Origin of the sequence: Peribacillus alkalitolerans (assembly GCF_010882125.1) — a bacterium.
Lineage (GTDB): Bacteria > Bacillota > Bacilli > Bacillales > DSM-1321 > Bacillus_BN > Bacillus_BN alkalitolerans.
The window spans coordinates 346027-403697 of sequence record NZ_JAAGVZ010000002.1 but is presented as its reverse complement, the minus strand read 5'-3'; the positions used below and the strand labels follow the sequence as shown (position 1 = coordinate 403697).

Annotated in this window: 55 protein-coding genes and 2 pseudogenes (2 of these 57 only partly in view); 46 read left to right on the top strand and 11 right to left on the bottom strand. The window is 35.6% G+C overall.

Translation table 11 applies throughout. The features are described 5' to 3' along the window. Window positions 1-286, top strand: partial view of an immune inhibitor A domain-containing protein gene (locus tag G3O09_RS04295; RefSeq protein ID WP_420850322.1) — the final stretch only. It extends 2123 nt beyond the left edge of the window; only the last 286 of its 2409 coding nucleotides appear in the window; its start codon lies beyond the left edge, outside the window; the stop codon is at window positions 284-286. A gap of 369 nt (window positions 287-655) precedes the next feature. Here G3O09_RS04295 and G3O09_RS04290 read toward each other — a convergent pair whose 3' ends face one another. Beyond that, window positions 656-925 (bottom strand): hypothetical protein, encoded by a 270-nt coding sequence (locus tag G3O09_RS04290; RefSeq protein WP_163100236.1) that lies wholly within the window; start codon window positions 923-925, stop codon window positions 656-658. Window positions 926-1262: 337 nt separating this feature from the next. Here G3O09_RS04290 and G3O09_RS22380 point away from each other — a divergent pair. The 3 genes and pseudogenes from G3O09_RS22380 to G3O09_RS04275 form a co-directional block, all read left to right on the top strand. Further along, a pseudogene (locus tag G3O09_RS22380) lies at window positions 1263-1480 on the top strand (ABC transporter permease); the annotation flags it as partial. 283 nt (window positions 1481-1763) lie between these two features. Continuing rightward, window positions 1764-2915 (top strand): NAD(P)/FAD-dependent oxidoreductase, encoded by a 1152-nt coding sequence (locus tag G3O09_RS04280; RefSeq protein ID WP_163100235.1) that lies wholly within the window; start codon window positions 1764-1766, stop codon window positions 2913-2915. 20 nt (window positions 2916-2935) lie between these two features. Then, window positions 2936-3796: an RNA polymerase sigma-70 factor gene (locus G3O09_RS04275; protein ID WP_163100234.1), complete on the top strand. Its 861-nt coding sequence runs from the start codon at window positions 2936-2938 to the stop codon at window positions 3794-3796. A 137-nt stretch (window positions 3797-3933) separates the two neighbouring features. Here the strand turns inward: G3O09_RS04275 and G3O09_RS04270 are convergent, their stop codons facing one another. Continuing rightward, the gene (locus G3O09_RS04270) at window positions 3934-4182 is read right to left on the bottom strand and encodes a hypothetical protein (protein WP_163100233.1); all 249 of its coding nucleotides are present in this window, start codon (window positions 4180-4182) and stop codon (window positions 3934-3936) included. Between the two features lie 196 nt (window positions 4183-4378). On the opposite strand from G3O09_RS04270, the gene G3O09_RS04265 reads away from it, so the two are divergent. From G3O09_RS04265 to tatC, 8 genes are all read left to right on the top strand, one after another. Beyond that, window positions 4379-4759, top strand: a complete 381-nt coding sequence (locus tag G3O09_RS04265; protein WP_163100232.1) for a gamma-glutamylcyclotransferase family protein — start codon at window positions 4379-4381, stop codon at window positions 4757-4759. A gap of 354 nt (window positions 4760-5113) precedes the next feature. Next, window positions 5114-5482: a PH domain-containing protein gene (locus tag G3O09_RS04260; protein WP_163100231.1), complete on the top strand. Its 369-nt coding sequence runs from the start codon at window positions 5114-5116 to the stop codon at window positions 5480-5482. A gap of 334 nt (window positions 5483-5816) precedes the next feature. Further along, window positions 5817-6332, top strand: coding sequence for a YehS family protein (locus tag G3O09_RS04255; RefSeq protein WP_163100230.1), 516 nt, complete (start codon window positions 5817-5819; stop codon window positions 6330-6332). Between the two features lie 17 nt (window positions 6333-6349). Continuing rightward, entirely contained in the window at window positions 6350-7057 is a 708-nt protein-coding gene (locus tag G3O09_RS04250) for a M48 family metallopeptidase (RefSeq protein ID WP_163100229.1), read from the top strand. 577 nt (window positions 7058-7634) lie between these two features. Next, window positions 7635-9014, top strand: coding sequence for a metallophosphoesterase (locus G3O09_RS04245; RefSeq protein WP_163100228.1), 1380 nt, complete (start codon window positions 7635-7637; stop codon window positions 9012-9014). 34 nt (window positions 9015-9048) lie between these two features. Further along, the gene (locus G3O09_RS22855) at window positions 9049-9309 is read left to right on the top strand and encodes a hypothetical protein (protein WP_338048400.1); all 261 of its coding nucleotides are present in this window, start codon (window positions 9049-9051) and stop codon (window positions 9307-9309) included. Between the two features lie 12 nt (window positions 9310-9321). Further along, the gene (locus tag G3O09_RS04235) at window positions 9322-9504 is read left to right on the top strand and encodes a twin-arginine translocase TatA/TatE family subunit (protein ID WP_111616182.1); all 183 of its coding nucleotides are present in this window, start codon (window positions 9322-9324) and stop codon (window positions 9502-9504) included. A gap of 64 nt (window positions 9505-9568) precedes the next feature. Further along, entirely contained in the window at window positions 9569-10285 is a 717-nt protein-coding gene (gene tatC / locus G3O09_RS04230) for a twin-arginine translocase subunit TatC (RefSeq protein ID WP_163100227.1), read from the top strand. A gap of 196 nt (window positions 10286-10481) precedes the next feature. Here tatC and G3O09_RS04225 read toward each other — a convergent pair whose 3' ends face one another. Genes G3O09_RS04225 through G3O09_RS04215 form a run of 3 tightly spaced genes read right to left on the bottom strand, consistent with a single transcriptional unit; the run spans window position 10482 to window position 14133 of the window. Further along, window positions 10482-11561, bottom strand: a complete 1080-nt coding sequence (locus G3O09_RS04225) for a Ger(x)C family spore germination protein (protein WP_163100226.1) — start codon at window positions 11559-11561, stop codon at window positions 10482-10484. Next, a complete protein-coding gene (locus G3O09_RS04220) occupies window positions 11551-12636 on the bottom strand; it encodes a GerAB/ArcD/ProY family transporter (RefSeq protein ID WP_163100225.1) in 1086 nt (361 codons plus the stop codon). Before G3O09_RS04220 ends, G3O09_RS04225 begins: the two co-directional genes overlap by 11 nt. 21 nt (window positions 12637-12657) lie before the next feature. Then, complete coding sequence (locus G3O09_RS04215) at window positions 12658-14133, bottom strand: spore germination protein (RefSeq protein WP_163100224.1); 1476 nt, start codon at window positions 14131-14133, stop codon at window positions 12658-12660. 470 nt (window positions 14134-14603) lie between these two features. Between G3O09_RS04215 and G3O09_RS04210 the strand changes: the two are divergent. Beyond that, window positions 14604-14831 (top strand): annotated as a pseudogene (locus G3O09_RS04210) (IS3 family transposase); the annotation flags it as partial. Window positions 14832-14994: 163 nt separating this feature from the next. Here the strand turns inward: G3O09_RS04210 and G3O09_RS04205 are convergent. The 3 genes from G3O09_RS04205 to G3O09_RS04195 all read right to left on the bottom strand — a co-directional run bounded on the left by G3O09_RS04205 (window position 14995) and on the right by G3O09_RS04195 (window position 18213). Then, entirely contained in the window at window positions 14995-15927 is a 933-nt protein-coding gene (locus G3O09_RS04205; protein ID WP_163100223.1) for an MBL fold metallo-hydrolase, read from the bottom strand. Between the two features lie 77 nt (window positions 15928-16004). Then, window positions 16005-17330 carry an MFS transporter gene (locus G3O09_RS04200; RefSeq protein WP_163100222.1) on the bottom strand — a complete coding sequence of 442 codons (1326 nt, stop codon included), beginning with the start codon at window positions 17328-17330 and terminating at the stop codon, window positions 16005-16007. A gap of 40 nt (window positions 17331-17370) precedes the next feature. Continuing rightward, window positions 17371-18213, bottom strand: coding sequence for an alpha/beta hydrolase family protein (locus tag G3O09_RS04195; RefSeq protein ID WP_163100221.1), 843 nt, complete (start codon window positions 18211-18213; stop codon window positions 17371-17373). A gap of 296 nt (window positions 18214-18509) precedes the next feature. Between G3O09_RS04195 and G3O09_RS04190 the strand changes: the two genes are divergently transcribed. Then, window positions 18510-19301 carry a TrmB family transcriptional regulator gene (locus tag G3O09_RS04190; RefSeq protein ID WP_163100220.1) on the top strand — a complete coding sequence of 264 codons (792 nt, stop codon included), beginning with the start codon at window positions 18510-18512 and terminating at the stop codon, window positions 19299-19301. Between the two features lie 177 nt (window positions 19302-19478). On the opposite strand, the gene G3O09_RS04185 is transcribed toward G3O09_RS04190, so the two are convergent. After that, the gene (locus G3O09_RS04185) at window positions 19479-20768 is read right to left on the bottom strand and encodes an MFS transporter (protein ID WP_163100219.1); all 1290 of its coding nucleotides are present in this window, start codon (window positions 20766-20768) and stop codon (window positions 19479-19481) included. Between the two features lie 416 nt (window positions 20769-21184). Here G3O09_RS04185 and G3O09_RS04180 point away from each other — a divergent pair, with 416 nt between their 5' ends. The 17 genes from G3O09_RS04180 to G3O09_RS04105 all read left to right on the top strand — a co-directional run bounded on the left by G3O09_RS04180 (window position 21185) and on the right by G3O09_RS04105 (window position 37784). Then, window positions 21185-21991, top strand: a complete 807-nt coding sequence (locus G3O09_RS04180) for an alpha/beta fold hydrolase (protein ID WP_163100218.1) — start codon at window positions 21185-21187, stop codon at window positions 21989-21991. A gap of 37 nt (window positions 21992-22028) precedes the next feature. After that, window positions 22029-22844 (top strand): IclR family transcriptional regulator, encoded by an 816-nt coding sequence (locus G3O09_RS04175; RefSeq protein WP_163100217.1) that lies wholly within the window; start codon window positions 22029-22031, stop codon window positions 22842-22844. Between the two features lie 261 nt (window positions 22845-23105). After that, window positions 23106-23639, top strand: coding sequence for a cupin domain-containing protein (locus tag G3O09_RS04170; RefSeq protein ID WP_163100216.1), 534 nt, complete (start codon window positions 23106-23108; stop codon window positions 23637-23639). A 118-nt stretch (window positions 23640-23757) separates the two neighbouring features. Next, window positions 23758-24684 carry a VOC family protein gene (locus G3O09_RS04165; protein WP_163100215.1) on the top strand — a complete coding sequence of 309 codons (927 nt, stop codon included), beginning with the start codon at window positions 23758-23760 and terminating at the stop codon, window positions 24682-24684. Window positions 24685-24755: 71 nt separating this feature from the next. After that, a complete protein-coding gene (locus G3O09_RS04160) occupies window positions 24756-25547 on the top strand; it encodes an SDR family oxidoreductase (RefSeq protein WP_163100214.1) in 792 nt (263 codons plus the stop codon). Window positions 25548-25578: 31 nt separating this feature from the next. Continuing rightward, a complete protein-coding gene (locus G3O09_RS04155) occupies window positions 25579-27264 on the top strand; it encodes a thiamine pyrophosphate-binding protein (protein ID WP_163100213.1) in 1686 nt (561 codons plus the stop codon). A 13-nt stretch (window positions 27265-27277) separates the two neighbouring features. After that, on the top strand, window positions 27278-28723 hold the full coding sequence (locus tag G3O09_RS04150; RefSeq protein WP_163100212.1) for an aldehyde dehydrogenase family protein: 1446 nt from the start codon (window positions 27278-27280) through the stop codon (window positions 28721-28723). 16 nt (window positions 28724-28739) lie between these two features. Continuing rightward, the gene (nadX, locus tag G3O09_RS04145; RefSeq protein ID WP_163100211.1) at window positions 28740-29525 is read left to right on the top strand and encodes an aspartate dehydrogenase; all 786 of its coding nucleotides are present in this window, start codon (window positions 28740-28742) and stop codon (window positions 29523-29525) included. 34 nt (window positions 29526-29559) lie between these two features. Further along, window positions 29560-30861, top strand: coding sequence for an aromatic ring-hydroxylating oxygenase subunit alpha (locus G3O09_RS04140; protein ID WP_163100210.1), 1302 nt, complete (start codon window positions 29560-29562; stop codon window positions 30859-30861). Window positions 30862-30880: 19 nt separating this feature from the next. Further along, window positions 30881-31390 (top strand): aromatic-ring-hydroxylating dioxygenase subunit beta, encoded by a 510-nt coding sequence (locus G3O09_RS04135; RefSeq protein ID WP_163100209.1) that lies wholly within the window; start codon window positions 30881-30883, stop codon window positions 31388-31390. A gap of 41 nt (window positions 31391-31431) precedes the next feature. Continuing rightward, window positions 31432-32214, top strand: coding sequence for an SDR family NAD(P)-dependent oxidoreductase (locus tag G3O09_RS04130; protein ID WP_163100208.1), 783 nt, complete (start codon window positions 31432-31434; stop codon window positions 32212-32214). 199 nt (window positions 32215-32413) lie between these two features. After that, window positions 32414-32608, top strand: coding sequence for a hypothetical protein (locus G3O09_RS22965; RefSeq protein WP_420850324.1), 195 nt, complete (start codon window positions 32414-32416; stop codon window positions 32606-32608). 324 nt (window positions 32609-32932) lie between these two features. Next, window positions 32933-33142: a YjcZ family sporulation protein gene (locus G3O09_RS22705; RefSeq protein WP_338048399.1), complete on the top strand. Its 210-nt coding sequence runs from the start codon at window positions 32933-32935 to the stop codon at window positions 33140-33142. 791 nt (window positions 33143-33933) lie between these two features. Further along, complete coding sequence (locus G3O09_RS04120) at window positions 33934-34215, top strand: hypothetical protein (protein WP_163100207.1); 282 nt, start codon at window positions 33934-33936, stop codon at window positions 34213-34215. A 375-nt stretch (window positions 34216-34590) separates the two neighbouring features. Next, complete coding sequence (locus tag G3O09_RS04115) at window positions 34591-34809, top strand: helix-turn-helix domain-containing protein (RefSeq protein WP_163100206.1); 219 nt, start codon at window positions 34591-34593, stop codon at window positions 34807-34809. 416 nt (window positions 34810-35225) lie between these two features. Then, window positions 35226-36059, top strand: a complete 834-nt coding sequence (locus G3O09_RS04110; RefSeq protein WP_163100205.1) for an HNH endonuclease — start codon at window positions 35226-35228, stop codon at window positions 36057-36059. 513 nt (window positions 36060-36572) lie between these two features. Then, window positions 36573-37784: an MFS transporter gene (locus G3O09_RS04105; RefSeq protein ID WP_163100204.1), complete on the top strand. Its 1212-nt coding sequence runs from the start codon at window positions 36573-36575 to the stop codon at window positions 37782-37784. Between the two features lie 169 nt (window positions 37785-37953). On the opposite strand, the gene G3O09_RS04100 is transcribed toward G3O09_RS04105, so the two are convergent. Further along, window positions 37954-38160: a hypothetical protein gene (locus tag G3O09_RS04100; RefSeq protein ID WP_163100203.1), complete on the bottom strand. Its 207-nt coding sequence runs from the start codon at window positions 38158-38160 to the stop codon at window positions 37954-37956. A gap of 475 nt (window positions 38161-38635) precedes the next feature. Here G3O09_RS04100 and G3O09_RS04095 point away from each other — a divergent pair, with 475 nt between their 5' ends. Continuing rightward, on the top strand, window positions 38636-40093 hold the full coding sequence (locus G3O09_RS04095) for a DNA cytosine methyltransferase (protein ID WP_163100202.1): 1458 nt from the start codon (window positions 38636-38638) through the stop codon (window positions 40091-40093). A 256-nt stretch (window positions 40094-40349) separates the two neighbouring features. Further along, entirely contained in the window at window positions 40350-40796 is a 447-nt protein-coding gene (gene ytfJ / locus G3O09_RS04090) for a GerW family sporulation protein (protein ID WP_163100201.1), read from the top strand. A 39-nt stretch (window positions 40797-40835) separates the two neighbouring features. Here ytfJ and G3O09_RS04085 read toward each other — a convergent pair whose 3' ends face one another. Further along, window positions 40836-41594: a PDDEXK family nuclease gene (locus tag G3O09_RS04085; RefSeq protein ID WP_205439602.1), complete on the bottom strand. Its 759-nt coding sequence runs from the start codon at window positions 41592-41594 to the stop codon at window positions 40836-40838. A 245-nt stretch (window positions 41595-41839) separates the two neighbouring features. On the opposite strand from G3O09_RS04085, the gene G3O09_RS04080 reads away from it, so the two are divergent. The 13 genes from G3O09_RS04080 to menC form a co-directional block, all read left to right on the top strand. After that, window positions 41840-42508 (top strand): hypothetical protein, encoded by a 669-nt coding sequence (locus G3O09_RS04080; RefSeq protein ID WP_163100200.1) that lies wholly within the window; start codon window positions 41840-41842, stop codon window positions 42506-42508. Window positions 42509-43596: 1088 nt separating this feature from the next. After that, complete coding sequence (locus G3O09_RS04075) at window positions 43597-45072, top strand: DUF262 domain-containing protein (protein WP_163100199.1); 1476 nt, start codon at window positions 43597-43599, stop codon at window positions 45070-45072. Continuing rightward, window positions 45056-46999 carry a DUF262 domain-containing protein gene (locus G3O09_RS04070; RefSeq protein WP_163100198.1) on the top strand — a complete coding sequence of 648 codons (1944 nt, stop codon included), beginning with the start codon at window positions 45056-45058 and terminating at the stop codon, window positions 46997-46999. The genes G3O09_RS04075 and G3O09_RS04070 overlap by 17 nt, the downstream gene beginning before the upstream one ends. A 488-nt stretch (window positions 47000-47487) precedes the next feature. Next, window positions 47488-49431 carry a BglG family transcription antiterminator gene (locus tag G3O09_RS04065; RefSeq protein WP_163100197.1) on the top strand — a complete coding sequence of 648 codons (1944 nt, stop codon included), beginning with the start codon at window positions 47488-47490 and terminating at the stop codon, window positions 49429-49431. 151 nt (window positions 49432-49582) lie between these two features. Further along, entirely contained in the window at window positions 49583-49891 is a 309-nt protein-coding gene (locus tag G3O09_RS04060) for a PTS lactose/cellobiose transporter subunit IIA (protein WP_163100196.1), read from the top strand. A gap of 29 nt (window positions 49892-49920) precedes the next feature. Then, window positions 49921-50871 (top strand): glycosylasparaginase, encoded by a 951-nt coding sequence (locus G3O09_RS04055; RefSeq protein ID WP_240338327.1) that lies wholly within the window; start codon window positions 49921-49923, stop codon window positions 50869-50871. Window positions 50872-50913: 42 nt separating this feature from the next. Further along, complete coding sequence (locus G3O09_RS04050; protein ID WP_163100194.1) at window positions 50914-52260, top strand: PTS sugar transporter subunit IIC; 1347 nt, start codon at window positions 50914-50916, stop codon at window positions 52258-52260. Between the two features lie 2 nt (window positions 52261-52262). Next, window positions 52263-52940, top strand: a complete 678-nt coding sequence (locus G3O09_RS04045) for a copper homeostasis protein CutC (RefSeq protein WP_163100193.1) — start codon at window positions 52263-52265, stop codon at window positions 52938-52940. Between the two features lie 10 nt (window positions 52941-52950). Beyond that, window positions 52951-53256, top strand: a complete 306-nt coding sequence (locus G3O09_RS04040; protein WP_163100192.1) for a PTS sugar transporter subunit IIB — start codon at window positions 52951-52953, stop codon at window positions 53254-53256. Window positions 53257-53748: 492 nt separating this feature from the next. After that, on the top strand, window positions 53749-54591 hold the full coding sequence (locus G3O09_RS04035; protein ID WP_163100191.1) for a GNAT family N-acetyltransferase: 843 nt from the start codon (window positions 53749-53751) through the stop codon (window positions 54589-54591). Further along, window positions 54575-55735: a M20 peptidase aminoacylase family protein gene (locus tag G3O09_RS04030; protein WP_163100190.1), complete on the top strand. Its 1161-nt coding sequence runs from the start codon at window positions 54575-54577 to the stop codon at window positions 55733-55735. The genes G3O09_RS04035 and G3O09_RS04030 overlap by 17 nt, the downstream gene beginning before the upstream one ends. An 80-nt stretch (window positions 55736-55815) precedes the next feature. Next, window positions 55816-56667, top strand: coding sequence for a MurR/RpiR family transcriptional regulator (locus G3O09_RS04025; protein ID WP_163100189.1), 852 nt, complete (start codon window positions 55816-55818; stop codon window positions 56665-56667). 89 nt (window positions 56668-56756) lie between these two features. Then, window positions 56757-57671, top strand: the 5' portion of a protein-coding gene (gene menC / locus G3O09_RS04020) for an o-succinylbenzoate synthase (protein WP_163100276.1). It continues 177 nt past the right edge of the window; only the first 915 of its 1092 coding nucleotides appear in the window; it begins with the start codon at window positions 56757-56759; its stop codon lies beyond the right edge, outside the window.

Genomic DNA, 57671 nt, shown 5'->3' with positions numbered 1-57671 from the left:
TCCTAATGATTTCTATCAAATTAATAAGCTCCTTGGCTCAAACAGCTACCAAATGCATGATGCTGCATTTAGCTTAAATAAAGGTAGCAATGTAACAATTGGTGATTCATCTTTCTACATGAAAGATAACTTTACTCAAAGTAATGCCCTTTTTGACGATAGTCAAGATTATAGCAACCCTCAAGATCCAGATGTTGGACGAAATGTTCCAAAATACGGATTAAAGTTTCGCGTAGTGGGGCAAAGTGCTGACGGAACTGTAGGTAAAATATTAATCTTTAAATAAACATCAAAAAGAGGGGTTAGTTCCTTTACAGGAGCTAATCTCTTTTTTTGTACTCGGATGCACCTTTTACTAAAATTAAGAGTTTTTCCTCTGAAATGTCATAAATATGGTGACGTGGATCAAACTTACATATTGTAAAGTCAATGCCTAAAAGTAAAGCCATCATACCGTATAATTAGAGGTGTAGGCGGAGTTAAGAACATTTACGTAAAGAATTTTGAAAAGAGTTTTATAAGAGAAATATCACAAGAAAAAAACAATTATAATTATTAAAACACAGTTCTTATCTAACCAAATGAACAGCTCAGTTTCAATTAAAAACGGAGTGCCAAAGAAGGCGCTCCGTTTTTTCTGTTTTATATTTACGTTTTAGTAAGGAGAGTATGGAATATTATAATTTGCATCGTATGGGTACGGGTATGGCGGATAATAAGGGTATGGTGGATAACCATAACCATAACCATAACCATAACCATATCCAGGTCCTGGGGCCAATAGTGCACCAGCAGCAAGACCTCCTAAAAAGCCTAAGCCTAAGCCAAAGCCTGGTCTACCAAAGCCAAAACCAGGTCTACCAAAACCACCGAATCCAAATCCAGGGCGTATTCGTTGATCATTGAAGTCAATGAAATGAGTCAAAGTAAATCCCTCCTATTTATTTTATACCCTAAAGGATATGCCTAAGTAGTCTATTGGGTTTGGGCATATGCCCTAATACTATAAAATTAAAGCAAATGAGTCAGAATCCGCGTTTTTAGATCCAAAAATCGTATAGTTTACCTTATTCTTAGGTTAAACCTAAGTTAGAATCGATAAGGTGAACCGTATCATAAGTATAAGTAAATATGGTTTTTTGAACAGTAAAAAAAAGCTGAAAGATCTCCTGTAATACATACCCCTGTTGATATTAAGTCCTCAACATCTTGACCATGTAATTGGCAACTATGGGAACAACCATGACTACTGTAGGAACTGCACTTTTCTCTCCAATGCTTTTGAGCCGGTTGATACCATGCCCGACTTGCTCCAGTGGTTTGTAAAGATCAACCCGCACCACATCTTATCACTGCTGTCCCTGAACTTGTAAATAAAGGAAACGTTTGATGGGATCTTTCTGTTTCCCTCATCGGTGCTGCTGTCATAGTGGCGATATTTGCACCTATAACAGTACGTGCCTATATGCGCCGGACGTGAAATTGAATGATTACTAGAATAATAGGCCCTACATATAGGGCTCTATTTATTGTGGAAGCATATAGTGAACCGTGCATTTTCCATCAAGCTTTTCATTCAAAAATTAAATAAGGATTTATCGGTTCATTAGTAGTAGTGCCTTTGTCTGCATATAGAAGGCATAATCGCACTTCATGCTAACACCTAAATCGGGTGTTTTTTTCTTCAATTATTTCCAATCGATGTCACAACTAAGACGCCTGATTCGTCTTGTTTTTGAAAAAGGAAAAAGGGAGCGATTAAGATGAAAAAACAACAAACCATTGTGATTATTGGCGGAGGTTATGCAGGGATCAATGCAATTGATGCATTAAAGAAGGAAAAATTTAATAAAGATTATAGAATTGTCTTAATAGATAAGCAGCCTAATCATTTTAAAAAGGTGAAATTGTTTAAAGGCATTGTGGATGAAGACTTTTCTGAGTTATTTATACCATTTTCAAACTATTGTACAGATGGGGTTGAATTCCTTCAGGGAGAATTAAAAGCCGTCAATCATGAGAAGCAAAAGATTGAGGTGCTTGATGTCAATGGAGAAATGATTCATTTACATTACGATTTAATGATCATGACTCTAGGAAGTGTGATAAAAGAGGTAAATCCAATTTACGGTGGGACCACATTAAGCAGTCTTCAAAATGCACGAAAAATAAGACAGGATCTCTTAAATGAATTGTCGGATAAATCGAAGCTCCGAATTTCCATTATTGGAGCTGGGATAACCGGAATTGAGACATCAGCAGAAATCGCTACTTGGTTACGAAATGAAGCAGAACAAAAAGGGTTGAAAGCCTCTGATGTAGAAATTTATCTTTTGAATCAACATGATAGATTGATGCTTGATATCCCAGAAAAAGTGAGCCGGAATTTAGAAAAAAGGTTAAAAAATTCAGGTGTTACCACAATTCATCATATAAATGCGCATAAATTTGAAAACAGTAAAATCTATTACAATGAGGGTTCTGAAATGGCTTCTGATTATTGCATTTGGACAGTGGGAATGCAACCACACCCTTGTCTACAGGATCTAGGGCTTCCTTTGATGGATCATGGAAAACTTTTGATTGATTCTTGGTATCGATTGAAGGGGTGTAAAAATATATACTCGATTGGGGATTGTGCTCATATTGTCGATTCAAGCACAGGCCAAGTTGCAGGAATGACTTGTAAAGAAGCCGTTGCAGAAGCAAAAAGCCTTGCTAAAATAATAAAGGCTGATCTTGCAGGATATGGCATTGAGGGTCACAAAGCCTATCCAAGTCTTTATTGTATTGGTTTAGGTCCAACAGACGGATTTTTTTGGGCACAAAAATGGGGCATGGATTTTGTCCTTACAGGAAAATTAGGTGTGAAAATGAGGGATTTTACTTGGAATATTGCTAGTTTGGTTAACTAATAGATATGGAGGAAAACAAAATGGAATGGCAACAACTCTATGTAGAGAATCGACCACTACTGTTTTCAATCGCTTATCGTATACTCGGAACGGTTACCGATGCAGAGGACATTGTTCAGGATGTTTTCCTTCAAGCGAGCGGCATGGAATTGGAGAAGGTGGAAAATAAAAAAGCCTATTTATCTAAGATGGTGACGAATCGGTGTCTTGACCATTTAAAATCAGCTCGAGTAAAGCGTGAAGTGTATACAGGGCCGTGGTTGCCAGAACCACTGATATATCAGGATAACGATCCCATCTCTGAAGTGATGAAAGGGGAAGTCATTTCAATCGCTGTTTTGTTTTTACTCGAAAAGTTAAACCCAATAGAGAGAGCTGTATTTATTTTAAGAGAAGTACTGGAATATGATTATACAGTCATCTCTGAAATCGTTGGACGAAATGAAGCGAATTGTAGAAAAATCTTTAGTAGAGTGAAAACCAAAATCCCAGGAATGGATGTCGAATCTACTAATATTGATGAAGGCAAAGAAGATATCGTACAAAACCTAGTTGCAGCCATCCATGAAGGTAATCTTCAAAAATTAGAAAACTGGTTATCAAATGACGTTATCCTATATACTGACGGTGGCGGTAAAGTTACTGCAGCTATTAAACCAGTCCAATCAAGGAAGCTTGTATTCCGTTTCTTTACACTTTTGCTTGAACACTTTTCTAAAGTGCCAATCACTATCGAACTCGTAAATGTGAATGGGGAAGCAGGTATCTTGTTTATAGAACCAAACCATTTGAAAACTGTGGTAAGTTTTAAACTCGAGCATGAACAGATTAAAGAAATCTATATTATGAGAAATCCTGATAAACTTAGTCATATTAGTTAATTGCGAAGGTTGGGTGATTCCCAACCTTTGTGGTTTATAATCTAGTTATAAAAGAAGACTTTGTTAAATATCTATATTGATTTTTATAAAAAAAGGGCTGCCCCAGCAAGCACATATAAACTATACAAATTAGTTTTTTATGGGGCAAAAGGGAAGATGAAATCAAGCAGAGGTAGCAATGAAAATAATAAAAGTAACACCGTAATCGCTACACCTAGAAACCTAGTAAAACGTATAAAATTTACCTTTTGTAACCAATAGGACAAGAAAAATAAAACAATGACTAAATAAGGAAGCATATTACTTCCAGAAAAAATAACTTGAATCATCGAACCTATAATAATGATTCCTGCAACTATATTAAAAAGATGAAAATTTTTACTCATTTTACCCCTCCAATTTATAAAGCAAAGGTTAAGATCTGAAAATAATTTTAACAAATAATCCCAAATAAGGTAATGATTTTTTAAAAGCATACTTCACTCGGTAGATTAAAGAAGTAAATCAACTTTGTTGTATAACAGAGTCTAGTATTATGAGTTTCTTATTTAACACAGCCTAAAAGAAAAAAGGGGAGCAATGATGATAAAAGTATTTGTTTATGGAACCTTACGCAAGGAAGAAAAGAACCACCGACTAATAGAAAGTGCTATGTGCATCTCGGAGAATTGCTGGACAGAAGGTAAACTGTATGACACAGGATATGGGTATCCAGCTATGACACAATCAAGCTCAGACAAAACATACGGTGAACTGTACTCAGTAACAGATAATGAATTAATTCAACTTGATCTTTTAGAAGGATATACAGTTGGTGGGAAAGACAATCTATATGAAAGAATTGAACAAACCGTTTATACAGACAAAGGCAATCTCGTTGCATACATGTACATAGCTAATAAAAAGAATTTGTTGAAAAAGGAAATATCAAACGGAGATTGGAAGGAATATAGTCTTATTTAGAGTCAAACTGATCCTTATCTATTTTTTGCTTTTAAAAGTTGTATGGATCAAATGATGTTAATATTTGTAGTTAATTTCAAATGTCGCCAAAGAAGATAGTCTTCGCGTTGAAACTGCAGTGTACATTTCTACAATACACAGCCACGTAGACTCTATTAAGTGATTTTCATAGCGATCCCAACAATGACCCAACATCTCTAACAATGATGATGCAAGTACCATCTCGTTAAACATGATAACCTTTTTACTGTGTATTTAATGTATAGAGAGACCTTGTTTTTACATAAAAGAGGATTTTCCATATTTCTAAAGAAATTATTAGTGAAACACATCATAATGAAGGAGGTAATTATAATGGCTACAACAACAGGAATATTGGAATGGACGCTGCTTTCTGAATGTCCAATTCCAGATGACGTTAATAAGATTTTGGTCGGAGGGGAAGAAGCGGTTGCTGCATACAAAACATTTCGGGATAGTGCGATCTTTACAAATAAAAGATTAATTGTGAGAGACTCACAAGGGTTAACAGGTAAAAAGGTTGAAATATATTCTTTGCCCTATTCATCTATAACGATGTGGTCAACAGAAAATGCGGGCAGCTTTCTTGATGTGAATGCAGAGGTAGAACTGTGGACAAAAGCTGGTCGCATTAAAGTGAAGTTAAAAAAGGACATTGATATTAGAAAGTTTGATAAGCTGATTGCAGAAGCCCTATTGTAGAAATATAGCATCTTTACATAATACGGAAAGCAATCGTGTATGTCCTGAGACAAGCTCAATGATTTGAGAAGTGAACCCGAAAAAGTTTGTTTTTATCTTTCAAATACTATCACTGCTTTTTCAGTAAATAACCATCAGGCACCACTCGTAGATAAAAATCCTACGGTTGGTGCCTGAATTTGTTATTAGGAGTTAACTGATAGGGAATAATGCGACCATAGGTGGAAATCATCACCAGAAGTTGACGAAGATTGATAAATATGAGAAGTTATATGATTGTAGAAGCAGATACGATTAATTCATTTTCATAGTGTAATTTATTGGAGGAATACATATGGATAACAACGATATTTTGATTCGATTACGATATGCCCTTGATTTAAAAAATTCCGAGATGGTTGAGATATTTAAGCTTGGCGGGGTAGAGGTTGCAAATGTTGACTTGCCGAAGATTCTTACAAAAACAAAAGACAGCGACGATGAGGATGAATGCGTAGCTGAAACTGAAGATCAGATTAAGTGCAATAACATGATGTTGGATTCATTTTTAAATGGGTTCATTACGTTTAAAAGAGGAAAACAAGAGCCTAAACCTGGACAGACAGCTACACCTGAACCGTCCATTAACAAAACCCCAAATGTAAATAATCTCTTGTTAAAGAAAGTGAAAATCGCACTACAATTAACAACAGAGGATATGCTGGACATATTCGATGATGGTGGAATCAGGGTGTCAAAAGGCGAGTTAGGCGCTTTATTAAGAAAAGAAGGACACAAAAATTATAAAGAGTGCGGAGATAATTTTGCCCGGAAATTCATAAGAGGTTTGACGGTAAGATACAGGGGATAAGGCATTAAGGAGATAACATGATACATTCCTATTCAGGGGAAACCATACATTACGAAATACAATACAAAAATCGCACCTCCTTCGGGATCCAAATCGATGGCTATGGGAATGTTCAAGTTCTTGCCCCTAAGGGAACATCCAATGAACATGTGCTTCGATTGTTAGAAAGCAACTGGGATCTGATTCTGCAAAAAGCTAACGAAATGAAGGATAGATTACAAGGACCAATGAAAAAGGTCTATGAACATGGGGAGAGTTTTTTGTATTTAGGAAAAACCTTTCCAATACAGATTCATCATGATCCAAACATTACACAGGACCATATTGTGTTTGAAGAAGATAAGTTACATATTTACGTAAAGCTTCATGAGGATGAAAAAATTAAACAAGCTCTAAAACGATTCTATTATAAACAGTGCAAATCGTTAGTAGAGAAGAGTATCTCTTCCTATCAAAGCCATTTCAAGACAAAACCGCGTGCTATCACTATTTCTGATAGCAAAGCCACTTGGGGAACGTGTGATTCAAGGCTACAGTTAACCTTCAATTGGAAGCTGGCAATGGCACCACAAAAAGTGATTGACTATGTCGTCGTTCATGAAATGTGCCATATGCACCATCTAAATCACGACCGATCCTTCTGGCGACTTGTTGGGAAGATTATGCCTGATTATAAAGAACAAGAGAGGTGGCTGGAGTTATCTAGTTGGAGAATGACTGTATAATAGAACAAAGTTGAAGTGTTTTAGGTTAATCAACGGAATACTAGACTAGCCAAATATCAAAATATTAAAGTGCTGATGGGGTTGACCGCATTATTTCCGACTCTAAGCTGTCGGAAAAAGTATTGAAGAAGTATGAAAAAGAGGGCATAGAGATCGTAAATAAATAGAATCATGCATGTTACGTTGAGGAAAAGCGAATGTTGGCTTTTCCTCTTTTTATTTGGTTGGAGTGGTGAAAATATGATTATTTGTGTAATTTACATTAAAATCAAAAAAATCACTTTATATTAACGCTATCTTAATAGTTTTTGTGTATTCTTAGTGTCGAAAAGAGGCTAAAAAAAGAGAAAGCTACAAGATGCCTTTTCCAGCTTTAAGAGTAGAGTGAACTACTGAAAAACATGAACTATAAGGTGGTGGCGGAATCCATGATATGAATTCATCTATATTACCAAAATTGAATTATTAACAATATCAGCTAAAAACACCTTAAAATCAGCTTTTCTTCTATTCTTAATCAGAAAGTTCTTAATTGAAATCAATAAAAGCATCCTATCCAAAAGAGGAGTAGATATCAATGAAAGACGAGCAATTAAAACACGATTCAGAAAAATTGTCGAAAACAATCTTTGAAAAAGGAATGGATCGACGCAGTTTTTTGGAAGGTACAACGAAGATTGCTGGGCTTACCCTTGGATTATCGCTAGTAAACTCACTAAATCTTAAGTCAGCTGGAGCGACATCGAAGCTTGGATTGCATAAAAACTCCGATTTAGTGTTTCCAGTTGTTAGTGATGTACATATTTTGAAGAGTGGTACAACGGATCTACAAAAGTGGGGCAGCGCATTGCATCAATTGAATGAATTAGTACCAAAACAAGATGCATTCGTAGTTGTTGGTGATTTAACAGAGTATGGTTACGTAGAAGAGTATGATCGCTTTATGTCGCTTTATAATATCAAAAAACAACCGCAGGCTGAATCTATGTTTGCAATCGGAAATCATGACTATTGGAATGGTTTATCAGTAGTAGATTCCCAAAAACGATTTAAAGAGAAAACGGGAATGGAGTCTATTTACTATCACAAGGTCATCAAAGGATATCATTTTATTGTACTCGGTACGGAAGATGGTAAAACAGAGGGAACCTTTTCAGTGAAGCAAATTGAATGGTTGGGTGAGCAATTAAAGATAGCAAACGCTGATGATCCGAAAAAACCAATTTTTGTCTTCCATCACCAGCCTATCAAAGGAACCATTTATGGAAGCGAATGGGGCTTCTCTGCAAATAGAGACCTTTTTTACGATACTTTGAAAGAATATCCTCAAGTAATCACGTTTTCTGGTCATACACATTATCCATTAGATGAACCAAGAACAATCCACCAAAAGGATTTTACTACCATTGCAACTGCTTCTCTAAAAAACATGTGGGTTGAAGCAGGGTATATTCAAGGAGAATTACCTAAAGGATCCGAAACGTTTAGCCAAGGTCTAATTGTAGAGGTGCATGGAGACGAAGTGTTCATTCATCGCCGTGATTTTACTCAAAATGATTGGATAGGCGAACCATGGGTAATTGACTGTCGAGGTAAGAATAATTCATTTAAATATACAGAAATGAGAGAACAAGTAAAACCTCGTTTCCCTAAAGATTCAAGCATTTCGATTGTTGATACCACTAGTACTGAGATGAATATCATGTTTAATCAGGCCAATGATAATTCGCTGGTTCATTCTTATAAAGTAGTAGCGAAGAACAATCTAACAGGACAAATAGCCAAAGAGGTTCGTGCTTTCTCAGAATTCTACAAAGATCCAGTTCCTAATCCATTCGTTCTGCCAGTTAAGGGTTTACAGCCTGGTACAAGCTATAGTATCGAAGTATATGCTATTGATTCATTTGGGAATATAAGTGACACATTTTTGAAAATAGATGGAATAACGAAAGCATAGGCCGCTCTCTATTTTAGCTTTATATTTCAGGAGATTGATAAGAGGACATTTTGATGGAAAACAAACCGTTAAATGTCGTATGGATAAAGGAATCTCCTTCCAGTTTGCATCTGCCGATGTAGAAGCAAAATTAACCGGAACAAGTTTCACTCCGGATGAAAAGACCTTATTCTTGTCCATTCAACATCCTGGTGAAGAAATGAAAGATATGAACAATCATAAAGTACATAGCCACGCCGTAAATGTAAAAACGCCTCGTCCTGCAGTTGTTCCGATTACAGGATTTAAATTTTAAGGAGGAATGAAAATGTTGCAAAATATTGGAATACCTGGATTAATATTAATTTTAGTCATTGCACTTATCATATTTGGACCATCTAAATTACCAGAAATTGGACGTGCTTTTGGCAGCACATTAAGAGAGTTTAAAAATTCTACTAAAGATTTGATTTCTTCAGATGAAAAAGAAGAAAAGACGCAATCCAAGTAATTTTGAAGAAGATGTAGGCAACAGGCTTGCATCTTCCTCTTGTTTTTAGGAAAGGAGAAGTTTTATGACTAATCAAGAAATGCTTTTGGTTGATCACCTCGGAGAAATCAGGAAACGGTTAATCTATACTTTGATCGCTTTTATCGTTTTTTTATTTGGATCATTCATTTATGTACAGGAAATTTACGCATGGCTTATCCGTGATCTCAACCATAATTTGGCTGTATTGGGGCCAAGTGAAATCCTCTGGGTGTATCTTATGATTTCAGGAGTGATCGCTATTGCTCTTACCATTTCGATTGCTGCCCAACAAACGTGGTTATTTGTAAAGCCGGGGCTTTCAGAAAAAGAACGAAAAACGACCCTATCTTACATTCCTGGATTGTTTATCCTCTTTATTGCCGGATTATCATTTGGTTATTTTGTTGTGTATCCAACCGTACTTACCTTTTTATTATCCTTGTCTGAAGGGCAATTTGAAACGTTGTTCACATCTGAAAAATATTTTAAGTTTATGATTAACTTGACCCTGCCGTTTGGATTTTTATTCGAAATCCCGCTTGTCGTTATGTTCCTCACCTCTCTTGGTGTCATCAATCCTATGATTCTATCAAAAGCGCGAAAGGTATCTTACTTTTTGCTTATCGTTGTGTCTATTTTAATTACACCACCTGATTTGATATCCGATATATTAGTTATTGTACCGCTTTTAGTGTTATACGAATGTAGTATTGCATTATCAAAAATCGTATACCGAAGAACTAGAACTACTGAAAATTAACTCATCTGTGTGATTTTCGTGAGCTGTATTCAGCTCTTTTTAATTATCCTTGCTCTCCTTTTTTCCCCGTAAAGCTCTTCTAAATGCTTTTAATTGTGCCAACCCCCATTTCAAATCAATGATTTTATATGGGGGTTGGCGACAGTAAGGAAGACACCACTTTATAAATGTGGTGCCTTTTTCCTTATTGCTTTCGTTAATCAATAGTTCCTGTTTGTTCGATTTCTACATCTGCATTTACAACGACTTTTACGTTTGGATAATACATTTTCCATTCTTTTTCATTAAATCCGCGAAAATGTTCTTTATATTTTGCTCCTAAACCTAAAGGATCAACTTGATGCTTCTTAAATTGGTTTACGATATTAATGGCGTTTTTTTCTAATTCCTTTTCAACCTGTTTTTGATACTTTTTTTTATCAAAAGACTGCCTTTGTTTCTCTGACGGAGCGAACTCATGAAGTCTTGTTTTCATTTTTAAATTAATCGTAAATTCTGGTTTACCGTGTACAATTTTTACTTTATATTTTGCATTTGAATCGATAGTGTCAAGAACTACCTTATCACGATTATCTAAAATAAATTGGCGTAATCCAGGTCTTTTATCAACAAGCGTCTTAAAAATAAAAAGATCTTCCATTGGAATAGATGTAACAAATTGATCATGCTTAAAAAGTGCCAAGCCAGTGATTCTAATGTTGTCGCTTTCCTTTTTAATAAAAGGTAAATAAGGATCCTGTCCTATTTGAAATAATTGAAATAAATAGGATTGTAAATTAGTTTGAGGAAGTAGTCCCATTTTCATATTTTGTTCCAGCAAATCTTGGATATGAAGTGAAACATTCTCATTTTTATATTTCTTCATTTTAAATAATTCATTAGCATCACCATCAACTATTGCCATTTGAACAAGGCTCCCAATAGCAGGATCACGATGTAAGGTATCTACGAAATCATTAATCCCTTTCTTTGCCATTTTTTTGCCATAAAGAGCTACACGAAGCTGACCACTTACCAATGGATATCGAGATTCGTTATTTAAGATCGAACGAATATCTTTACTGGATTTCCCTATCGCTGTTCTGACCTCTGTAGTAGAAGTTTTGTCTCTTTTAAAAATAGGAAATACAATCGTTCCCTTTATGTCCTTTTTTCCGGCCAGGTCGTACCCTACCCCCTGTGACATATCGATTTCATTGACAATGTAGGTAGGGAGAAAACTGCACCCTGACAATAATAGTATAAGAAACAAACCAAACGTTGACCTATGAATCATTTTGCTTACCCCTTTTTAAAAAAGTTAAAACAAGTAAGAGTATGGGGATATAGCCGTAAAATATCCATAAATTCATTTGAGTGATATATTTATTCAGCATATCGTTGAAGGAACCGTTAAAATGACAAAGGACGACACTAATTAAACTAAGAATGAGTAATGTATACTTTTGCTTCCTGTTAAAAATTTTCTTTAAACCTCTGCTGGAGCACCAAAGTAAAAGTGAGATTAATACACTAACGATAATTAAATACATGGATATATACAGGTATTCAAATCGCTCCAAGAAAGACATGGTAATCATTTTTGTTAAAGAAAGTTCAGGCCAAATGGTCGTTTTTAACTGTTTTTCACTATAAAAAGTAAAGGAAATAATAGCAGAAATCGTATACAGTAAAGTAGTAAAGAGAACACCTAAATGAGCAAATTTCTTTGAGGCTTTAGGATCCCTTATAAATGGATAATACATCAGTAAGGTTTCAGTTCCCGCTAAAGTATACATCGAGCTTTTGATGGAATCTGTGATTTCCATAAAGGAATGGTTCATGATGGGCAGCAAATTTGAAAAGTGAGCAAATTTTAACGGGAAAATAAAAAGGACGATTAGCAAAATTTGTGGGAAAATAAACGATAAAAAAGACATGCCGACAATAACCCGAAATCCTCCAGAAACACAATAATACACGGATAGTAAAATTATAGTAGAAATAATCCATGAAGGCATGGAAGGAAACAACCATACTTGAATGATCTCGATAAACCCAATTAAAACAGAAACACTTGCTAACCAATAATAAATCATGATAAAAAAGCTCATAAATTTGCCTAGCACATTTCCAAAAATAGTTGTATGAACATCGATAATATCTCCGTCTGCTTTTTCCAGCAGTATGTACATCATCCAGATAGACAATTGAACAATGCACCCTGCCACTAATACACCAATCCAAGCATCATATCCTGCCTTCGCGGCAATGGTCTTTTGGAAGGATAAAATGCCAACACCAACCTGCGAATTGTAAATGATAAAGAAGACTAAATAAGGAGAAACTTGATGTCTAATATTTGCTTGCAAATTGGTTTTCCCCTTTACGATTTATTCATAAAAATCGTTCGACGGCCCCGTTTTTTTTCCTGTACCGGTTGATTTCCACTTCTTTTGAGGTCTCAATGTTTTTGGGTTTTCTTTTTGCATGGAAAAAGGTAGTCTTACCCATAAATCTTGAAAGGAAGTTTTCCGTAATGGATACTGGCTTAAATAAGGTCGCCCTAGTGACGTTAACCGGAGTAAATGGATTTGTGTAATTAGTAAGGCTAGAAACACCCCAAACAAACCAAACCATTGGGCAAGAAAAATGACAGGAAACTTGATAAACCGAATCGTATTACTAAATTTATATACAGGCGAGGTGTATGAAGCTAAAGATCCTAGTCCTACAAAAATAAGCAGTACATTACTAGTTAAACCGGCTTCCACCACAGCTTGTCCGATTACAATCCCACCTACAACACCAAGGGATTGCCCAATTTTAAACGGTAGACGGATACCTGCCTCTTTTACCATTTCAATCATTAACTCTAAAAAAAGAGCCTCTAAAAATGGGGGGAAAGGAACGGACGCCCTTGAACCAACTAGTGTCTCTAGTAAGCGCGAAGGGATCAATTCATAATGATAGGTCATAATTGCTACATACATAGGGCTTAACAATGTCGAAATAAACAATGCAGTTAATCGTAATAACCGAAAGAAGTTTGAAATGATCCAGGAATAACTATAGTCTTCCATTGCAATAAAAGATTCCATAAAGGTTACGGGAAGAATGACAAGATTCGGTGAACCATCTGCCGCAATGATTATTTTTCCTTCTGTTAGTCCAGCAGCAACTCGGTCAGCCCTTTCCGTTGATATCGATTGTGGAAACAACGAATTAGAATTGTCTTCGATCATCGACGCGATATAAGAACTGTCCTGAATATGATCATATTGAATATCATTTATTCTTTGTATTACCGTGTTTACATTTTCTTGATCGGCAATCCCATCCATATATATAACCGCTACTCTTGTTTTTGATAGTTCTCCAACCTTCATTTCCTTGATGAGCAGTTCCGGTACAGGCAATCTTTTTCGAATAAGATTAATATTAGTGTCTAATTCTTCAATAAATCCAATTTGAGGTCCTATGGCAGAAACTTCCATAGTCGGTAAGCCAACATCACGAAATTTACTATTTGCAATATTAATTAATAAACATTCTTCGTCATGTTGATACTTTTGAATAGCTACTGACCCAATTAATATGTTTTGGATGATTGTATTTTTATCCTTAGTCAAAATAATCTCTTGGACGGGGATTTTACTCTTTAATCCTTCGAGTGATAACTGGTCCTGCAAATATGGCAAGACATCTTTATGTAAAATGTCTGATGAGATGAGGGTGCGATAATAAGAAAGCCAAAAAGGTTCATTGTCATTTAATGAAGTATGTTCGTGAACAAAATCATTTGATTTAGATAATTGTTCAACCCAAGTTTGTTCAATTAAATTATGTGGTTCCTTTTCCTTATCCATTTTTTACCTTAATCCGTTTCATCTGTATCCCTCAAAACTAATTTTTTCTCATTATGCGTAAAAAGTGGGAATTTATGCAAATATTATGGGATAACAGATATTAAATTAAATACCGCTTTTCAGGAATATAAATTCAGCCAACATACAGTTAAACGATCTTCCGCAATCTGGCGTTTTTCTGTAGCAAGGATTGCGCTTCTACTTTATGTATAGGGCCAGATTGTTGAGGAACTTAAAGGGTGATCTGAGTAAAATGGAGAACTGATTACTCACTTAATTTCCATCAAGACTATCGTGTTAGGGAAGGGAGGAATTATCTCGATGCCTATTCGTTTGCGCGATCATTCAAACTTTTTAATTGAAGATGAGAGAATCTGTTTTCTTATAACAGGATAAATCTTATAAACGGAGTTTGAACTAACCAGCACCCCATGAGTTGCCACATACACTATGTTGAGTGCATGGGTAGATTACGCCAGTCCATGTCAAGAAGAGGAAACTGTTGGGATAACGCCCCCATCGAGTCATTCTTTGGTCATCTTAAAGATGAAGTAGAAATAATAGCATGTAAAACATTTGAGGAGCTTCAAAACGAAATTGACAAGTATATCCGCCACTATAACCATACTAGAAATCAATGGAACCAAAAAAAGATGACTCCTGTACAATTCAGGAATCATCTTCTTCAGGCAGCCTAAGGCCTTTTTTAAAAATGTCCTTTACAAAGAGTACACTTTATTTTGGATGCTGCCTTTATTACTTATAAAAATTAAATTATTTTTATAATAAATACTAGATTTTCTCATTGATTAGTAATTGATACAACTTAATAATGAAGTTAGTAATCTTAAGATACATGACTTACAATCTAAAATATTTATTTACATGGTGTTCTTTTAATACACCAATTTTACCTTTTGCAGTTAGATAGTTTAAATATGCATTGGTTTCTCCGAGTGCAATCCATTGGTCAAGGACAGTTGTATTATTTGGAAATAAAGTGTTTGATATTTCAAATGCGCTCATCTCTCCTGTTACAAGAGCGAGTACATGGCTTATCCGAGTTTCATAGTGATGTATTAGTTCAATAATTCGCTCTTTTGCATCTGTAAAATTGGGTCCATGACCTGGTAGTACCAATGAAATTTTCATAGAAAGCATGTTCATTAATGTTTCAAGGTAGGTGCTTAATGGATTAACATCTCCATAGCCGTGATAGGAAATATAAGGGATAGTTTCTCTAGTTAAGTGATCGCCTGAAATGAGAATCTGTTCTTCTCGGTTATAAAAACAGATGTGTCCATCCGAATGTCCAGGCATCTGTATAGCTTCAAAGTGAAGTTCACCAATAGGATATTGGACATTCGGGTCAAAGGTATGTATATTGTTGGGAAACTTTTTAGTTGAATGATTAACAGGGTGTAATTGCATTACTAATTCCTGTGGCATACCTGCTGTTAGGTAATATGATGAAAATGATTCCTTTTCAAGAAATATCAAGTTGGATTGTTCTTTCTGATTGATAAAAATATCAGCACCTGTCTGTCGCTGTAATTCACTAGCGTATTCAAAATGATCAGGGTGATGGTGTGTTATAAAAATCCGCTCGACCTCTCGCTTTGGATTGATTTTGAATCTAGAGAAGGCTGCTTCCCAACATTGTCGTGTTTTCTCATTATTCATCGATGTATCGATTATTGTCCATTTTCCTTCATTTTGTCCTAAGTAACAATGAACACTGTCATTCCAGTAGGGTAGAGGGATTGATACTTGATAGATGCCAAATTGATTCATTTTTTCCATCCTCCCATTAATTAATAGTAATGGGCTATAGTAGAAAAACTATAGCCCATGAACATTATGTTTTGTAGTTATATTACTTGTTTATTTACTTGATTTTGAACTGTTTCTTTGATTTCAAGCGGTTTTTCTTTTAGAAAGAGAGCACTAAGTGCTGCCAAGCCTGCAAGGCATGAGAAAAATATAAACACTTTCGTGAAGTTAAAACTTCCACCTGTACCGACAGTAACCAGATAACCAGCTACCAATGGTGTTACAAACGCCCCCAACTGTCCACAACCATTAACAATCCCGGTTGCTCTACCGACAACCTCACTCGGATACCTCTTCTGAATGGCAGCCGTAAGAGAGCCGGAATTAAAAGCAACGAAAAATCCCGAAAGTAGAAGCAAAGTTACTAGGGCAGTAGTATTTCCCTTTTCAACGGAACCAATCATCCAAAGCACAGGAATACAGCCGATATATGCAATTAAAGCGATTGGTTTCATTTTGTTAAGTTTATCCATAAGCCATCCGCCCATTAAGATACTGACAATACTAATAATTGGAGGCAATGATGCGATATATCCCATTTGCTTAATATTAAAGCCATGTTGCTGGACTAAGAAAGTACTAATCCATGCGGTGAAACCCCAAAGAATGCCTATTTGGCAAAACATAATTAAACAAATGACATAAAAGGTACTATCTTTCAAGAATATTTTACTTTTCACTTTTTCCGTTGGGGATACCTTCAGAACAGCCCCTTTATTCTCATTGATTAAATCTAATTCCTCTTTACTTAATCGACCTTTATTATACATTTCCTCTGGTGTGTCATAAAAGAAATACCAAAGCAATAAGACACCAATAATACCAGGAATAGCTAATGTGAAGAATACAGGTCTCCATTGACCGTCAAATAGAGAAGAAGAAAGGTTGGTCAAAATTATAGGAACTAGTGCTAATCCGACGTAATTGGATGTATTAAAGATAGAAAGTGCTGTTCCACGTTGAGAGTAAGGGAACCAATTACTAATTGCTTTAGCGGATGGAGGGAAATGATGTGCTTCTCCAAGTCCTAAACCAATACGAAGGGCTATTAACTGAGTAAAGTTTTTGACAAATCCAGTCACAGCAGTTACTAAAGTAAAAGCGACGATGGCTACATTCATAACTTTTTTCGGTCCGAATTTATCTGCCAGAAATCCAGAAGTAACTTGACCTATTGCGTAGGCAAAGAAAAATGCCGATGCAATTTGTCCTACTTGAACTGGTGTTAAATTCATATCTTTTTGGATAAATGGTAAGAAGGTTAACACAGCCACACGGTCGAAGTAATTGACTATATATAGTAACCAAACAATAAACAAAATTACGTAGCGATATCCCCAAACCTTTTTCACTGCATTTGTCATATATATTCATTCCACCTTCTTTTTTTGGATAATATGCACATCATGCTTTTATTACATTGGTAAGTTCCGTAACGATGCGTTCCCAGGACCTAGACTTCGGATCAATAATTTCAAAATGCTCGACATTAGGTAAGGTAACCATTTTTATTTGGTCACCGGCTTTTTCCGCAAGTTCTTTATAAAGAGCACTCAATTTAACTGGAACATTTACATCTAAATCTCCATGTACTAATATTTGAGGAATATTTAGTGGAAGTAATTGAGTAGGTGATGCTTCTGCATACCTTTCAGGCATTTCAATTGGACTCCCGCCTATTAAATCAGTTACAGGGTTTTCGATTTTTATATTTTTTACGATACGTTGTTTATAATTGATAAGGTCATGCATCAGTTCTAAGTCAATTATACCACCTAAACTGACAACCCCTTTAAGTGATAGGGGAATACTAGAAGTATTCAATATACTATCTTCTTTAAGATTGTTACGCCCAGCTAACCAGAAAGCTAGATGTCCACCAGCAGAGTGGCCTAGTGCAATCACATTTGTTAAATCTAATGGGTATTCCTCGGCAATTATTTTTAAATAGTCTGTAGCATTTCCAACGTCTAACAAGGTACCAGGAAATGCACCTCCAATATTTCCTACTCTCCTATATTCAATATTCCATGTGGCTACTCCGCGATTTGCAAGATCATCACAAACATCATCCATTAAATCCGATTCAAATATCGATTTCCAAAACCCACCATGAATAACGACTACAACAGGATGCGGCCCTGCACCAGGAGGAATCCTTAAATCTCCATACTGCCAGTGATCATCTCCATAAGTTAGCCGTAACTTCTTTGTTTTTACATTTTCAAGATTGGTTTTAACATTCATGTAAACGCCTCCATTATTTGGGATAACAAGGAATTTAATTATTTATGTCATTGAATTCGTGCCTCCTTTTTTTACTTTTGGAAATCGATGAAATTACACATTGAAGTATAAGTAGTGTTGTGCAATACTACTCTTAAAATGAATATAAAAAATATTCGAAAAATTGTCAACGTTATTTATAAAAAAAGAAGTATTATTTAATACTACTATTTTTTAGTGTGGTTATATATAATAAAATGGTGTATAAAAGTTGGAAATTAGTTGAATTTTAGTATCCATTAATATAGGAGGTATATATGATAGAGTTGTTAAAAAAAATTGGGTTATCAGATCTTGAAGCACGTTGCTATTTAACCCTCCATGAAGAGCCTGGAATTTCAGGGTATGAGGTTGCAAAAAGAGTTTCGGTTTCGCGTACAAATGTATACTCCGCACTTAGATCATTAACGGATAAAGGTGCTTGCCGATATATTGAAGGAGATCCAGCTCGCTATGATGCTGTTCCTATCGAACAATTAACGAAACATTTACAGAATGAATTTGAACAAGTAACAAAAGTTTTGGTAGACCAATTAAAGACTCCGCCTAGAATTGCTCCTAGTTTTTATAATTGGCAAGGTGACAAACAACTTAGAACAACAATTCATAGAATTATTGCGAATGCAAAAGATTTCATCATTGTAGATATTTGGTCAGAAGATTTACACTGGGTTGAAGGGGACTTACTAGATGCAGAAAAGAGAGGGGTCAATGTCATCCTCATTACGATAGGGGAATGTCAATCATTGCTTAAGAACATATTTGTCCATATCCGAAATGATGATTGGAGCATTTCTAATTTAAGGAATTTTTCGATTCTTTGCGATTCTAGTAAAGCGATCCTTGGTGGATTTGGAGATTCAACAAAACTCACTGCCTTAGAGACCGACCATCCATCAGTAGTGGGAATGCTAAAAACAGCTTTTTATCACGATCTAATCATGCAACATATTGAAAATGATTTCGAAGCAGAACTGAAAGAGAAGTATGGTGAAAAATACAAAAAATTATTAGACTTCTATTCTAATGAAAAAGGATGGAATATCTAATAGTATATCTGTATCTGTTCACCGGCACTGTATACTATTATTTTGCGCAAATCAACAATAAAGGCAGCTATCCCATTTAGGGACGCTGCCTTTAATAACGAATTGACACACTATAATAAATGAAGTTAGTAATCTCCTACAACCGAGGAAGCGCTTACAAATTTTGCTAAAAAAATATTACACGTTTATTTTACGTGGATACAGAGGTACGATTCGAAGTTCAGCTGCTTCATCTTTAATTGCAAATAAGTAAGCTATCAAACCTAATAGAGCTGTAATGATCAGCATAATGATGGATGTACTGAAGTCCCCACCTGATAAGTCACGAAGCCAGCCCATAATATAGCTTGAAAAACCGCCCATTAGATTGGTGAAACCTATTAAACCAGCTGCACGTCCAGCTGTTTCTTGTGTTGAGTATTTTACTAAGAACATATTGCTTAGGTGGAATACGCCGCCCTGACATCCCATGGCAAGTCCCATACAAATACCTGCTAAATATGGATTTGGGGCAAAAACGACAACTGTCAAAAAGATGACAGTCATTGAAAACAAAATGGTAGCCATTAAACTCGGTCGTCTCGTTTTATCAGCCAGGAAACCACAGGTAAGAACAAATCCAAGCGCAAATAACCAAGAGAGGGAAGTGATGCTCGTCATTCCTTCACGAGCAAACCCTTTTGCTTCAATGAGATACGTTGGTAGCCAAATACTGATTCCAAAGAAAAGGAAGGAACAGACTAGCATACCAAACCAAACAATCCAGAAACGATAATCTTGTATAAAATTTTTATTTTCATTCAAAAATCGTTGTTTTTCGTGAGCATCTGGTTTGTGGATGAAAGCCACTTCTTCCTTACTTACCCACGGATGCTCTTCTGGCTTATTTCTTGTCAGAAAAATAAACATAGGGATATTAATTAATAAGTTAAAGCCCGCGAGCATAAAGAATGCGGCCTGCCAATGAAGGGATGAAATGACAAGTACTAGTATAATAGCTCCAATCGCTGGTCCTAAATAGTTCCCTGTAAGCCATGAAGCTTGAGCGCGTCCTAATTCCCGTTTGTTAAACCACGCAGAAATGAACTTTCCAGAAACAGGAATCATCATTCCTTCCCCGAAACCGAGGATAATTCGACTAATTAAAAACGTTTCATATGTAGTGGAGAGACCTGATGAAATCATAGTTAAAGTCCAAACAAATAATCCGGCAATTGCTGTTTTCCTTGCACCAAATTTGTCGATAATGAAGCCCCAAAAAAGATTGGAAACTCCATAAGCAATTGTAAATACAAAAGAAAGAAGACCAATTTTTGCATTTTTGTCAGCACCTGACATGCCGAGAGCATTCAAGAATTCTGGATCTGTTTGAATAACAGAAATACCAACCTTATCAATTTGTCCGAAGAACCAAAAGAAAAAGATTGGTAAAGCAATGAATATCCATCTTTTCTGATTCTGAAGCATAAAATCCTCTCCCTTTTTTAATGATCAAATAGAACAAATCCAGTCGAAACACATTGAGAATGGCTCCACAAAATTGGCCAACTTGATGATCTTTCACTCCCTTCTACAAAATATCCCCTTTGATGTTTTACATACAAAACATAGTTTCTGTTTTTTGATGTAAAAGCAGTTTTAACGATAAAATAATAAGAATAGTTTGTCAATTGTGCATTTTTCCTATTACATACTTTTTTATTGAATAAACGAGGTAAATATTAGTCGTACCAATAGATTGATTCATTGACATTAAATTCTGACAAATCTATAATTCATTTGAAAACTATGTTTTTTATATAAAACATCATAAACTATTTGATCCAAATTGAAGATGGTAATCAATACCTTCAATTTGGTAGAGTATAAGGGAGGTATTTGATATGCCAATTAGTCACTTAGATGAATTCAGGGTACATTACCGGGAATCTGGTAATGGAAAAGCAATTGTCATTTTACATGGGCTAGGGAATAATTCGCAGTCATGGAAACATCAGTTAAACGGATTGGAAGACCAATATAGAATCATTGCTTGGGATGCACCAGGATATGGAGAAAGCTCGGATCCAAAGGAAGAATTCCAACAATTTTCCCAGTTTGCAGATGTATTAAAAGAATTTCTTTGCAGTCTAGGACTTCAATCTGTTTACCTACTGGGACATTCGATGGGATCCGCCATTGCGATCGATTTTACAGTGCGTTTTCCGGAAATGGTAGATGCCTTGATTATTTCTGATGCGACGCGTGGTGCAGCTGGATTGAGCCAAGATGAAAATAAGAGTAAACTTGAAAATAGATTGCATTCTATCAACACACTGGAGCCTAATGAATTGGCGAAAAAAAGAGTCAAAGCTCTATTATCACCGAATGCATCTCCAGAGGTAATTGAAGAAGCAGAACGTATTATGTCGCAAGTCCGACCTTCAGGCTATCGTTCGGTATCTTATTCCTTAGCAAATTTAAACCAAATGGAGTTGCTTTCTTCGATACAGGTTCCGACACTGGTTTTGTGTGGCGAACTAGATCAAGTAACACCAGTAAGTGAGTCGAAAATTTTTCACGAAAAGATTTCGAATTCAGAATTTGCCATAGTTCCGAATACAGGACATTTATGTTATCAAGAGGATCCTGAGACATTTAATAAACTGGTTATCGACTTTTTACAAAAGCAAACCGTTGGACAGAGATAAAAAACAGGATGATTTACATACGGGGAGGAGAAATGGAATGGAAACGGGAGAGAAAGAAAAGTATAATGCCAACTCATTAGTAAGAGGGTTGCAAATTATTACTCTTTTTAATGAGGATCAGCCAAGTCTGTCACTATCAGAAATTGCTAAACAGTTAGGAGTCAGCAGAACAGTACCTTATCGTTTATTGTTTACGCTTCAAAGCATGGGTTATCTTACTCAAGATGAGCATACCAAACAATATCAATTGACTCCAAAAGTACTGGAATTAGGCTTTAGTTATATCAATAGCTTAAAATTGCCTGAAATTGCCCAACCATATATGGAATCATTGCGCGATGAAATTGGTGCTTCATGTCATCTTTCGATTCTAGATGGTCATGAAGTGGTGTATGTAGGAAGCGCTCCAATAAGAGGGGTTTCGGCTGTCAATGTTAATATTGGCTTGAGACTCCCAGCTCATGCAACAGCAAATGGGAAATTACTTCTTGCTCATGAGTCAAAGGAAAGTATCATGCAAATGTTTCAAATCTCAAACCTAACTCCATTTACGGATAAAACGCTCACCATCCCTAGTGAGTTCCAGCAACAACTAGAAAACATACGTCAAAAAGGCTATTCCATGACAAAGGGTGAATTCCATCCCGGAATTAAATCTGTTGCCGCACCTATTTATGATAAAAGCGGAAAAATCTTGGCAGCACTGAATGTAGTTGCGACAGAATCAGCTTATCAGGACGATTTTATGGAAAAAATCGCATTGCCTAAAGTGTTGGGAACTGCTCATTTACTCTCTAAATTTATGGGCTATAGTGGTGAATTTGCTAGAGAGTTTAGCCAAAAGGAAGTTTAAGCAATCGAAAAATTTAATATTTCTCAAATAAGGATACTCCTCAACTTGGGGGTATCCTTATTTTTTTTGTTGAAAATCGGGAATTTAATTCAGAAATTTTAGTTTTTTTCATAGTAGGTCTTTCTTTCTAACTTTTAGGACATATTCAAATTTTCTAATAACTTTATTGACACATTAAAAAATTCATTCTAGAATTGATTCATAGACAAAACACTGTTTTGTATATAAAACACATTCGACAATTAAGGGAGGATTTTTAAAATGACAAACTCAACTTTTTCAATTCAAGATTTTGAAAAAAAATATGTGGCACGCTTAGAGGATCGCAAACTTGATTGGAATGTCTTGAAGTTCCAAGAGGAAATTGATCCAGCATATAGACGTGCACAGATGAGATATATTGGACGCGGTGCGACAGCGAATAATGATTCAAATGTAGTTGCAGCAGAACATTTTACGCTAAGTACAATGGTACTTCCTCCAGGATGTATCGGACCGTTGCATTTGCATGATGATGTAGAAGAAGTATTTTTCGTTCTTGAAGGTGAAGTTACGGCTTTGATTCAGGAAGATAGCAATAGTGAAGTTCATGAAATTAAGCTTGGTGCAAGAGACTGCATCAGCAGCCCTCCAGGTGTATATCGCGGAATCAGAAATGATGGGAAAGAAGAAGCGCGCATGCTTGTTATGCTTGGAGCAGTAAAACCCAACCTACCAACATATCCAGTGGGCAGTGCTCTTGAAGAATTACGTATCCAACGTTCAAAAGAAAGAGAAGCAATCATTAAAGGATAATCATTCATGTTGAAAAGAGACAGCTGCATTATAAAAAAATAGTGCAGCTGCTTTTTACGATTATAGATTAATAGAGCGTTTTCTTTCAGACTCATAAAGATTAATGGGGGGATAAACGATGATAGGGATCACTCATTTACGACATGTAAGTTTAATTTCTTCGAACCTAGACGAACAGGCAAGTTTTTATGAAAAGGTTTGGGGTTTAGATAGAGTAGAAGTTTCTGAAAAAGAAAATTCACCCGCCTATTTTCGAGGGGCTGGACCAGAACATCATATATTAAGCCTTCACAAAGGGGAAACTCGTGGTTTGCACCACATTGCATTCGGTATGATCGATAAAAATGCAGTGGATCTTGCAGCTGAAATACTGGAATCGAAGGGTGTTCGTATTATCCAACAACCAGGTTATTTGGATGAAGCGGGAGCTGGATACGGACTTCGACTATTGGATCCTGATAATCGAGTGATTGAGCTTTCCGCTTGGGTAGAGGTTCAAACGTCAGTCTGGAACAATAAAAACGTTGACCCTGTGAAATTGAATCATGTGGTTCTCAACACCACAGACATTGATAGAATTGTAGAGTTTTATACAAATGTATTAGGCTTCAAGGTTACAGACTGGAGCGAGCACCAAATGTGTTTCTTGAGATGTAATAGAAAACACCACTCTATTGCTTTCAATCAAAATGAACATAATTCAGTGAATCACATGGCTTACGAGGTTGACTCGGTGGATGAGTTAATGCGTGGGATAAGCAATGTTCGTAAGGCTGGGTACAGTGAATTATGGGGTCCGGGACGTCACGGCCCTGGAGATAATATATTTTGTTATTTTCAAGATCCAAGTGGTTTCGTAATGGAATATACCTGTTACCTTGAAACGATTGAAGATGAGGCTGAATGGAAAGCAAGAGTTTGGAAACGTGTACCGCACTTAATGGATAAATGGGGGATTGCAGGACCGCCAACAACAGAAACGCGTAAGGCGATGAGTGGAACTCCTGATCTAGGTTGGGTAGATGCAACCGTTAAAGCTAGATAGATAAATAGAAAGAAATTCAGTTTATGAACATAACGCATGACATTCATAGAATTACGTAAAGGAGTGAGGAAATGGATTTAGGTCTAAAAGGGAAAGTGGCTGTAATTATGGGGGGCACGTCCGGTGTCGGGTTAAAAACAGCCGAAATGTTTTTAGGTGAAGGTGCAAAAGTAGCGGTCTGTGGAAGAAGTGCAGAACGTATGGAAAACGCTCGTAATCATTTACTTTCGTTTGGTGAAAGCCAGGACATTTTTGCTTCAACGTGTGATGTCACGTCTAAAACAGACGTAAACGCTTTTATTCAACATACAGCCGAAAAGTTTGGTGGAATTGACATTCTAGTAAACGCAGCCGGACAAAGCGTAATGGGATACTTTTTTGATGTAACGGACGAACAGTGGACTGAACAGATCCAATTAAAATATTTTGCTATCATTTATGCAGTTCGTGCTGCTCATCCATACTTAGTTAAGAGTGGTGGCGGTCGAATTATTAATATTAATGCGACTCTCGCCAAAGAACCTGAACGTCATATGGTGGCGACAGCTGCTACTCGAGCTGGACTTTTAAATTTAAGCAAAACGTTGTCCCAAGAACTTGCGGCAGACAATATTTTAGTGAATTCAGTTAGCCTTGGATTGATTCGGACGGACCAATGGGAGCGTAGAAGGTTGAAAAATGCCCCTGATATGGATCCAGAAGAATATTATAGTGATCTTGCAAAGAAACGCAATATTCCACTTGGCCGTGTAGGTGAAGCGGAGGAAGTGGCTAGTGTCATCGTATTTCTTGCTTCAGACAAAGCGAGCTATGTAGCTGGATCGACGATTGAGACAGCAGGAGCAATTGGTAAAGCGCTTTAATTTAACTATTAAACGAAGGTTGGGTATCCCGATGAAAATACAAGAAGAACAAGTGTTTACAACTGCAGATGCCATTGTCAAAGAGCTAGTTGAAGCAGGCGTAGAAGTCGCTTTTGGAATTGTCAGTATACATAATATGCCGATATATGATGCCATCTTACGAGAAGGAAGCATTAAACTGATCTGTTCACGCGGTGAAAGTGGAGCAGTGAATATGGCAGATGGTTATGCACGTTCGACAGGAAAATTAGGTGTAGTCATTACAAGTACAGGTACAGGTGCTGGAAATGCTGCAGGTTCATTAGTAGAAGCATGGGCTGCAGGCGTTCCACTTCTCCATCTTACAGGTGAAGTCGCATCTCCTTATCTTGGAACAGGTAGAGGCTATATCCATGAATGCAAGGATCAACTCTCGATGATGAGCGGTGCAAGTAAAAATGCAGTGAGACTTAGAAAGCCTGAACAAACAGCCGCAGTTGTACGAAAGGCCATTCAAGAAGCAATGACTGCACCGGCTGGGCCAGTGACTTTAGAAATTCCGATTGATTTTCAATCAGCGATTATTGAGGATGTTTCCCTTGAGGGCGTACAACTAGTAACATCTCAAATAACATCCACAGTCATTCCAGAAGAAATCGTAGAAAAAATTGTTGAGGCTAGGCGTCCTGTCATTTGGGCAGGTGGCGGTGTCATCACTGCGAACGCTTCGAATGAGCTGACAAAATTGGCGGAACTGCTCGGTGCGGCAGTGATTACAAGCCAATCTGGAAAAGGTTCGATTCCAGAAGACCACGAGCAATGCATCGGACATTTTGCAGCCTATGAGTCTACTAAAGAGTTTTTGCGAAAAGCGGATTTATTGATCAGTGTAGGGGTTCGATTTAGAGGGAACGAAACCTCCAATTGGAAAGTGCCCGTACCAGAAGAGCATATTGCAATCGATGCCGATTGGCAGGCAATCAACCGTAACTATAAAGCAAGCTTCGGTTTAGTTGGCGATGCGAAAGATATGTTAGCTGCACTCGTTCAAAATCTCGAAGAAAAATCAGTTTCTGCAGTACCTACTTATATAGAAGAAGTACGTTCACTTAGAAATGAAGTGCGAGCTCAACTTCGTGAAACGCTCGGACCCTATGAGCAATTTGTAGATAGCATGAGAGAAATATTACCGCGCGACACCATTTTAGTTCGAGACGTAACGGTACAAGCAAATGTTTGGGGAAGCCGTTTATATGAAATTTATGAACCAAGGACTTCCATTCACGCATCTGGAGGCGGAATCGGTCAAGGCCTACCAACTGCTATTGGTGCACAAGTGGGCTGTCCAGATAAAACCGTTGTGCTAATGGCTGGAGACGGTGGGTTTATGGTGAACGTTGGGGAAATGGTTACGGCTGCTGAAGAAAACTTACCTATCATTATTGTATTGTTTGATGACGCAGGCTATGGGGTTCTTCGAAATATCCAAGAGGCAGAATATGGACGCCAAGTAGCGGTTGATTTATTGAGCCCTGAATTCGTCAAACTTGCTGAGGCTATGCATTTTGACGCCGTACGGATTGGATCTGGTGATGAATTTGTATGTGAACTAAAGAAAGCAAAAGATAGACGCAAACCATCCATGATCGTAGTCGATATGGAAGCGGTTGGACCAATGGCAAAACCATTTGGCGGACCTCCAGGAGCGGCAGAAGCCTTTAAACCAAAAAAGCTATAAAGGAGGATGAAAGATGATTTCAACATATCCAGTAGTCTCAGGGAAAATCCTCATTGAGGGAGAATGGAAGGAAACAGAAAAAACAAGCAATGTCATTAATCCTGCAAACACTTCAGAAGTGATTGGGGAAGTCGCCATTTGTTCTGAAGAAGAGGTATATAAAGCAATATCTTCAGCAGATAAGGCTTTTGAGTCCTGGTCTTGTTCAGATATACATGATCGTACTGCCCGAATGAATGCGGCTGCAGATGTGCTCAAGAATATGATTGAAGAAAACGTAACATTATTTGTACGTGAAAATGGAAAAACACTCGTGGAAGCTAAAAAAGATTTACTGCGTTGTGTTGAAGTGATGAATGGTGCTGCGAAGGAGCTTCATAACTGGTGGCAGCCAGAAGTACTTCCAGGTTCCCAAAAAGTTCAAGTACGAAGAAGGCCAAGAGGGGTTACAGCTGTGATTACACCTTGGAATTCACCTATGATCTTAACCTTCAAACGAGTCATACCGGCTATTTTAGCGGGAAATACAGTTGTAGTAAAACCTGCTACCAATTGCCCTTTAACGATCATGACTTTTTTAAAAGTGGTGGCTGACCATTTTCCACCAGGTGTGATTAATATCGTGACTGGTTCAGGGAAAGTAATCGGTGACATCCTTTGCTCTGATTCCCGAGTGCGTACTGTAGCTTTTGTAGGTAGTACCGAAACAGGTAAGGATATTATGAAGAAATCAGCAAACAAGCTTCAAAAAGTATATATGGAACTAGGTGGCAATGATCCGGCGATTATTTTGGAAGATGCGAACTTAGATGATACAGCTATTAAACGTTTAAGAATGAGCATTTTGCGAGCAGCAGGCCAAGTATGCTCAGGGGTTAAACGCGTGTATGTCCATGAATCGCGATTTGATGAAGTAGTGAAGAAACTAACGAAAGAATTTGAACGGGTGGTTGTCGGTGATGGGATACAGCCAGATGTGACCATGGGTCCATTAAACAATCGAGCCCAGTTTGATTATGTAAATGCGTTACTTGAACGGACAAAAAACTCCGGGGCAAATGTAACCACTGTTGGTATCCAGCTAAATCCTGAGAATTGGAATCAAGGCTATTACATGCTTCCGTCGATTGTAACAGGTGTTACTCAGCAAAGTGAATTGGTTCGGGTTGAGCAATTTGGACCAATCATCCCTATTTTACCATTCACTGATTTGAATGAAGTAGTTGAGTTAGCGAATGATAGTGAATTTGGTTTAAGGGCGTCTGTTTGGACGGAGGATGAAGAATTAGCCATACAAATGGCTGATCGTCTCCAAGCAGGAGCTGTATTCCATAACAATCATACTGTATTCAGTGATTTAGCGCTTGATTTTCCTGGTTTAAAAGAAAGTGGTGTCTCTCGCGAAACGAGACATTGTGGTTTGGAATTCTTTGCGGATTCATATGGATTTGCTGATTGAGGAAGGGTGAAAAGTTATGAAAATAGGGCTCATTGGTTGTGGTAATATTGGTCAGTTTCTCCTTCAAGCCATCAATAAAGACAGACTTCTTCCTGATGGGAACATCGTATCGATCTATACCAGACGTGAAGAATTCGGAGCTAAACTTACAGTTGAATTTTCGACTCAATCGTTTCATGATATAGACTCTTTCTTAAATTCTGATTTGGATCTTGTCATAGAGGCTGCAACAATTGAAGCCGCTGAAGAATACGCAATAAAGGTACTTGAAGCTGGAAAAGACCTTGTAATAAGTAGCATCGGAGTCATGGCCGATACTGCTTTTGAAGCAAAAGTAAGAGAAGTCTGTACAAGAAATAATGTAAACGTTTTCCTTCCTTCTGGTGCGATCGGTGGATTGGATGTCATTAAATCGGCCAAAGCGTTGAATGAACTAGAATCAGTGTCAATTACAACACGTAAACCGCCAAACGCCTTATCAAAAGATACTTTAATAGAACAAGAGACGATTTTATTTGAAGGAACTGCAGCTAAAGCAATTAAGCAATTCCCTAGAAATATTAATGTAGCCATAGTGTTATCTTTGGCAGGTCTGGGCTCTGAACATACGAAAGTTAAGATTATTGTGGATCCAGCTGTGGTGAAGAATAGTCATACAATAGAAGCAACAGGTTCATTTGGGAAATTTAAGCTTGAAATAGAAAATGATCCTATGCCGAACAATCCGAAAACAAGTTATTTAGCAGCTTTAAGTGTATTGGCTAAGCTGCAAAACAAAGATAATTCTGTGCAAGTCGGGTAGTGAATGATGAAGCCTATAGAGGGGGAATACGACAATGCTTAAAACAGAAAAAACCTTAGAGGAAAAGTCGAAAGACCAAATCATCAATTATTTGAATGAAACCGTCAAACCAGATGAAGGAGTAATCCCTGCTTATCTTCTGGGCGATCCAGCCGTTTACGACTTAGAGCACGAAAAAGTCTTCTTAAAAACGTGGGTGTTTGTTGGTCATGAATCAGAGATTCCTCATAATGGAGATTTTATGACGCGTGAGGTTTCAGGATACTCGGTTATTATTTCGCGTGATAGTGAAGGGGAAATTCGTGCTTTTTATAATATGTGCACTCACCGTGGAATGAAGCTATGTAGAGCGGATAAAGGAAACAAATCCTTATTTACATGCCCATACCATGGATTTAACTTTAAAAATACAGGTGAGCTTGTGGGTGTCCCCCTTCAAAAGGATATTTATGGAGGGAATCTTAATCGCTCCAAAATGGGACTTCATAAGGTGAACCTACAATCATATAAAGGTCTTTTATTTGGAACATGGAATGAAGAGGCTGAGCCGCTCGAAGATTTTCTCGGTGAATTTAAATGGTACTTAGATATCGTCGTTGGACGTGCGGAAATGGAGGTCATTGGGGCTCCACAACGCTTTATTGTCAATTCAAACTGGAAAGTCGGCTCTGATAACTTTGTGGGTGATTCTTACCATACCATGGTTACTCATGGTTCCATAGCGAAATTAGGCATGGTACCAAATGCGACTTACTCCAAGCGAGGCTTTCAAATTCACACAGAAAACGGACATGGTTTAAATCTTGGAACACCTAATCCTGACTTTGCTTTTCCAGAAGAATTGAAGGATGAATATAAAAGTAATTTGTCAGAAGAGCAGTACTATGTTCTATCAAACTTGAAAAATATGATTGGAAACGTGTTTCCGAATATGTCATTTTTAATATCGCATACAAAGATTAAAGATCAATTAATCTCTAACACTTCGATAAGAATGTGGCGACCAATCAGCCATAATCAGATGGAAGTCATTGCATGGATGCTCGTTGAAAAAAATGCTTCTCAAGATTGGAAGGATCGCTCAAGGGATTCGTTTATCTTAACGTTCAGCCCATCCGGCATTTTCGAGCAGGATGACACGGAAGTATTTACGGATATAACAGAGGCTGCCCAAGGTCCGATGCCGTTTCAAAAGCTGTTAACATATAACTATACAATGGGACTTCATCGTGAACCTGTTGATTTCATCGGACCAGGTGTCGTGTACGATGATAAATTTACAGAAGCAAGTCAACGAAATTTCTACAAATATTGGCTGGAATTAATGACAAAGTGACAAGGGGAGGGGGAAGAACATGAACATGGAAAGAATGCTGGCAAAATATGAATTCGAAGAGTGGTTGAACATTGAGGCAGAATTACTGGATGAGATTAAATTTGATAATTGGTTTCATTTAATGCACTCGAGCTTACGCTATCAAATGCCTGTTCGAGTGAATAAAGAGGGAACAGAGCGTCCTGATTACTCAACAGAGATGTTCACTTTTAATGATGATATCGAGTTATTAAAGCTACGTGTGGATCGTTTAAAAACAGACTATGCATGGGCGGAAATTCCACCCTCCAGAACTCGTCGCTTTGTTAGCAACGTACGGGTGAAAGAGTATATAAAAGGAGAAAAGGCCATTGTCAGTAGTTATCTCCTCATTTACCGCAGCCGAAGTACAGATATTCACCATGATTTAATATCCGGTGAAAGAAAAGATGAATTTACATTCGAAAATGGTGAATGGAAGCTTTCAAAACGGATATTCATTGTGGATCAATCTACCATTAATACAAGAAATCTTGCTATTTTCGTATAACACTTCACGTTAGAATTTTACCACGAGAGGTTGGTTTACATATGTTATTAAAAGACAAAGTAGTGTTGATTACAGGTGGTTCTTCGGGGATAGGAGAAGCTGTCACAAGACGATTTATTGAAGAAGGCGCAAAGGTTAGTATAATTGGTAGATCAATCGAACCTCTAATTAGAATGAAAGATGAATTTGGAGAAAACATCATCACCCTTCAAGGAGATGTAAGTAATTACAAAGACAATGAGCGAGCGGTCGAGGCTACCGTGGAGCAGTTTGGAAAGGTAGATGTTTTTATCGCGAATGCTGGAGTTTTTGATGGATTCGCTAAATTTGCTGATGTGAGTCCAACTGCTCTTTCTGAAGCCTATGATTATCTTCTAGACATTAACGTAAAAGGATCTTTTTTCGGAGCAAAAGCAGCACTTGAAGAATTACAAAAGACGAATGGCAATATTATTTTCACCGTGTCAGGTGCAAGCTTCTATCCTGATGGGGGTGGTGTTTGGTACACAGCAAGTAAGCACGCTCAAATAGGACTGATGCGCCAGCTTGCTTTCGAATTGGCTCCTAAAATACGGGTAAATGCAGTGGCGCCAGGGGGGACAATAACAGCACTTTCCGTCATCCCTCCACTACGTTCTTTCGTTAAAACTGTAGATAACGAAACAAAAGCAAGCAAAATTAAAAAACGAAATCCACTTCAACTTGCACAAATGCCTGAAGATCATGTGGGAGCATATGTACTCCTGGCTTCCGATCAATCACGTGCAATCACCGGTGAAGTCATTTCTAGTGATGGTGGATTGTCAGTTCGAGGGCTTGGTTAATAGTATAGTGAAAATTCAAGTGATTACAAAAAGTGTTACTTAGTTAGATTTAGTTCTAAGCTATGGTGACACTTTTTTTAATGAATTTTATTGGTATAGGCAGTTCTATCAACATTCATTGAGTTGCCTATTTCGCAGAGGGTTTTGTTTTTATATCAGTTTTCTTCCTATTAAATATATAAGTTTAAGAGCGTAAGAAATTGGGGGAAGACAAAATGTAATTGATTTGGGAGATGGTACCTATTTTGAACATGGATTTGAAATCAGGACTCATGATGATATGATTGAACTTTTGAATGAAAAAAGAAAGCCAGGAAGTCAACAGTCAGCTTATTTAACAAATTTATGTACAAGGCATCTTTTAGGCAAAAATCTCATGGTACTAACGAACTGATAAAACCTACAAGATACAACATGTGGTTATTCACCATAATCAATGTTCGATATCATACGCCCAGTTTTTATCTTACTTTCATATCTACACCTATAATAAAACGAATGATGCCCACCTTACTAGGATGGGTTTCATTCATTTTACGAAGTGTAAGATATACCTAAAATCATTGTCCTAGCCCGATACACCTTGTACATGACACAAACTCTGACAAAATAAGTAATATCGATTTTTCATCCTGGACGGGCTCCTTTTTCGTATATACGTGTATAATGTAGTGTTTAGAAAAAGTAAATTTCTTTAGTAACGAAGGGAAGTGTTTAAATGTATAGAATGGAAAACGCACAACTTGTATTAGGTGCCAACATACCTCATCCACCTACTCAAGTTCTACCTACTCAAGTTCAACCCTCTTATTATCCGCCTCCTGCCTTTTGCTATGCCGATTCTGTTAATAGATGCGACGATTTTGTGCTCATTGTTGTATTGTTTATTTTATTAATCATTGTTGGGGCCACTCTTTGCTTTTGCTAAAACTAATAGATTATCATAACCATCCATAAAAAACTCCAGTATACATACTGGAGTTTTTTTTATTGGCTTTTAAAGTGATTATCCCGGGTGCTGAATCCGAGGGACAAGGCGACACTTCTTGATCCATCTAATCACTTTAATAGATCACAAATGTTGATTTCAATGTTTGTGACTGTTGGTTGGAGAGATGAATCCCTTAGACAAATCATTTTAGTGTTAACAGGTGCGTGATAGGTACCACTGAATTGTTTTGACATAAACTATTCACATTTATATGAAAAACATACTAACCGCATTTTTTATATTTCCATATTTCTTCTATGAAGATTAAAGAAAGGGCAGTGGTTGAAGGTGACAAAACATAGCGAACCGGTTGATTTCATCGGACCAGGTGTCGTGTACGATGATAAATTTACAGAAGCGAGACAACAGAACTTCTATAAATATTGACTTGAACTAATGACAAAGTGAGCAGGGGAGATGGAAGAAAATTAGCATGGGAAAATTTCTGGCAAAATATGAGTTCGAAAAGCTAAACAATGACAGACATATACCCCAGAAACGTCAATCAACAAAACTGTGAAAAATCTCTTGTTAAAGTACTAGTGAAAGGTAATATTAGATTTATTTAACTTAACTTAACTTAACTTATTTCAACTTATGATAATTTTTAGTCAAATAATTTAACTTATCATATTAATATTTGTTAGTCAATAAAATTATTTACATTATTTTGTGATTCTGATAAATTTATAAGTAAATAATAGACAGAAAGGTATGTAAATAAATTTATGGAGAAGAAATATAATGTAACTAGTAATTTGAAATTTGTGGATGTGCAGAAATTTGATGAACTAATGAGAAAGTTCAAGAAAGAATCATTAGGAAGATTTTATCAGGCTGATTGTGTTAGAGAGTGTATAAGATTTACTTGGGAAAATATTACTAATGTTGAAAACTTAAAATGTGAGATTGCTAGATTAAATAAAATCCTTATTAAGCTAGAAGAAGAATTGATAGAAAAGAATAAACAGATAGAGAAAGCCACTCAAGTACTCCAAAAAAATTATTAAACACTGATTAATCAGTTAAATATGATTGTCTGTAGTCAAGTGGCAGTTCTATTAGTAGTAGTTAATCCTAAAGTAATATTGTCATTTGGGATTTTGCGTTAATGATGATCTTCTTAATTCTAATATTTAGATATGTAAACTATTTAGCATCTCTTGAGTTGAAAAAGAAGTACTTAAACTGTACGATGAAATAAAACAAAAGATAGCTAAAAAGATCATGAAGAAAACTGATGCAATTGGGAATAAATGCAGATGTTATAAATACTGTTGTATAGGATATCTCATATATAACTGTTTAACGAGCAGATAAATTTAAGAGATTGTCGTAACTATACTATTTTATGGTCCCTTTTAGTATTTACGAGGTGGATTTTTTTGTTAGAAGTTAGGATTAAATTAAAAGAAATTATTATCGAGCGTGGAATTACCCAAAAAGAATTATCAAAAAAATCAAAAGTCAGAGAAGCTACTATTAGTGAAATTGTTAGAGGATCTCGAACTGTAATCAATTTCAAACATTTAGCATCAATTGCAGAAGCTCTTGATATAAAAAAGATTGAAGACATCATGGAGTTTCAAGAGAAAAGTAAATGAACATTTTAATTAATTCTACTCCAACTGTTTAAAAAAATACATACATTACATAGAACATGTTGAATTGTAATGGGGCAAGTAATCCGTAAGAATAAGGAGAGCGGACAAATAGAATTCTTTACTGTGATGATTGGTATGCAGCCTCATTGATTAAAGATTATATTTTGCTCAAGACCTTCCCCAGTTTATTTTTGAATTGTTTGAAGGGTGACCATTGAAACAGAATATTCAAATGGTCCCTTCATATATAGATGAAATTAGTCTTTACTTAGGTTATATCTTAAGGGTTTAGGTTTATTTTACCACCTTTCATAATTGAAGTTTTTTGTTAGATTATTTAGGAGACTTTAAAATAGTCATACGTGTGAAAGATAGCATAAACGTATAATAATTGTTGTATAAAGTTGGGGGATCACATGGGAGAAATAAGAGGAATAAGTGATTTTAATGCACTTGAATTATTAGGTGGTTATTCTAGAAGTGAAAAAGAAAATAATATTGAATACTTTTATTTGAAAAATAGTGATATTGTAACGATTAAATGTTCCAAACTTCATAATGGGAAATCATCATATTGGTTTGGGGTAACTCCAAATGCAATAGCTTTATATAAATCAAGAAATATATCTCATATTGTATTAATCTTAGGATACGAAGGATTACTTAAACTGCCAATCGATATTATGTATAAATACATTCAAAATGCAAGCGTTACAAATAATGAAATAAATGGTAAGATAAAACGTTACCATATTTTTATTAGTTTTGATAGAGAAATAGTCTTATTTAATCCCGTAGAGAAGTTTATTGTAGATGAATACTATATTTATAATGAAGAAATTGTTGAACAGGATCTAAATCAAAAAAGTAAGGAAGCAATATTAAAAGAAGCTAAGGAATTTACTGATTATAAACAACAATACGTCGAGAGTGAGAAAAGAACTTCTAGAAGAAAAGAAAGTAAAGCACAAAAAGAAAGAATAGCAATATTAGAAAGTCATACCTGTCAGGTTTGTGGTTTTATGGAAGAATATATAAATGCTAGTAATAAAAAGTTATGGATAATAGAGGTAGACCATATCATCGAAAAGTCAAAAGGAGGAGGGGAAACCTTTGACAATCTTTGGGTTCTCTGTCCTAACTGCCATAATAAAAAAACAAGAGGAATCATAACAATTGATCCTTTAAAAAGAGTTGTAAAAGATAAAGGAAAAATAATCAATATTAGAGATAATCATTTAGGGTGGTAAAGTTACTTATTTAATTAACAAAAAATACAAGATATGAATACATGTAGTGTGGGAAATGGGTCGTTAGAATATTACTAACGACTTTTTATTATTTGGTGTGATTAGATACATTTTAGTTTGTTAATTTAAATTGACTAATTCTAAAAAACACGGTTAGGCAACAACCTTAATCACATATTGATTGTTCTATGATTTTTAATATCGAAACGAAAAATTTGAGTACAAATTTGAAGAAAATATATAGAAATTTTTTAGGGTTAGAAGAAAAAATTCGTATTCACATCGACCATTCATTAGCGTCTACATTCAAAGAAAATCGGAATGAACCATGTCAAATATATTAAAACCAATGTTAAGAGTATTCAATTGATCTAACTAAGATTCTAATATAAATGTTCAGTAAGTCTACATTACCTTTTTATATTTAATTCAACTAGAATGTGGAAATTGTTATTTTTTCGGTATAGGCCTTTAATTTTGTAGCAAACTATGCCACATAAAGGAGAGTCTGGCATGTTTGTAAAAAAGATGATTGGTGAAGTGGAACTAACAAAAGATTTATTAATTTTATTATGTATTGGTGGGCTTTATAGTTTAAGTATTGCTCTATCCAATACTTTTGTGAATGTATTTTTATGGAAGCAGTCGGGTGAATTTTCAGATTTGGGAATATATAATCTGACGGTAGTGATTTTACAGCCTCTGACATTTATTATTGCAGGGAGAATGGCAAAGAAAATGGACCGAATCATCGTATTGAGACTGGGTGTTATTTTTTTAGCTATTTTTTATGTCGCTGTTTTATTAGTTGGGGCAAGAGCTAGTGAATTTATCATTCTTTTAGGGGTATTACTTGGAATTGGTTATGGTTTTTACTGGCTTGCATTTAATGTTTTGACGTTTGAAATAACAGATCCGGAAAACAGGGATTTTTTCAACGGATTTTTAGGGATTTTAAATTCGATTGGTGGGATTATAGGTCCTATTTTAGCAGGATGGATTATCACGAGGTATGTAGGATTTCAGGGGTATAGTTTTATTTTTGCTACGTCCTTAGGGTTGTTCGCTGTCGCTGTAATTTTAAGCTTTTCATTGAAAAGACGCCCTGCAACTGGGAGATACTTATTCAAAGAAGCATTGCTTGAAAGAAAACAAAATCTCAATTGGAGAATGGTGACGAATGCTCACGTCTTTCAAGGACTTCGAGAAGGTACATTTCTATTTATCATATCGGTTTTTGTTTTCATTTCGACCAAAAGTGAGTTAGCTTTAGGGACATTTGGGATGATTAATTCTTTCGTATCGTTTATTTCCTATTATTTTGCTTCGAGGATGATCAAGAAAAATGTTCGCAAAAAGGCAATTCTATTTGGTGGGATTGGATTGTATGTCTCCATTTTCTTAATCGCTTTCGATCTTTCATATGGAAAACTATTGCTTTATTCAGGGTCCATCGCCATTTTCTATCCGATGCTATTGGTTCCATACATATCTCTTACATATGATGTGATTGGTAGGGCAAAAGACGCTGCTGAAAGAAGGATTGAGTATGTGGTGGTAAGAGAACTATTCCTTAATTTTGGGAGGGCAATTTCAATTACTGCATTTCTTTTTGCCATTTATTTTTTTGAGAAAGACAGCATTCCGGCGTTATTGCTAATTCTTGGTGCAGGTCACAGTTGTATTTACTTTTTTATTCGAAAAATTAAACTCACAACACCATAGTGTTTCTATATAAGATTAACATAGGAAGAGGAACCTTTTTGTAATTATTATTAAAACTATTATTAATTAAATGAGACCACCTAAAATGAACTTTAAGCGGTCTTTTTATATCCCATGTGAGTGATAATTTTGCATTGATAATATCTGTAATAACTAAAAGTAAATATTATTAATCGATTTCAATAGGGCCAAAGCCAAGTTGTCTTTCAACCCGTTGTAATCTTGTGTTAATTCGCTCTTGCCGTCGATTTATCCTTTCAAATTGTCGTTCTAAACGATCAATTCTTTTCTCTAACTCTGTAATGTTATATCCTGGTATGTGTGAAAATACTGGTATGGGAATAATTCCACTGGGTAATTGTTGTCGATGATACATAGGTATGCCTCCAGTTATTGGCTATATGTGTGTGTAATATTATATGGTTAAGTATTCATTATTGCCAATGCACGAACATAATTATTTTAAACTCTTTATTAGAACAGTAGTTTTTTAGGATTATAGCTAAAAATTCGGAAGTAGGATAAATCATAAAAATATTAACTGGTAATATCGAAATGAGGTTAAAATAGAATAATTAATAGTTGTTAATAGATTTAAAAACAAAAAATAGAAAGTAAAAAGTATTTGTAACACTATTGGTAGTTATCATTAACTATGATGGATTTATTATTGTGATACTTTCTGAGAATGTATACCAATATGTATAAACAATCCATTTTACATATCTATTAATCATATCTATAATAATATTTATTAAAATTGTCGAAATTAAGGACTATTAATTTAAAATTCATAGATTATAATAAATATATATTAACAGAACATACGTTTGATGTTTGGGAGGTTGCATATGAATAAAAAACCAACTGTTATATCTTTATTTGCTGGTGCTGGTGGAATGGACTTGGGTTTTGTACAAGCAGGTTTTGATGTAGTATGGGCGAATGATTTTGAACAAAATGCTGTAAATACTTATAGAAAGAATATAGGAGATCATATTGTATTAGGTGATATTACAAAAATAGAAAGTTCTAGTATTCCAGGTGAACCAGGTGAAATTGATGTGGTGATTGGTGGTTTTCCTTGTCAAGGATTCTCTGTTGCTAATACAAAAAGAAGTATGGAAGATAAACGAAATTTTCTCTACTTAGAATTGTTACGTATTGTTAAGGATAAACGCCCAAAATTTTTTATTGCAGAGAATGTTAAAGGTCTAATATCCATGTCAAAGGGTCAAGTATTAGATATGATAATAGGAGATTTTAAGGATTTGGGTTACAAAGTTGATTTCAAAGTTTTAAATGCAGCAGATTTTGGGGTCCCACAATTACGTGAGCGTGTTATTATAATGGGAAACCGCTTAGATATTGATAATCCATTCCCTTTTCCTACTCATTTTTCAGACGGTCTTCAATCAGGTCATTATCAAACGGATTTGTTTCATTATAAAGAGGACAAGAAAAATCTTCCAAAGCACGTTACTGTTAAAGAGGCTATAGACTTTTTAAGTGATGTTAGAACACGAAATGAATCCTTTGTATTTTCAGAAAATGATTTAAATAACAAGTTTGAAAATGATAGTCATATGAATGATGGCCCTTCAAATGGTGTGAATATGAAGAGGTTTAAGCTAAATAAAATTGATAAAAATAACTTTCGCTCTTACCCAATGGAATGGGTAGAATCAGGTGGTATTATCCATAATCATGTTGCTTCAGAAAATGTTAGTGATAAATTTTGGGGAAGAAAACACGAGGTTAATCAATTCGATATTTGTGACTATTTGAAAGAGTGGAGAAAAAAATCTGGAATATCAGTAAAGAATATTGATAAACATTTTGGATATAACCATACCGCTGGTCATTGGTTTAGGAAAGATAATAATTCTGGTAGTATACCTAAGCCAGAGGATTGGTGGGGTTTAAAAAAACTACTAGGTTTCGATGACAAATACGATAAACAAGTTACTGAATTTGTTGAAAAAGAGATTAAATTTGAACAATCGTTAAGAATAACTAACTGGGATCGGCCAAGTGATACAATAACGGCATCACAGCCCGAAATACATGTTAATAAGAAAAGAAGGTTATCAGTTAGGGAGTGTGCCATTCTTCAGACATTTCCTATGGACTTTGAATTTACAGGTAGTTTAAATGCTATGTATAGACAAGTTGGAAATGCAGTTCCAGTAATGTTGGGTAAGGCTATTGCAGAAAGTGTATTTAATGTATTATCAAAGGTAGAAAATAGTAATAGTATTGAAGTGAAGAGTAATGAAAAAATGAAGAAATTGTTAGCTAGAGTATAAATATAAATAACTAAAACCCCTAATTCAAATCACACATTTGAATTAGGGGTTTTTTATTAATAAATGTTAATTTCAATATACAACAAATTGGTGGGTGAAGATTTCTTTTATAAAAACTAACTGAATAATTTGATTCAAGATAGGAAAATATAGCTTTAACAATATTGGAGTTAGGCAGATGTTTAAGCAAGAAAATGATTAGTCAAATAGTGAAAACTATTTAGTAAACAATATGCATTCTGGAGGAGGATATAAAATGTCATCTAATCATCCTATTCAGGGATTAATGAATTCTGCAATGGAAAACCTAAAACAAATGATAGATGTGAATACAATAATTGGGGATCCGGTAGAAACACCAGATGGAAGTGTAATATTAACTGTTTCTAAAGTAGGATTTGGATTTGCAGCTGGAGGTAGTGAATTCCATTTAAATTCTTCTGAAAATGGAATCAATCACAATAATCATCCATTTGGTGGAGGAAGTGGTGGGGGTGTCTCAATTACACCAATAGCATTCCTTGTAGTAAATAGCAGTGGTGTAAATATGTTGCATTTAGATCAAAACACCCACATTATAGAGAAAATTATTGATTTGGCTCCAACAACTTTTGAAAAAATAAAAGAAATTTTTAAAAAAGATGTACATTCGAACAGCAATAAGAATAATTTAAACGAGTCAAAACATGATTTGGATATCTAGAAAAAACCATCTAATTGATGGTTTTTTAGTTTAATTTTTTTATTTTTCTTGAAAATAGAGAGACTCTAATAAATTCAATTTCATCTTAAGTGAATCTTCCATATTTTCATTCCAAAGCAGGACTTTTATTCTAGAAGGTGAATCATTCAATAATAAGAACTTACTACATTTTGTGTAATTAAATCTAATTTTTCCAGGATTTTTACCTGCACTGATAACATCATCACCGTAAATTTCATTTAGCTTACCATTAGGCATACAAACAACAGCAATTGATTGAATATCTAGATTAACTTCATTGTATAAAATAATAATAAAATAGGTAAGACATATCTTTTTTTCACCATTATTTTTTGTATAGAAAAAAGGAAGATGTCCTTTATATGGACGAGATTCTTTACCTCGAACATTGATTGATCCATAGTAACTATTTTGATTATCTCCAACGAATATATTTTTAGTAAAATCACCTACGTTTGCTAATGTTACAGTTTTAACATCAATGTGAACATACGCATTATACGTTTCAAAGAACATATCTGAACCTACGGGGGAAGAATTAGGTTTGCCAAATTGATTAAATAGCCAATAGAAAATACGTTCTGAACCTGTTGCAAAAGAGGATGTTTGATCCCCAAGGTGAGCTACCCAATCATCCTTGATTTCTTCTTTTGTGTTAAAACCACTCAACATTTTTTCTCGGTCTAATTTTAGTGAATAAAATATTTGTTGTAAATATTGATGTTCCCAGAATTCAATTTCATTTAAATGTATGAGTTCATTCATTAAGTAATTCATTATATCACCTCTAGATAATTATACCATTCCCTCACAAAGAAAATAATATTTTGGCAATTACAATTTAATGAATTTCAATATTATTAAAGAGAAGGGATCCAATAATAGTTCAGTCAAATATAGAAATGTTTTGGAAATTATTTATAATCTTTTGGTTTAATAGTTTTCATTTACAAAAAGTTAATAATAAATTAGTATAATATGGTAAATGTGTTTATATTAAGACTTTGAGAGGAATTAAATTAATGTCATTAACAGATCATTTATTAATGGAACTTGAAAAAAAATATTTTTTTATTATTAAGAGACTACTTGAAGAACATCTTGGTGAGATAATAAATCAATTATATAGCCAACAGAATATACCAATGTATCCATCTGGAACTAATACAATACAAAAGGGTGCACAGAATATTATTGAAGGTATTATTGATAGATCTCAGGGTTGGAATATAGCCTCTATGGGAGCATCAAGTGATAGTTGTTTTGAATGCGGAGATTCAATTATTCATTTGGAAGTGAAAACTATTAAAATAACTGATGATGATTATAGAGAAAACAGAGTATTGCTAGAAAGAAATCAAACTTCGTATAATTCTACTTCTTCATCAATAATTGCAGGAAAAAATTGGCTTGCAAATCTTAGGTTTTATGAAAATCATATCCGTTTCGGCAAAGTTCCTAACTTAACCTATGCTGTTAGAATAGCCTATAGTCCTACAAACCTTGTAGAAGAAATAAGGCTAATGAGTATTCCCAATGGCCAATTTTATACAACATTCTTTGATACTATATTATATCCAGGAAAAAGACCAGGTACTTTGACTCGTCCTAATATTAGATTTAAAATGAACGAAATAACTCAAAAAAATGGGCATGAGTGGAGATCCAGTGTTCTATTTAAAAGACAATAGAGCTGTATTTTTATTCTATATTTCATTCTAAATAATAAATCTATAACCTGATTAAAGAAAGAGATCTTTAGAGGTCATATATGTAATTTATGTATTCATGCTAGAAAAACTTTCAGGCACAAACCCTTGTACAAAATTTTGTGTTTTGTCCAATAATTGTGCCAGACACTATTTTGCTACGTACCTTTTTTCCTTAAAAGTTATTAAAAGGTAGGTGAAGACTCTCTACCCTTTTGGTATGGAGTCTTTTTTTAAATGTCATGGTGATACGGTTAAAAGGATAACCTCCAGGCAATCGAAAACATTATCAATAAGTAGTTAACAAGAGAGACAGACTGGAAAGATTCTGGTCATTTTTTTTCATTTATTTTGCATTTTTCTATTGCAAAAATACTTTCTTATTGACATTCTAAATAATATTTGTCAAATATATGAGGATTTTGGTGATATGCAGGAGAATTTAAAAGAGATATGGAATTTTCTGAATATGAGATTAGAATGGGAGAACAGAACTAATGAAGATTATAGTACGATGTCCTGTATGCACAAATATTTTTAATTCAGACGATTATGTTTTTTTGGATTTTTTAAACACTATTTATCACCAGGGATGTTTCTATGATTTGCTCAATCAACCTCCAATGAATGATTGTGGAACTTTTTTGGAAATTGTTCATAAATATGTATTTTTCCATGAATTAATAATAAATTAATTTATATCAATAACACTATTATTGATTAAATAATAATATCTCAATTTATTTAAAGAGTTTTATTGTAATGATATATCAAAAATAATAATGAAGAAGTATTAACAATGATAGATCTATATAGAAAAACAGAAGTATTATTTTATACTTCTGACATGGACAAAGGTAAAGATTTTTCTATCGTTTTTTAAAAGAAATGCTGGAATAATTTACTTCTCATTAAATTAATAACAAAATATTATAATCATATAATTCAAATAGAATACAATAATTCTCAAGCTAGAAATGAAGGCAGAAGAATAGCTATAATGATGGCTAACTTCTGCCTAATTTAATTTGTAACACTATTATAAAATAAAGGTAGGTTTATCAAAGATAATGGAAGTTGGAAATCCAAAAATAATAAATGATGTAAGAATCCACGTTAGTACATTTGAGGAATTCTTTAAAGAAAAGGCACTATATCCTATAGGAATTGATACATATCAACGGCCATATATTTGGGATATCGTTAAAGTTAAAGAGTTAATTAATGATCTATTAGTTCACCTAGAAACAGAACCTGAGATACCTTATTACATGGGCAGTATATTGTTGCACCAAAATGACGAAAAAAAGAAATTGTTTATCATAGATGGTCAACAGCGCTTGACAACCTTGAGTATTCTTTTTTTTATATTAAATGGGAAGTTATTAAACGACAAAATGGTTATGGAATATAACTCGCCAATCTCCATTCAGAATATCAAAAACATTCAACTGTTTTTTAGTAATGATGAGAAAGAGAACTGGAAAGAAAAAGTTTCCTTATTGTTCCCTAATATTCAATTTACCTTTATTATCACTTCTTCGGAAGATTTAGCCTTTACTTTTTTTGATACACAAAACTATCGAGGAGTAAAATTAAAACCTACTGATTTACTCAAAGCTTATCATCTAAGGGCAATCAATAATTTAAAGTTACAAGAGTATTGCGCAAAAAGTTGGGAAAATATCCAAAGTTTCCAACCTCTAATTGGCAAGAAGGGGGACTTTGCTGCTGAATTAATTAATAAATACCTTTGGAGAGCGCGTAGTTGGCGGGGGCAAAAGCAAATTAGTTTAGAAAACGATGATGGTATTTTAAAGGTGTTTATGAGTTACACAATATCAAATGATAATGATAACTCCATAAGGTTGTTTCCGAATAATAACAATTCTTATGGGATAAAACTCTATTTAAAAGATAATAAAGATTATGAAATACAACTAAAAAAAGTGAACTCACAAGATGATGTAAACCTTCCTTTTTTATTAAGACAGCCAATAAGTAAGGGACTTGGATATTTTCTCTTTTCAATGAAATATGCTGAGATTACCCAGTTACTTTTTATCGAAAGGAACATTCGAAGTAAGGAAATTAAAAGATTTAGAGAGTTTTATAATATTGTTTGGAAGAATATTTCAGTTTATTTAAAGGAATTATTCATTCTTGCAACAATAATGTATTATGACAAATTCGGAGAAAGAGAATTTTTTAGGTTTTCACTATGGTTAGATCATGTTTTAGGGGCAATAAGATTAGAAAAGCAAAATGTTGTTAAACAAGCTCCAATAAAATTTTTAATGGAAAGAGATAATAATTTACTAGATATAATTAGTCATGCCTTTATGCCAGAAGAAGTATTTGAATTTCTAATAAATTGTTATGAAAAAATTGATATATATCAAAAGGAGAATATAGAAAGTGGTAAAGGTGTACAAGGTTATTATAAAGAAAGATTACTCACTTATTATTCAAAAGATAGTTTAAAATATAAAGAATGCTGGATGGAACAATTGATTGAGGAGATAGTTTATGCAAATAAAGTCTAATTTGGTTACATTAAAAAGCATTGCAGATCAGCATTACTTGTTCAATGTTCCTATCTATCAGAGATTATATGTCTGGGAAGAGGACCAAGTTAGAACTCTATTAGAAGACATAGAAGCAGCATATGAAGATGAAAAAGAGCTTTTTTACTTAGGGAGCGTTTTAGTTGTTAAAAATAGAATGTTATCAAAAAAAGAAAGTAAAGTTTTTGATTTAATTGATGGACAACAACGATTTACAACTCTCTGGATGATTTCCATAGTATTTGGTGGTGATTTAAAACCTTTCATTGAACTGGAGCGGACGAATAGGATAAACTTTGCTATTAGGGAAGAAATTAATAAACAATTTAGGTTAATTATTGGTGGTAATAAGCAATGTCTAAATAAATTACCTGCTAATATAACTGATGCACTTGCATTTATTGATAAATTCTATACTCAATTTGAGCTAGAAGAAGTTGGGAAGGCAGAAAAAATTGCTGCTTTTATTAACGAGAAAGTACAATTGGTTTTCACAGAAGTACCAGATAAAACAGACTTAAATAAATTATTTGAGGTTATTAACAATAGAGGTGTACAACTACTGCACCATGAAATTTTAAAAGCAAGAATGCTAGATAAATTATCAGGAAAGGATCGGATAAATTACAGTATCCTATGGGATGCTTGTTCTGTGATGGAGCAGTATATAGAAAAAAATATAAAAGATATAACTAGCATAAAAATACAGGACTTATTTGATACTGTTGATGCTAAGGTTGGAATGGAAAAAATAGCAGATCCAGTTAAAGTATTATCTACTATAGATGAAAAAGAGGTTTCCAATAGCAAACCTAGTACATTGTTGGAAATATTGGATATAGATTATAGCTATGATACAAAAGATAATGTGAGAGATAAAGAATACGAAGAAGACGAATATATTGGAGATGATGTTAGAAGTATCTTAACTTTTCCAATGCTTTTACAACACACACTAAGAATTTACCTAGTATACAAAAGTCATGATGATATTCCTAAAATATCAGATAATGAATTATTAAATATTTTTACAAACCATCTTCTCAGTAAATTTATTAACGAAGAAGAAATAAAAGAATTTATTGAGTTACTTTGGGAAGTTCGATACTATTTTGATAAACACGTAATTAAATGGGTAGGACTTAAGGAAAGTGAAACACATTTCATTCGTAAAATAGAAAAGTACAAAAATAATAGAAAGAACAAGAATTTCTATTTTTTACGAAGAGGAGAACCTACATCAAAAGGTGAATCTCTACTACAAAGTATGTTATATCATTCACAACAAATAACAACACATTATTGGTTAACTCCATATTTAAAATTTCTTATAGAGAATAAAGGCGAAAATAGTTATGAGTATTTAAAGTATTTAGACAACCATTTGTTATGTGCAGAAAAAGATGATGATCCATTAGTGTTTAGGACAAGGAGATTCTTGGATGATCCTTATTATGATACCACAATAAAGATAGGGATCTTAAATCAAGATCTTGGGACGGAATTCCCTCATTATTGGTTTTATAAACTCGAATATGTACTTTGGGAGAAATATGCCTCAAGTATGGACAGAAGGTGGAAAGAATTTAAATTGACTGCCAAAAATTCTGTTGAGCATATATCACCACAAACTCAAAAGGATACTGATGTCAATACGGTATCAGATAATGAACTTAACAGATTTGGTAACCTAGCGTTAGTATCAAGAAGTATAAATTCAGAATATAGCAATCTACCATTTAATGAAAAGCGCCAACGATTTATTAATAATAATAAAGAAAAATTAGATTCCTTAAAGATGGATTTAATTTATCAGAATGAGATTTGGAATGATCAGCTGGCGCAAAAGCATCACACAGAAATGATAGAAGTGTTGAACCATTATTTAGGGATTGAATTGAAATGAAACTTAGCTTTTTATTACATGAGTAATGATTTTTTATATATTATTTTTGTATTTCGATAACAATGCCAAATTAAATTCATAAGACTACGAAGTAAAAAGTTTAAATACAAAGAGGGTGGGAACAGATTCCATCCTCTTTCATGTCCTAAAAGACAAAAAACTTTCGGTTCTAATAGAAATTAAGTGTTTATTGATAAAATGATTTTAATAGTTCCAGATGAACGATAATATTTGTAATATAGGGCATAAGGCACTTATAAATAAATTTCGTTTCTAATTTCAATTTTTGAAATGGAGTGATGTAAATAACTTAGGACTGAAAAATTCAAAAAGACTTTTTTAACTCCTTACCTCCATTGTTCAGCCTTGTATACGGTATATTAGATAAATTCCTCTCAAATAATTTCCATAGCAGGATTCTGTTGAACAGACAAGATTAGTATAATTATTTTATAGGGACAGAACTCTGGTTGTTGGAGGTCATTCTATTGCACAATTTCCATCCGCGTCAAAGAGAGATTTTAAAAATATTATCAGAAAAGAAGACTTGGGTGAAGGGCTCAGAATTGGCTATAGAACTTGGGGTAACGGATAGAACCGTTAGAAACGATATCTCTTTTATAAATTCAATTTTAAATGAAGAATTTATTGTTTCGCAAAATAAAAAAGGCTATTTTCTATCCGACCTCAACAGAGCCAGGGAAATCATGAAAAGTGAAAGTGAAGGCATTCCAACTCACCCTGATGAACGCATAAACTATATACTAAAGAATCTCCTTCTTAAAAGCAGGGAAATAGATTTATATAATCTTTCTGAAAAACTCATGGTCAGTGAGGCAACCATTGAAAATGATTTGAAGAGAATCAAGGAGATGATCTCTGAAAACCAAAGAGGCCTGAGTTTATCAAGGAAAGCAGCATTGATCTATTTATCGGGGAGTGAAAAGGATAAACGGGCTCTTTTAAGTGAACTTTTATTTAAGGAAACGAACCGAAGCTTTTTTAGTCTATTGAAATATGAAAAATACTTTAATGACTTTAGTTTGGCACTGATCCAAAGAAAACTTATCGAGTCTGTCAAAAAATATAACATCCATCTTAATGAAATGGCAGTAGTCAATCTTGTGATCCATATCGCTATTACCATAGACAGGATAAAAAGTGAAAATATACTCGATATACAGTTCGATTTGGATAGTGTGGAGGGAACTCCAGAATATAAAATGTCTGAAGATCTTTCCAGAGTATTAGAGGAGGAGCTTGGAGTGAAGTTCCCCTTAGGGGATATCATTTATCTTTCCTACCTTATTTTAGGGAAAAGCATCATAAAGAATAACTATAAGGAAAAAAGGGAGCTAGATGGAATCGTCGATCCCAATCTTTCAAGCCTTACGGACGAGCTTATTCATTCGATAAAAATGGAATACGGAATATACTTTGAAAATGATGATCAACTGTTCATTGGGTTATGTCTTCATATTAAGAGAATGATTGAGAGGATCCATAACCACATCATAATGAGAAACCCGATTCTCGATGAGCTTAAAATCAATTACCCTTTTATCTTTGAAATCGCTGTTTTTGTTTCGAAGGAATTTTACAGGATCACAGGATTAGCGATTAGGGAAGATGAAATAGGCTTTCTTGCTCTTCACCTTGGGGCGGCCTTTGAACGCCTAAAGGAAAAGAAAACAGGGAAAAGAAAAATTGGCCTCATTTGCCCGACAGGTTACATAACCAGTAGCTTACTAATGACAAAGCTTCATTCAGTTTACAAGGACAAGGTTGAAATTCTAGGTACGTATTCCTTCATGGAGTTAGATGAACTTATCGCGAATGAACCGGACCTTATCCTATCTACAGTTAAATTTGATTATGAAATTGACATCAAGGTTATTGAAGTATCCCCATTCCTTAATCAAGCAGACATAGAAAAGATTGATCAACACTTACGACTCTATAAAGAATACAAAGGGCAAAATGATGTTTCGACTGACGTGAGGCATTTTTTCAGAAGGGACATTTTCTATAAAGGAATATCCTTTACAGATGAATTTGAAGCTATCCAATTTTTGGGGAATGATCTTTACTCTAAGGGATATACACCAGAGGATTATATGGATCTAGTGATGGAAAGGGAGAAGATTTCCTCCACCTCCTATGGGAATCTCGTTGCCATTCCACACCCTATCGTGATGAATGCCTACGAAACGGTCATTTCTGTGGCAATACTGAATAAGCCTGTCATGTGGGGAAAGAACCGTGCACAGCTTGTTTTTATGTTTTCCCTAAAAGAAGAGGACAGAAAAAAACTGAACCATCTTTATAAGCATCTCATTGAAATCATTAATAGACCCGATGGGGTAAACCATCTGATTGGGTCTGAACATTTCGATGATTTTATAGCTAGAATCATAAACTATAATTCTTAATTACATCCCGCTATAATGCGGGATTTTTTATTTGAATTTTATATATAAAATTTTTCCAAGCAATTAGGAAAAAGATTATTGGAGAAGTTAGAGTCTAGAAAACTATAATACAGATAACCAAAATTTATTAAACAGCGGGAAGGTGAAGCGAGTGGTAGAAATCGAACAAATTGCATTTCAAATTATTTCATCCTCAGGAGATGCTCTATCGACAATGATGAAAGCGCTTCAATTTGGAAGAGAAGGGAATTTTTCTGAAGCAGATCAGCTCATGAAAGATGCGAGTGCATTACTTTCAAAAGCACATAAAGCCCAAACCGAATTGATTGTCAAAGAAGCAAGGGGAGAAAAATCCGAATACTCCATCATGATGGTTCACGCACAGGATCATATGATGAATGCATTATTGGCTCAAACCTTAATCAGTGAAATGCTGAGTTTATATAAAAAAATTGGTTAGGGCTCTCTAATCAAGTTGGAGGGATGAATGTGAAGTGGGGAATGATAGCAACTTGGCGTATGGCTCTTGAAGGGGTGGAAGCAGCTTCCGAAATGCTCAAGGAAGGCGGCAGTTCTAGCGATGCAGTGGAGACTGCAGTTGGAATGGTAGAGGATTATCCCCTTTATAAATCGGTGGGATATGGTGGACTTCCGAATGAACATTGCGAGGTAGAACTGGACGCCGCTTTTATGGATGGTGAAACACTTTCAATAGGGGCGGTGGCAGGAATAAAAGATTTTAAAAATCCTATATCCATCGCAAGGAAGCTAAGCCAAGAAAGATTTAATGTGTTCATGGTGGGCAATGGGGCAGAGGAATATGCACTTAAAAATGGATTTGAAAGAAGGAACATGCTTACCGAAAGGGCACGTAAGCTTTGGGAAAAACGTGTAAGAGAGATTAGGGAGAAAAATCTAAGTCCTTACGATGGTCATGATACCGTGGGGATGGTCTCTCTTGATGTAAAGGGGCATATGGCAACGGCTACATCGACAAGCGGATTGTTTATGAAAAGGAGAGGAAGAGTGGGAGATTCACCTTTATCAGGATCAGGCTTCTACGTTGATAGCAGCATAGGAGGAGCCTCGGCAACAGGGCTTGGAGAGGATATTATGAAAGGTTGTTTATCCTATGAAATTGTTAGGCTTATGAAGGGGGGGATGAATCCACAGGTTGCAGCTGAGAGTGCTGTTTACGAGTTTACTAACTATCTCATGAAGAGAAACGGAAAAGCAGGTGCTATGTCGGTTATTGCAATGAATAACAATAGGGAATGGGGAGTAGGCACGAATATAGAATTTTCCTTCGTGGTGGCCACGGATGTAGACAGGCCAACTGTGTACGTTGCCTATCCAAAAGGGGAAACGACCATTTACCAAAAGGCATCGGAGGAATGGCTTGAAGCCTATCGAAAAAGGATTTCAAGTCCTGTTGAGTAAGGAAGAATGGTCCATTATTTATTAAACAAAGGGGTTAAGATTATGGAGAAAATTCAAAAATTCCTTGAGACCAAACTTTTACCTTTTGCATCTAAGATGGCAGGTCAAAGGCATCTTGCGGCAATCCGAGATGGATTTATTACGTTTATACCATTCTTAATAATCGGTTCAATCTTTATCATTATTCAAGATTTCCCTGCACCAGGATGGCAAGAACTACAGGTCAAACTTTTTGGGGAATTTTTTAATCAATTTATCATTCTTCCAAAGAGGGTTACGTATGATATCATGTCCCTTTTTATAGTGGCAGCGATATCCTACAAGCTTGCACAATCCTACAGGGTTGACGCATTATCTGCTGCAATGCTTGGAATCAGTTCCTTTGTACTCTTAACTCCAATTACAACTTCTATAGATATAAATGGAACAGCTCATGTTGTTGAAAAGGTTATCACGGTTGGTGGCTGGTACGGTACAAATGGAATTCTTGTTGCGATCATCACAGCGCTTGTGGTCACTGAAATTTTTAATTATTTTATTAAAAAAGGAATCACCATCAAAATGCCGGATGGTGTTCCACCAGCGGTATCCAGGGCATTTTCCGCACTGGTGCCGGGCTTTATCATCATTGTGGCAATGCTTCTAGTTAGATTATTATTCCTACAGACAGACTACCAATATATCCATGAATTTATTTACCAGATTGTTTCCGTACCTATGGAGAGTTTAGTAGCGAATAATCTCTTTGGGGCCATTGGGACCGTCTTCGCAATCAGTCTTCTCTGGTGTGTGGGGTTGAATGGTGGAACGATCGTAAACGGAATTATGAGACCTTTCTGGGTACCTCTTCAGGACGAAAATCTTGCTGCGATTGAAGCTGGGAAAAGTGCACCAAATATCATCACTGAGCAGTTCTTTGATATGATCTGGATTGGCGGTGCGGGTGCAACCCTTGCTGTAGTGTTCGTGCTTATATACAGGTCTAAGTCAAAGCAGTACAGGGAGTTAGGTAAGATGTCTCTGGCTCCGGGGTTATTTAACATCAATGAACCTATCATGTTTGGTTTGCCTGTGGTATTAAACCCAATATGCATGATACCGTTAATACTAGGACCCATTGTGATTACCATCATTAATTACACGGCAATGGCACTTAACTTAGTAGCTAGTCCGACAGGAGTCATCATACCATGGACAACACCACCTGTTATTCAGGGCTTCCTTATAACTGGTCATTGGTCGGGTGCAGTCCTTCAATTGGTCGATATACTTGTGGTAATGTTTATCTGGTATCCTTTTATTGCAGTGATGGATAAGAAAAAGGTGGCGGAGGAATCAGGTGTAGCTACTGGTAATAGCAAGAATACCAATAATAATTTAGGAGCTTAGTAATGATTGAACTAATCGCAGCAACGATCGATGACGCAAAAAAGATTGAAGCACATGGAGGAGACAGGATTGAGCTTGTGAGTGCTCTCTCGGAGGGAGGACTCACCCCAAGCTATGGACTCATCAAACGGGTAATAGAGTCCGTAAACATTCCAGTCAATGTGATCATCCGACCACATTCGAAATCCTTCGTATATAACAGTGAAGAGATTGAGCTTATGAAACAGGATATTCAAATGGCCAAAGTGCTTGGTGCCAATGGGGTAGTGATTGGCACTCTCAATAAACATAAACAAATATGTGAAACGAACCTTGAGAGACTTCTTGAAGCCTCTGAAGGAATGGAGGTAACCTTCCATAGAGCCATAGATGAGCTTGATGATCCTGTAGAGGGAGTAAAAATTCTTTCAAGATATAAGGAAATTGACAGGATTCTGACATCAGGCGGGAAAGGCAATTTAAGTTCAAATACCGAGACATTAAAAAATATGGTCACTGAATCCGGACATATCAAAATTTTGGTCGGAGGAGGCTTGAATTTTGAAAATGCAAGTCAAGTCATGAAAGAAACAGAGGCTCCTGAATATCATTTTGGGACCGCTGTGAGGTATGACAGTTCTCCCTTCACTGATATAAGTGAAGAACTGCTGATCAAACTCTTTAAGCTTTTAAAGGGATAGGAGGGACTAAATGAAAATCATTTTAGTTTGCTTCGCCGGCATGTCCACCAGCTTGCTTGTGAGCAGAATGGAAAAGGTTGCTGCTCAAAGAGGAATTGATTCAACTATTCTAGCAATGCCAGCAACAGAGATCTATGATGAACTGGACGGGGCGGATGTTGTCCTTCTCGGACCACAGGCCAGGTATGCATTGGACGAAGTAAAAAAAGAAGCGGAGCCAAAGAATATTCCAGTAGCAGTGATCGATTCTATTCTTTATGGAACCATGAATGGGGAAGCCGTTCTTGATATGGCTTTGGGGATGGTAAGGAAATAGCAAGGGTTTTCGACCTTCAAGATTTTTCATAATAAAGCGGCCAGAATAAGGATTCTGGCCGTTTTTTATTGTTTATGCAGTATAGACAAGAATTCAAGCCACTTCAAGTGTATTAGTTATCTAACTTTCCCTTTGAAAGGCACCTTTTTATCAACCAATTTGAATATGTACTATGTCATTTTAGCCCTAAAATATGTCGAAATGTTTTGTTTAAATTTTTAGAAAATACAGTCTTTTAATATTGTTTTCCGTTTAATCAATATTATATAATACGAAAAAGAAAACACTTCAGGAAATTTAATAATGAAGGAAAAGCTTTAGAATTTGACGATCATTTCAATTAGTAACTATTTTCACTATGTAATTGAATAAAATCCCTCATATGTAACCACTACCTTATTTAAATCTAGCACTTAAATGAACTGTTTCTTCACGTTAATGAACCAACTAAGAGTCCCTTAATTATTTTATAGAGGTAAGGAGGTAAGATCCTTGAATCTGACTGATTCCATCACATATAGGCGGATTGAAGCTTTGGAGGAAATAAATGAAGTCGTTTTGCTTCAATCGGAGATTTGGAGTGCGGATGTTGTGTCGCCACTTCCACAGCTAGTAGCCTCTATTCATCATGGGGGATTGATTATAGGAGCCTATTTAAATGATAGATTAATAGGTTTCAGTTACGGATTTGCTGGATTAAAAAATGGAGAGACTTATTTAGTTTCCCATATGACTGGGGTCCGTCCTGAATATCAAAATGGTGGATTAGGATTTCAATTAAAACTTAAGCAAAGGGAAAGGGCAATTGTAAATGGTTATCAAAAAATCGTTTGGACATATGATCCTCTAGAAATAAGGAATGGTTTCTTTAATTTATGTAAATTAGGTGCCTATTCCCGAACGTACCTACCTTCGTATTATGGAGAAATGCAAGATAAACTGAATAAAGGGCTGCCATCGGATCGGTTATTAGTGGAGTGGGATCTTTGTTCCAGGCGGGTAGAAAAAACAATAGATGGTGGGATCCCAGATCCTTTCGAAAATGAATATGAAATTCTACTATCTACTGATGGGGAATATCCTTCAGAAGTAGTGAAAAAAATCAATCCTCAGCAAAGAGGATATCTGGTTTCTGTACCATCAAATATCCAGTTGGTGAAACATTCAAATCTTGATGCGGCAAGGGCCTGGAGACTTGCATTGAGAAATGTTTTAAATGAAGCCCTATTATCTGGATTTATCATAAGCGGAGTTCAGAAGAAATCTAATTCTTACATTCATTACTATATGCTTGAAAATAAAAGGTTGGAGGAAAGTCATGATAAAGGCAATTAATGAGTGGGTAAATCAGCATGAAGATCTTATAAAATCTACCTACCATCACTTACATAGTAATCCAGAAGTTAGCTGGAAAGAAGTAGAGACAACGAAATATATCATATCTAAGTTAATGAATATAGGAATCCCAACGGAACGATTTGATTCACACCCTGGTGTGATCGGATATTGGGGCGATCCCAATGATGGTCCAACGATTGGGATTAGAGCGGATATGGATGCCCTCTATCAGCTTGTTGATGGCGAATGGAAAGCCAATCATTCATGTGGCCATGATGCCCACATGACCATCGTGCTCCTTGCCATTACTTGCTTGAAGAGAATTGGCTTTACCCCTAAAGGCTTAATAAAGCTCATCTTCCAGCCAGCAGAAGAAACAGGCAATGGTGCCCTAGCCTTAATTGAAAACGGCGTGATAGAGGACATTGATTACCTGCTTGGTATTCATTTGAGACCGATTCAGGAAATGGAGTATGGAAAAGCATCACCTGGTATTTATCACGGGGCCACAACTTTATTAAGAGGTGAAATAAAAGGAGTCCAGGCACATGCAGCCAGACCTCATCTTGGAATCAATGTGGTGGATTCCATTGGGTCTATTATTCAAGCTGTAAATGCGATAAAAATGGATCCCACAGTTTCAGCCTCTGCCAAGGTAACGATGATAAAGGCAGGAGGAGCCAATCTGAATACGATACCGGATTATGCCGAATTCGGAATTGATGTTCGTGCTGAACGAAATGAGATAATGTCTGAACTACTCAAAAAGGTCGAGCATGCTGTAGTAACAGCTGGTGCAATGAATCATGCCGAGGTTAGTTTAAAACCTTTTGCGTCAATGGTCGCAGCGGAACGTAGTGTTGACTTTGAAGAGATTGTAAAAGAGGTAATCATAGATGTGCTAGGTGAAAAAGGGCTTGTTCCACCTCCAGTCACTCCAGGTGGGGAGGATTTCCATTTTTATAAAGCATCCTATCCTAATATGCAGGCTACAATGGTCGGTCTTGGAACTGGGTTAGCACCTGGGCTGCACCACCCGAACATGAGCTTTAACCTTGATTCTCTTCTTAACGGAGTGAAAATAGTAAGCACGGCCATTACAAAAGTGGTCGGAGAAAAGAAAGGGAGTCAAGGCAGGTGAAAAAATGGTGAGTAGTATTAAGGTTTCGGAGAAATCAAAAATAAAGAGAAGCTTTCAAAAATTTATCCCAGGAGTAAAGTATGATAGATACGCTAAAAACGGATGTCCAGGAAAAATATAGCCAATTTTCAAAAGGGGTGAAAAAAGTATCAAAACATTTTTTAGCTAATCCTCAAGCTTTTGCGATGAACTCTGCTGAGCAGGTGGGTGGCCAGATTCATGTAAGTGAAACGACTGTCATCCGATTTTGTCATGCACTTGGTTATAGTGGATTTAGTTCCTTCCAAAAAGATATTCAAGAGTTTTTATTAAATAACAATAGTAGCTTAGTAGAATACCATTCTTTGAAGAATGGGATCGAGAAGAATCAGGATTTTGCGAAGAAAATCATGCAAAAGGATGCAGAGGTTATCAATCAAACAGTTGAAAGATTAAGAACGGAAGATTTTCAAAGGGCCATAGAACAGCTAGTTGCTGCGAATCGGATTCTTGTCGCAGGTGTCCGTTCCTCTTATGCAATGGCTCATTGGTTTACCTTTACTCTTGAATTAATCCGTGGAAATGTTCGATTGTTTCGAACTGATAGTGATGACTTAATTTTAAGAATGCGAGAAATGGACATGAACAGCGTATTTGTTGCCTTTTCCTTTCATCGTTATGCTCTAGAAACTATTAATATGGCGAAGGAAGCAAAGAGGCATGGCGCATTTGTCATAGGGATAACAGATTCCGAGGTTGCACCGATCCGTGAGTTTGTAGATGTTTTATTTACGGTACATCTTCCGAAAAAATCCACACTAGATGTGGCTCCAGCTGTTTTTTCACTCATGAATGCAATCATTGCAGGTGTATCTGTAAAAAATTCTAAGCAGTTTAAAGAACGGATGGAATCCTATGAAAAATTCCATTATAAACATTTTTTTGTAGAATAAGCCCGAAATCCTAGAATTGTAGAAAAGGGGGAAAATAAGTGACAAATAGAAGTTTTTCGATTCGTAGAGTCACCCTTCACCGATTAATCATGCAGTTGAAGCATCCGTTCGCCACGAGCTTTGGGACCTTTCAAGAAAAAGAATTTTTTGTAATTGAGATGGAGGATGATTCCGGTTGCATCGGATTTGGTGAATCCGCCGCCTTTTCAAGCCCTTGGTATAGTGAGGAAACCGTAGAAACGAACAAACATATGATGGAAAAGTTTTTAATTCCTCTCCTATTTGAGTCACAGATTCAGCATCCTGACGAAGTGTCAAAACGATTCCAATCGATCAGAAGAAATAACATGGCTAAATCAGCATTAGAAGGAGCTGTTTGGGATTTATTTGCAAAAAGAAATCAGAGTCCTCTATATAAAACACTTGGTGGGACCAAGCATCAAATAGATGTAGGAATTAGTATTGGCATTCAACCTACTGTCAAAGATCTCCTTCATGCTTGTGAAGGGTTTATAAGAGAAGGCTATAAGCGATTGAAAATAAAAATTAAGCCAGGCTCTGATTATCAAATGTTAAAAGAAGTCAGAAAACAGTTTCCTGATACATTACTGATGGCCGATGCGAATTCTGCTTATACGCTAAAGGACATTGAAACATTGAAAAAGCTGGATGAACTGGACCTCATGATGATCGAACAGCCACTTGAACACGATGACATTATCGATCATGCCAAATTGCAGAGAGAACTATCAACCCCCATTTGTTTAGATGAAAGCATCCATTCCTTTGAAGATGCTAGAAAAGCAATTGAATTAGGCAGTTGCAAAATTATTAATATTAAGATTGGTAGAGTGGGTGGAATTACAGAATCCAAGAGAATCCACGATTATTGTGCTGAACATGGCGTTTCTGTCTGGTGTGGTGGAATGCTAGAAGCTGGGGTTGGCCGTGCACATAATATTGCCATAACCACTTTACCACAGTTCAATTTACCAGGTGATACA

Bases quoted from the DNA above. Each gene is read 5' to 3' on its own strand.
- G3O09_RS04280 (WP_163100235.1), top strand. From the start codon at position 1,764: ATGAAAAAACAACAAACCATTGTGATTATTGGCGGAGGTTATGCAGGG.
- G3O09_RS04275 (WP_163100234.1), top strand. From the start codon at position 2,936: ATGGAATGGCAACAACTCTATGTAGAGAATCGACCACTACTGTTTTCA.
- G3O09_RS04270 (WP_163100233.1), bottom strand. From the start codon at position 4,182: ATGAGTAAAAATTTTCATCTTTTTAATATAGTTGCAGGAATCATTATT.
- G3O09_RS04265 (WP_163100232.1), top strand. From the start codon at position 4,379: ATGATAAAAGTATTTGTTTATGGAACCTTACGCAAGGAAGAAAAGAAC.
- G3O09_RS04260 (WP_163100231.1), top strand. From the start codon at position 5,114: ATGGCTACAACAACAGGAATATTGGAATGGACGCTGCTTTCTGAATGT.
- G3O09_RS04255 (WP_163100230.1), top strand. From the start codon at position 5,817: ATGGATAACAACGATATTTTGATTCGATTACGATATGCCCTTGATTTA.
- G3O09_RS04250 (WP_163100229.1), top strand. From the start codon at position 6,350: ATGATACATTCCTATTCAGGGGAAACCATACATTACGAAATACAATAC.
- G3O09_RS04245 (WP_163100228.1), top strand. From the start codon at position 7,635: ATGAAAGACGAGCAATTAAAACACGATTCAGAAAAATTGTCGAAAACA.
- G3O09_RS04235 (WP_111616182.1), top strand. From the start codon at position 9,322: ATGTTGCAAAATATTGGAATACCTGGATTAATATTAATTTTAGTCATT.
- tatC (WP_163100227.1), top strand. From the start codon at position 9,569: ATGACTAATCAAGAAATGCTTTTGGTTGATCACCTCGGAGAAATCAGG.
- G3O09_RS04225 (WP_163100226.1), bottom strand. From the start codon at position 11,561: ATGATTCATAGGTCAACGTTTGGTTTGTTTCTTATACTATTATTGTCA.
- G3O09_RS04215 (WP_163100224.1), bottom strand. From the start codon at position 14,133: ATGGATAAGGAAAAGGAACCACATAATTTAATTGAACAAACTTGGGTT.
- G3O09_RS04205 (WP_163100223.1), bottom strand. From the start codon at position 15,927: ATGAATCAATTTGGCATCTATCAAGTATCAATCCCTCTACCCTACTGG.
- G3O09_RS04200 (WP_163100222.1), bottom strand. From the start codon at position 17,330: ATGACAAATGCAGTGAAAAAGGTTTGGGGATATCGCTACGTAATTTTG.
- G3O09_RS04195 (WP_163100221.1), bottom strand. From the start codon at position 18,213: ATGAATGTTAAAACCAATCTTGAAAATGTAAAAACAAAGAAGTTACGG.
- G3O09_RS04190 (WP_163100220.1), top strand. From the start codon at position 18,510: ATGATAGAGTTGTTAAAAAAAATTGGGTTATCAGATCTTGAAGCACGT.
- G3O09_RS04185 (WP_163100219.1), bottom strand. From the start codon at position 20,768: ATGCTTCAGAATCAGAAAAGATGGATATTCATTGCTTTACCAATCTTT.
- G3O09_RS04180 (WP_163100218.1), top strand. From the start codon at position 21,185: ATGCCAATTAGTCACTTAGATGAATTCAGGGTACATTACCGGGAATCT.
- G3O09_RS04175 (WP_163100217.1), top strand. From the start codon at position 22,029: ATGGAAACGGGAGAGAAAGAAAAGTATAATGCCAACTCATTAGTAAGA.
- G3O09_RS04170 (WP_163100216.1), top strand. From the start codon at position 23,106: ATGACAAACTCAACTTTTTCAATTCAAGATTTTGAAAAAAAATATGTG.
- G3O09_RS04165 (WP_163100215.1), top strand. From the start codon at position 23,758: ATGATAGGGATCACTCATTTACGACATGTAAGTTTAATTTCTTCGAAC.
- G3O09_RS04160 (WP_163100214.1), top strand. From the start codon at position 24,756: ATGGATTTAGGTCTAAAAGGGAAAGTGGCTGTAATTATGGGGGGCACG.
- G3O09_RS04155 (WP_163100213.1), top strand. From the start codon at position 25,579: ATGAAAATACAAGAAGAACAAGTGTTTACAACTGCAGATGCCATTGTC.
- G3O09_RS04150 (WP_163100212.1), top strand. From the start codon at position 27,278: ATGATTTCAACATATCCAGTAGTCTCAGGGAAAATCCTCATTGAGGGA.
- nadX (WP_163100211.1), top strand. From the start codon at position 28,740: ATGAAAATAGGGCTCATTGGTTGTGGTAATATTGGTCAGTTTCTCCTT.
- G3O09_RS04140 (WP_163100210.1), top strand. From the start codon at position 29,560: ATGCTTAAAACAGAAAAAACCTTAGAGGAAAAGTCGAAAGACCAAATC.
- G3O09_RS04135 (WP_163100209.1), top strand. From the start codon at position 30,881: ATGAACATGGAAAGAATGCTGGCAAAATATGAATTCGAAGAGTGGTTG.
- G3O09_RS04130 (WP_163100208.1), top strand. From the start codon at position 31,432: ATGTTATTAAAAGACAAAGTAGTGTTGATTACAGGTGGTTCTTCGGGG.
- G3O09_RS22705 (WP_338048399.1), top strand. From the start codon at position 32,933: ATGTATAGAATGGAAAACGCACAACTTGTATTAGGTGCCAACATACCT.
- G3O09_RS04120 (WP_163100207.1), top strand. From the start codon at position 33,934: ATGGAGAAGAAATATAATGTAACTAGTAATTTGAAATTTGTGGATGTG.
- G3O09_RS04110 (WP_163100205.1), top strand. From the start codon at position 35,226: ATGGGAGAAATAAGAGGAATAAGTGATTTTAATGCACTTGAATTATTA.
- G3O09_RS04105 (WP_163100204.1), top strand. From the start codon at position 36,573: ATGTTTGTAAAAAAGATGATTGGTGAAGTGGAACTAACAAAAGATTTA.
- G3O09_RS04100 (WP_163100203.1), bottom strand. From the start codon at position 38,160: ATGTATCATCGACAACAATTACCCAGTGGAATTATTCCCATACCAGTA.
- G3O09_RS04095 (WP_163100202.1), top strand. From the start codon at position 38,636: ATGAATAAAAAACCAACTGTTATATCTTTATTTGCTGGTGCTGGTGGA.
- ytfJ (WP_163100201.1), top strand. From the start codon at position 40,350: ATGTCATCTAATCATCCTATTCAGGGATTAATGAATTCTGCAATGGAA.
- G3O09_RS04085 (WP_205439602.1), bottom strand. From the start codon at position 41,594: ATGAATTACTTAATGAATGAACTCATACATTTAAATGAAATTGAATTC.
- G3O09_RS04080 (WP_163100200.1), top strand. From the start codon at position 41,840: ATGTCATTAACAGATCATTTATTAATGGAACTTGAAAAAAAATATTTT.
- G3O09_RS04075 (WP_163100199.1), top strand. From the start codon at position 43,597: ATGGAAGTTGGAAATCCAAAAATAATAAATGATGTAAGAATCCACGTT.
- G3O09_RS04070 (WP_163100198.1), top strand. From the start codon at position 45,056: ATGCAAATAAAGTCTAATTTGGTTACATTAAAAAGCATTGCAGATCAG.
- G3O09_RS04050 (WP_163100194.1), top strand. From the start codon at position 50,914: ATGGAGAAAATTCAAAAATTCCTTGAGACCAAACTTTTACCTTTTGCA.
- G3O09_RS04045 (WP_163100193.1), top strand. From the start codon at position 52,263: ATGATTGAACTAATCGCAGCAACGATCGATGACGCAAAAAAGATTGAA.
- G3O09_RS04040 (WP_163100192.1), top strand. From the start codon at position 52,951: ATGAAAATCATTTTAGTTTGCTTCGCCGGCATGTCCACCAGCTTGCTT.
- G3O09_RS04030 (WP_163100190.1), top strand. From the start codon at position 54,575: ATGATAAAGGCAATTAATGAGTGGGTAAATCAGCATGAAGATCTTATA.
- G3O09_RS04025 (WP_163100189.1), top strand. From the start codon at position 55,816: ATGATAGATACGCTAAAAACGGATGTCCAGGAAAAATATAGCCAATTT.